The organism is Pseudomonas sp. GD03842, assembly GCF_029841165.1.
Classification (GTDB): Bacteria; Pseudomonadota; Gammaproteobacteria; order Pseudomonadales; family Pseudomonadaceae; genus Aquipseudomonas.
The window spans coordinates 1-51,308 of record NZ_JAOCEA010000023.1 but is presented as its reverse complement, the minus strand read 5'-3'; the positions used below and the strand labels follow the sequence as shown (position 1 = coordinate 51,308).

General features: G+C 58.0%; 74 protein-coding genes (1 of these 74 running past the window's edge). 31 read left to right on the top strand and 43 right to left on the bottom strand.

Annotation, left to right across the window (positions count from 1 at the left end; translation table 11 throughout):
- From N5D61_RS24730 to N5D61_RS24695, 8 genes are all read right to left on the bottom strand, one after another.
- Positions 1–106, bottom strand: partial view of a DUF1983 domain-containing protein gene (locus N5D61_RS24730; RefSeq protein ID WP_279894546.1) — the start only. Its footprint begins 2,981 nt before the window's first position; only the first 106 of its 3,087 coding nucleotides appear in the window; it begins with the start codon at positions 104–106; the stop codon falls past the left edge of the window.
- On the bottom strand, positions 103–504 hold the full coding sequence (locus tag N5D61_RS24725) for a hypothetical protein (protein WP_279894545.1): 402 nt from the start codon (positions 502–504) through the stop codon (positions 103–105). Before N5D61_RS24725 ends, N5D61_RS24730 begins: the two co-directional genes overlap by 4 nt.
- A gap of 2 nt (positions 505–506) precedes the next feature.
- A complete protein-coding gene (locus tag N5D61_RS24720) occupies positions 507–1,109 on the bottom strand; it encodes a hypothetical protein (protein ID WP_279894544.1) in 603 nt (200 codons plus the stop codon).
- Positions 1,109–1,693 carry a hypothetical protein gene (locus N5D61_RS24715; protein ID WP_279894543.1) on the bottom strand — a complete coding sequence of 195 codons (585 nt, stop codon included), beginning with the start codon at positions 1,691–1,693 and terminating at the stop codon, positions 1,109–1,111. Before N5D61_RS24715 ends, N5D61_RS24720 begins: the two co-directional genes overlap by 1 nt.
- A 14-nt stretch (positions 1,694–1,707) precedes the next feature.
- Entirely contained in the window at positions 1,708–4,329 is a 2,622-nt protein-coding gene (locus N5D61_RS24710) for a phage tail tape measure protein (RefSeq protein ID WP_279894542.1), read from the bottom strand.
- 54 nt (positions 4,330–4,383) lie between these two features.
- Positions 4,384–4,680 (bottom strand): hypothetical protein, encoded by a 297-nt coding sequence (locus tag N5D61_RS24705; RefSeq protein ID WP_279894541.1) that lies wholly within the window; start codon positions 4,678–4,680, stop codon positions 4,384–4,386.
- A gap of 86 nt (positions 4,681–4,766) precedes the next feature.
- Positions 4,767–5,708, bottom strand: coding sequence for a Bro-N domain-containing protein (locus tag N5D61_RS24700; protein ID WP_279894540.1), 942 nt, complete (start codon positions 5,706–5,708; stop codon positions 4,767–4,769).
- On the bottom strand, positions 5,695–5,847 hold the full coding sequence (locus N5D61_RS24695) for an Arc family DNA-binding protein (RefSeq protein ID WP_279894539.1): 153 nt from the start codon (positions 5,845–5,847) through the stop codon (positions 5,695–5,697). Before N5D61_RS24695 ends, N5D61_RS24700 begins: the two co-directional genes overlap by 14 nt.
- A gap of 63 nt (positions 5,848–5,910) precedes the next feature.
- Between N5D61_RS24695 and N5D61_RS24690 the strand changes: the two genes are divergently transcribed.
- Positions 5,911–6,276 (top strand): Arc family DNA-binding protein, encoded by a 366-nt coding sequence (locus tag N5D61_RS24690; RefSeq protein ID WP_279894538.1) that lies wholly within the window; start codon positions 5,911–5,913, stop codon positions 6,274–6,276.
- Position 6,277: 1 nt separating this feature from the next.
- Here the strand turns inward: N5D61_RS24690 and N5D61_RS24685 are convergent, their stop codons facing one another.
- From N5D61_RS24685 to N5D61_RS24675, 3 genes are all read right to left on the bottom strand, one after another.
- Positions 6,278–6,514, bottom strand: a complete 237-nt coding sequence (locus tag N5D61_RS24685; protein WP_279894537.1) for a hypothetical protein — start codon at positions 6,512–6,514, stop codon at positions 6,278–6,280.
- 2 nt (positions 6,515–6,516) lie between these two features.
- Complete coding sequence (locus N5D61_RS24680) at positions 6,517–6,999, bottom strand: hypothetical protein (RefSeq protein ID WP_279894536.1); 483 nt, start codon at positions 6,997–6,999, stop codon at positions 6,517–6,519.
- A gap of 71 nt (positions 7,000–7,070) precedes the next feature.
- Positions 7,071–7,991, bottom strand: a complete 921-nt coding sequence (locus N5D61_RS24675) for a phage tail tube protein (protein ID WP_279894535.1) — start codon at positions 7,989–7,991, stop codon at positions 7,071–7,073.
- Positions 7,992–8,142: 151 nt separating this feature from the next.
- Here N5D61_RS24675 and N5D61_RS24670 point away from each other — a divergent pair, with 151 nt between their 5' ends.
- On the top strand, positions 8,143–8,727 hold the full coding sequence (locus N5D61_RS24670) for an NUMOD4 domain-containing protein (protein WP_279894534.1): 585 nt from the start codon (positions 8,143–8,145) through the stop codon (positions 8,725–8,727).
- Here the strand turns inward: N5D61_RS24670 and N5D61_RS24665 are convergent, their stop codons facing one another.
- Genes N5D61_RS24665 through N5D61_RS24645 form a run of 5 tightly spaced genes read right to left on the bottom strand, consistent with a single transcriptional unit; the run spans position 8,728 to position 10,498 of the window.
- On the bottom strand, positions 8,728–9,123 hold the full coding sequence (locus tag N5D61_RS24665; RefSeq protein WP_279894533.1) for a phage tail terminator-like protein: 396 nt from the start codon (positions 9,121–9,123) through the stop codon (positions 8,728–8,730).
- Positions 9,120–9,500, bottom strand: coding sequence for an HK97 gp10 family phage protein (locus N5D61_RS24660; RefSeq protein WP_279894532.1), 381 nt, complete (start codon positions 9,498–9,500; stop codon positions 9,120–9,122). The genes N5D61_RS24665 and N5D61_RS24660 overlap by 4 nt, the downstream gene beginning before the upstream one ends.
- Entirely contained in the window at positions 9,500–9,859 is a 360-nt protein-coding gene (locus tag N5D61_RS24655; protein WP_279894531.1) for a hypothetical protein, read from the bottom strand. Before N5D61_RS24655 ends, N5D61_RS24660 begins: the two co-directional genes overlap by 1 nt.
- 3 nt (positions 9,860–9,862) lie before the next feature.
- Positions 9,863–10,252, bottom strand: coding sequence for a protein singed (locus tag N5D61_RS24650; protein ID WP_279894530.1), 390 nt, complete (start codon positions 10,250–10,252; stop codon positions 9,863–9,865).
- Between the two features lie 39 nt (positions 10,253–10,291).
- A complete protein-coding gene (locus N5D61_RS24645; RefSeq protein ID WP_279894529.1) occupies positions 10,292–10,498 on the bottom strand; it encodes a hypothetical protein in 207 nt (68 codons plus the stop codon).
- A 31-nt stretch (positions 10,499–10,529) separates the two neighbouring features.
- Between N5D61_RS24645 and N5D61_RS24640 the strand changes: the two genes are divergently transcribed.
- Complete coding sequence (locus tag N5D61_RS24640; protein WP_279894528.1) at positions 10,530–10,688, top strand: hypothetical protein; 159 nt, start codon at positions 10,530–10,532, stop codon at positions 10,686–10,688.
- A 76-nt stretch (positions 10,689–10,764) separates the two neighbouring features.
- On the opposite strand, the gene N5D61_RS24635 is transcribed toward N5D61_RS24640, so the two are convergent.
- From N5D61_RS24635 to N5D61_RS24540, 20 genes are all read right to left on the bottom strand, one after another.
- On the bottom strand, positions 10,765–10,890 hold the full coding sequence (locus N5D61_RS24635) for a hypothetical protein (RefSeq protein WP_279894527.1): 126 nt from the start codon (positions 10,888–10,890) through the stop codon (positions 10,765–10,767).
- Between the two features lie 688 nt (positions 10,891–11,578).
- Positions 11,579–12,610, bottom strand: coding sequence for a hypothetical protein (locus N5D61_RS24630; RefSeq protein ID WP_279894526.1), 1,032 nt, complete (start codon positions 12,608–12,610; stop codon positions 11,579–11,581).
- A 12-nt stretch (positions 12,611–12,622) separates the two neighbouring features.
- Positions 12,623–13,321, bottom strand: a complete 699-nt coding sequence (locus N5D61_RS24625; protein WP_279894525.1) for a hypothetical protein — start codon at positions 13,319–13,321, stop codon at positions 12,623–12,625.
- A gap of 68 nt (positions 13,322–13,389) precedes the next feature.
- Positions 13,390–14,433, bottom strand: coding sequence for a phage minor head protein (locus tag N5D61_RS24620; protein ID WP_279894524.1), 1,044 nt, complete (start codon positions 14,431–14,433; stop codon positions 13,390–13,392).
- Entirely contained in the window at positions 14,423–15,883 is a 1,461-nt protein-coding gene (locus tag N5D61_RS24615) for a DUF4055 domain-containing protein (RefSeq protein ID WP_279894523.1), read from the bottom strand. Before N5D61_RS24615 ends, N5D61_RS24620 begins: the two co-directional genes overlap by 11 nt.
- A gap of 7 nt (positions 15,884–15,890) precedes the next feature.
- On the bottom strand, positions 15,891–17,378 hold the full coding sequence (locus tag N5D61_RS24610; RefSeq protein WP_279894522.1) for a terminase: 1,488 nt from the start codon (positions 17,376–17,378) through the stop codon (positions 15,891–15,893).
- 1 nt (position 17,379) lies between these two features.
- Positions 17,380–17,979 (bottom strand): hypothetical protein, encoded by a 600-nt coding sequence (locus N5D61_RS24605; RefSeq protein WP_279894563.1) that lies wholly within the window; start codon positions 17,977–17,979, stop codon positions 17,380–17,382.
- A 228-nt stretch (positions 17,980–18,207) separates the two neighbouring features.
- Positions 18,208–18,597: a phage holin family protein gene (locus tag N5D61_RS24600; protein WP_279894521.1), complete on the bottom strand. Its 390-nt coding sequence runs from the start codon at positions 18,595–18,597 to the stop codon at positions 18,208–18,210.
- Positions 18,590–19,006: a putative holin gene (locus N5D61_RS24595; RefSeq protein ID WP_279894520.1), complete on the bottom strand. Its 417-nt coding sequence runs from the start codon at positions 19,004–19,006 to the stop codon at positions 18,590–18,592. The genes N5D61_RS24600 and N5D61_RS24595 overlap by 8 nt, the downstream gene beginning before the upstream one ends.
- A gap of 31 nt (positions 19,007–19,037) precedes the next feature.
- Entirely contained in the window at positions 19,038–19,289 is a 252-nt protein-coding gene (locus tag N5D61_RS24590) for a hypothetical protein (protein WP_279894519.1), read from the bottom strand.
- Between the two features lie 185 nt (positions 19,290–19,474).
- A complete protein-coding gene (locus N5D61_RS24585; RefSeq protein WP_279894518.1) occupies positions 19,475–20,068 on the bottom strand; it encodes a hypothetical protein in 594 nt (197 codons plus the stop codon).
- A complete protein-coding gene (locus N5D61_RS24580; protein WP_279894562.1) occupies positions 20,065–20,652 on the bottom strand; it encodes a recombination protein NinG in 588 nt (195 codons plus the stop codon). The genes N5D61_RS24585 and N5D61_RS24580 overlap by 4 nt, the downstream gene beginning before the upstream one ends.
- 94 nt (positions 20,653–20,746) lie before the next feature.
- Entirely contained in the window at positions 20,747–21,151 is a 405-nt protein-coding gene (locus N5D61_RS24575; RefSeq protein WP_279894517.1) for a recombination protein NinB, read from the bottom strand.
- A complete protein-coding gene (locus N5D61_RS24570) occupies positions 21,148–21,936 on the bottom strand; it encodes a hypothetical protein (RefSeq protein ID WP_279894516.1) in 789 nt (262 codons plus the stop codon). Before N5D61_RS24570 ends, N5D61_RS24575 begins: the two co-directional genes overlap by 4 nt.
- A gap of 106 nt (positions 21,937–22,042) precedes the next feature.
- Entirely contained in the window at positions 22,043–22,675 is a 633-nt protein-coding gene (locus N5D61_RS24565; RefSeq protein WP_279894515.1) for a hypothetical protein, read from the bottom strand.
- On the bottom strand, positions 22,672–24,072 hold the full coding sequence (locus N5D61_RS24560) for a DnaB-like helicase C-terminal domain-containing protein (protein ID WP_279894514.1): 1,401 nt from the start codon (positions 24,070–24,072) through the stop codon (positions 22,672–22,674). Before N5D61_RS24560 ends, N5D61_RS24565 begins: the two co-directional genes overlap by 4 nt.
- On the bottom strand, positions 24,069–24,893 hold the full coding sequence (locus N5D61_RS24555) for a replication protein (RefSeq protein WP_279894513.1): 825 nt from the start codon (positions 24,891–24,893) through the stop codon (positions 24,069–24,071). Before N5D61_RS24555 ends, N5D61_RS24560 begins: the two co-directional genes overlap by 4 nt.
- A 90-nt stretch (positions 24,894–24,983) precedes the next feature.
- Positions 24,984–25,190, bottom strand: a complete 207-nt coding sequence (locus N5D61_RS24550; RefSeq protein WP_279894512.1) for a hypothetical protein — start codon at positions 25,188–25,190, stop codon at positions 24,984–24,986.
- A gap of 19 nt (positions 25,191–25,209) precedes the next feature.
- Positions 25,210–25,410 (bottom strand): hypothetical protein, encoded by a 201-nt coding sequence (locus N5D61_RS24545; protein WP_279894511.1) that lies wholly within the window; start codon positions 25,408–25,410, stop codon positions 25,210–25,212.
- 30 nt (positions 25,411–25,440) lie between these two features.
- On the bottom strand, positions 25,441–25,653 hold the full coding sequence (locus N5D61_RS24540; protein ID WP_279894510.1) for a YdaS family helix-turn-helix protein: 213 nt from the start codon (positions 25,651–25,653) through the stop codon (positions 25,441–25,443).
- Positions 25,654–25,737: 84 nt separating this feature from the next.
- On the opposite strand from N5D61_RS24540, the gene N5D61_RS24535 reads away from it, so the two are divergent.
- From N5D61_RS24535 to N5D61_RS24470, 14 genes are all read left to right on the top strand, one after another.
- On the top strand, positions 25,738–26,484 hold the full coding sequence (locus tag N5D61_RS24535) for a S24 family peptidase (protein ID WP_279894561.1): 747 nt from the start codon (positions 25,738–25,740) through the stop codon (positions 26,482–26,484).
- Between the two features lie 127 nt (positions 26,485–26,611).
- Positions 26,612–27,094: a hypothetical protein gene (locus N5D61_RS24530; RefSeq protein ID WP_279894509.1), complete on the top strand. Its 483-nt coding sequence runs from the start codon at positions 26,612–26,614 to the stop codon at positions 27,092–27,094.
- Positions 27,091–27,849 (top strand): DUF1828 domain-containing protein, encoded by a 759-nt coding sequence (locus tag N5D61_RS24525; RefSeq protein WP_347881586.1) that lies wholly within the window; start codon positions 27,091–27,093, stop codon positions 27,847–27,849. Before N5D61_RS24530 ends, N5D61_RS24525 begins: the two co-directional genes overlap by 4 nt.
- 672 nt (positions 27,850–28,521) lie before the next feature.
- Positions 28,522–28,821, top strand: a complete 300-nt coding sequence (locus N5D61_RS24520) for a hypothetical protein (RefSeq protein ID WP_279894507.1) — start codon at positions 28,522–28,524, stop codon at positions 28,819–28,821.
- A gap of 474 nt (positions 28,822–29,295) precedes the next feature.
- Complete coding sequence (locus tag N5D61_RS24515) at positions 29,296–29,520, top strand: hypothetical protein (protein ID WP_279894506.1); 225 nt, start codon at positions 29,296–29,298, stop codon at positions 29,518–29,520.
- Between the two features lie 127 nt (positions 29,521–29,647).
- Positions 29,648–30,103, top strand: coding sequence for a hypothetical protein (locus N5D61_RS24510; protein ID WP_279894505.1), 456 nt, complete (start codon positions 29,648–29,650; stop codon positions 30,101–30,103).
- A gap of 108 nt (positions 30,104–30,211) precedes the next feature.
- The gene (locus N5D61_RS24505; RefSeq protein ID WP_279894504.1) at positions 30,212–30,643 is read left to right on the top strand and encodes a hypothetical protein; all 432 of its coding nucleotides are present in this window, start codon (positions 30,212–30,214) and stop codon (positions 30,641–30,643) included.
- Positions 30,631–30,834, top strand: a complete 204-nt coding sequence (locus N5D61_RS24500; protein WP_347881585.1) for a hypothetical protein — start codon at positions 30,631–30,633, stop codon at positions 30,832–30,834. The genes N5D61_RS24505 and N5D61_RS24500 overlap by 13 nt, the downstream gene beginning before the upstream one ends.
- Positions 30,831–31,349 carry a hypothetical protein gene (locus N5D61_RS24495; RefSeq protein ID WP_279894502.1) on the top strand — a complete coding sequence of 173 codons (519 nt, stop codon included), beginning with the start codon at positions 30,831–30,833 and terminating at the stop codon, positions 31,347–31,349. The genes N5D61_RS24500 and N5D61_RS24495 overlap by 4 nt, the downstream gene beginning before the upstream one ends.
- A complete protein-coding gene (locus N5D61_RS24490; protein WP_279894501.1) occupies positions 31,346–31,546 on the top strand; it encodes a hypothetical protein in 201 nt (66 codons plus the stop codon). Before N5D61_RS24495 ends, N5D61_RS24490 begins: the two co-directional genes overlap by 4 nt.
- Before the next feature lie 56 nt (positions 31,547–31,602).
- Complete coding sequence (locus N5D61_RS24485; protein ID WP_279894500.1) at positions 31,603–32,526, top strand: recombinase RecT; 924 nt, start codon at positions 31,603–31,605, stop codon at positions 32,524–32,526.
- Positions 32,523–33,167, top strand: coding sequence for a lambda exonuclease family protein (locus N5D61_RS24480; protein ID WP_279894499.1), 645 nt, complete (start codon positions 32,523–32,525; stop codon positions 33,165–33,167). The genes N5D61_RS24485 and N5D61_RS24480 overlap by 4 nt, the downstream gene beginning before the upstream one ends.
- Positions 33,164–33,673, top strand: a complete 510-nt coding sequence (locus N5D61_RS24475; RefSeq protein ID WP_279894498.1) for a single-stranded DNA-binding protein — start codon at positions 33,164–33,166, stop codon at positions 33,671–33,673. Before N5D61_RS24480 ends, N5D61_RS24475 begins: the two co-directional genes overlap by 4 nt.
- A 248-nt stretch (positions 33,674–33,921) precedes the next feature.
- The gene (locus N5D61_RS24470; RefSeq protein WP_279894497.1) at positions 33,922–34,173 is read left to right on the top strand and encodes a hypothetical protein; all 252 of its coding nucleotides are present in this window, start codon (positions 33,922–33,924) and stop codon (positions 34,171–34,173) included.
- 373 nt (positions 34,174–34,546) lie between these two features.
- Here the strand turns inward: N5D61_RS24470 and N5D61_RS24465 are convergent, their stop codons facing one another.
- Positions 34,547–34,741, bottom strand: coding sequence for a hypothetical protein (locus N5D61_RS24465; protein ID WP_279894496.1), 195 nt, complete (start codon positions 34,739–34,741; stop codon positions 34,547–34,549).
- A 76-nt stretch (positions 34,742–34,817) separates the two neighbouring features.
- Between N5D61_RS24465 and N5D61_RS24460 the strand changes: the two genes are divergently transcribed.
- The 8 genes from N5D61_RS24460 to N5D61_RS24425 all read left to right on the top strand — a co-directional run bounded on the left by N5D61_RS24460 (position 34,818) and on the right by N5D61_RS24425 (position 39,488).
- Positions 34,818–35,006, top strand: a complete 189-nt coding sequence (locus tag N5D61_RS24460) for a hypothetical protein (RefSeq protein ID WP_279894495.1) — start codon at positions 34,818–34,820, stop codon at positions 35,004–35,006.
- Entirely contained in the window at positions 35,003–35,686 is a 684-nt protein-coding gene (locus N5D61_RS24455) for a hypothetical protein (protein ID WP_279894494.1), read from the top strand. Before N5D61_RS24460 ends, N5D61_RS24455 begins: the two co-directional genes overlap by 4 nt.
- Positions 35,687–35,882: 196 nt before the next feature.
- Entirely contained in the window at positions 35,883–36,320 is a 438-nt protein-coding gene (locus N5D61_RS24450) for a Lar family restriction alleviation protein (protein WP_279894493.1), read from the top strand.
- A 57-nt stretch (positions 36,321–36,377) separates the two neighbouring features.
- On the top strand, positions 36,378–36,704 hold the full coding sequence (locus N5D61_RS24445; RefSeq protein ID WP_279894492.1) for a hypothetical protein: 327 nt from the start codon (positions 36,378–36,380) through the stop codon (positions 36,702–36,704).
- On the top strand, positions 36,701–36,847 hold the full coding sequence (locus N5D61_RS24440) for a hypothetical protein (protein WP_279894491.1): 147 nt from the start codon (positions 36,701–36,703) through the stop codon (positions 36,845–36,847). The genes N5D61_RS24445 and N5D61_RS24440 overlap by 4 nt, the downstream gene beginning before the upstream one ends.
- Positions 36,844–37,095 (top strand): hypothetical protein, encoded by a 252-nt coding sequence (locus N5D61_RS24435; RefSeq protein WP_279894490.1) that lies wholly within the window; start codon positions 36,844–36,846, stop codon positions 37,093–37,095. Before N5D61_RS24440 ends, N5D61_RS24435 begins: the two co-directional genes overlap by 4 nt.
- Positions 37,096–37,577: 482 nt before the next feature.
- The gene (locus tag N5D61_RS24430; protein ID WP_279894489.1) at positions 37,578–37,859 is read left to right on the top strand and encodes a pyocin activator PrtN family protein; all 282 of its coding nucleotides are present in this window, start codon (positions 37,578–37,580) and stop codon (positions 37,857–37,859) included.
- Positions 37,860–38,426: 567 nt separating this feature from the next.
- Positions 38,427–39,488 (top strand): SDR family oxidoreductase, encoded by a 1,062-nt coding sequence (locus N5D61_RS24425; protein WP_279894488.1) that lies wholly within the window; start codon positions 38,427–38,429, stop codon positions 39,486–39,488.
- An 80-nt stretch (positions 39,489–39,568) separates the two neighbouring features.
- On the opposite strand, the gene N5D61_RS24420 is transcribed toward N5D61_RS24425, so the two are convergent.
- Entirely contained in the window at positions 39,569–41,653 is a 2,085-nt protein-coding gene (locus N5D61_RS24420; protein WP_279894487.1) for a PAS domain-containing sensor histidine kinase, read from the bottom strand.
- A gap of 362 nt (positions 41,654–42,015) precedes the next feature.
- On the opposite strand from N5D61_RS24420, the gene tal reads away from it, so the two are divergent.
- The gene (gene tal, locus N5D61_RS24415) at positions 42,016–42,942 is read left to right on the top strand and encodes a transaldolase (RefSeq protein ID WP_108240003.1); all 927 of its coding nucleotides are present in this window, start codon (positions 42,016–42,018) and stop codon (positions 42,940–42,942) included.
- A gap of 146 nt (positions 42,943–43,088) precedes the next feature.
- On the opposite strand, the gene rssC is transcribed toward tal, so the two are convergent.
- Positions 43,089–43,571, bottom strand: coding sequence for an anti-sigma factor antagonist RssC (gene rssC, locus N5D61_RS24410; protein WP_108240004.1), 483 nt, complete (start codon positions 43,569–43,571; stop codon positions 43,089–43,091).
- Entirely contained in the window at positions 43,571–44,752 is a 1,182-nt protein-coding gene (gene rssB / locus N5D61_RS24405; protein ID WP_279894486.1) for a two-component system response regulator RssB, read from the bottom strand. Before rssB ends, rssC begins: the two co-directional genes overlap by 1 nt.
- Before the next feature lie 267 nt (positions 44,753–45,019).
- Between rssB and N5D61_RS24400 the strand changes: the two genes are divergently transcribed.
- A complete protein-coding gene (locus N5D61_RS24400; protein WP_108240006.1) occupies positions 45,020–45,319 on the top strand; it encodes a PilZ domain-containing protein in 300 nt (99 codons plus the stop codon).
- Between the two features lie 101 nt (positions 45,320–45,420).
- Here the strand turns inward: N5D61_RS24400 and N5D61_RS24395 are convergent, their stop codons facing one another.
- On the bottom strand, positions 45,421–46,122 hold the full coding sequence (locus N5D61_RS24395; protein ID WP_108240007.1) for a VacJ family lipoprotein: 702 nt from the start codon (positions 46,120–46,122) through the stop codon (positions 45,421–45,423).
- A 202-nt stretch (positions 46,123–46,324) separates the two neighbouring features.
- On the opposite strand from N5D61_RS24395, the gene N5D61_RS24390 reads away from it, so the two are divergent.
- Positions 46,325–46,960 (top strand): HAD family phosphatase, encoded by a 636-nt coding sequence (locus N5D61_RS24390; protein ID WP_279894485.1) that lies wholly within the window; start codon positions 46,325–46,327, stop codon positions 46,958–46,960.
- Positions 46,961–47,068: 108 nt separating this feature from the next.
- The gene (locus N5D61_RS24385; RefSeq protein WP_279894484.1) at positions 47,069–47,332 is read left to right on the top strand and encodes a DUF4404 family protein; all 264 of its coding nucleotides are present in this window, start codon (positions 47,069–47,071) and stop codon (positions 47,330–47,332) included.
- 151 nt (positions 47,333–47,483) lie between these two features.
- Here N5D61_RS24385 and queF read toward each other — a convergent pair whose 3' ends face one another.
- Together queF and N5D61_RS24375 are read right to left on the bottom strand one after the other, a co-directional pair.
- Positions 47,484–48,314 (bottom strand): NADPH-dependent 7-cyano-7-deazaguanine reductase QueF, encoded by an 831-nt coding sequence (queF, locus tag N5D61_RS24380; protein WP_279894483.1) that lies wholly within the window; start codon positions 48,312–48,314, stop codon positions 47,484–47,486.
- An 80-nt stretch (positions 48,315–48,394) separates the two neighbouring features.
- Positions 48,395–48,901, bottom strand: coding sequence for a cupredoxin family protein (locus N5D61_RS24375; RefSeq protein ID WP_279894482.1), 507 nt, complete (start codon positions 48,899–48,901; stop codon positions 48,395–48,397).
- Positions 48,902–49,052: 151 nt separating this feature from the next.
- On the opposite strand from N5D61_RS24375, the gene N5D61_RS24370 reads away from it, so the two are divergent.
- Positions 49,053–49,733 carry a heavy metal response regulator transcription factor gene (locus N5D61_RS24370; protein ID WP_108240012.1) on the top strand — a complete coding sequence of 227 codons (681 nt, stop codon included), beginning with the start codon at positions 49,053–49,055 and terminating at the stop codon, positions 49,731–49,733.
- Entirely contained in the window at positions 49,733–51,088 is a 1,356-nt protein-coding gene (locus tag N5D61_RS24365; protein WP_279894481.1) for a heavy metal sensor histidine kinase, read from the top strand. The genes N5D61_RS24370 and N5D61_RS24365 overlap by 1 nt, the downstream gene beginning before the upstream one ends.
- Positions 51,089–51,308: the final 220 nt, after the last annotated feature.

Below are 51,308 nucleotides of genomic sequence, written 5' to 3'. Positions count from 1 at the left end.
AGAAAGCAAGTCCGGCGCCGATGGCGGCACCCACCGGACCGCCCTGAACGAAACCGATTACCGCGCCGACCGCGACCTGAGCAATCTTCCGGACGCCTTTACTCATTGCTCAACTCTCCACACGGCGATCGGCTTGCAGTCGACTCGCGCCACCCCGTTGTCCGTGGTGGACCAATATTCGTTCGCCCAGAAAACCGCTATCCCGCGGCCATTGGGTGATTCGTAAAGCGCGATGTCGCCTCGCTGGATAAAGGCAGGCTGCACGCGGGAAAAACAGGCGTCCCATGCCGCCTCAAGGCTTCCGTGGTTCTTCTTGATGAGGCGCTTCGCCCCTGCTTCAGTCTTGTACTTGCCACGGTAGGCAGAAGCAGGGTCAACCCCGCACACAGCGACCGCGCAGTCCGCTGCAAACAGGCAGCAGTCAAAATCGCCCCATGAAAAAGGCCGCTCTAAGGCGGCCTTGATCACTTCATTCAGTCGTGTCGTCCAGTCTCGGTGGCGCATCGCTATTTCTCGTAGGTGAACTTCGGCGCGTCCTTCATTGAGCCCCAGTAGATGGGCCACTCGGACATTTGGGCGACAGCGTAGAAAAACCTGTCATCTTGGTGGCGGGCGCGATGGTTTTCGTCGGTGAAGCGTTCCGTACCGGTCCGGCTCCATTCAGCCATTCGGTCCACAATGGGAACGGTGATGCTGTTCCCATCCGGACCATTCCCCCCGAACGAGAAGCTGGCGGCGTCCATGCGTCCAGAGAACAGGATGTCGGCTGCATAGTTGCCATCCTCATCGAACACAACAAACATCAGCTTTCCAGAACGCCCGCGGCATCCGCGGATGTTCGTCTCGGTGATGATGTAGCTGTCCAGGCCGCTCAGTGTCAGATCTACCGACATGGGCGACCCCGAGTTGTCGCTCTCCTGGGACTGACCTACCTCCCCGAAGTGACCCACGCCGTCATAGGTGATCCCATCAATGACCAGGTCGCCGGTACCGGTGTGCGCAAAGACCATCCCGTCTTCGAAGTCGAGTTGGCACGCGTAAACAGACAGGAAGCGCCCGGTCGCGATGATATCCACCACGCTTTGGCTGAAAGGGAATGAGGACGGCATCAGAAGGCCTCCCTGAACTGATAGCTGCCATTGGCAACCACTGGCTTTACCGTCATGGCCCATGTGTCCTGGGTCATGCGCATTTCCGAGTACGGGTTCTGATACTCGATCGCCGCACCCACGGTCAGGGTCCGGCGAATGCGCTTGTTGACCAGAACCGTAGCGAGCCCTTGGGCATTGGCCGACACAGCCTGGACCACCTCGAACATCTCACCCGCGACCGTCAGGTAGTCCCCGACCGAAAACAACATGGCGTTCGGTGTTCCGCCTGAAACCGCAATGCTGCGGGATTGGGCGTTTCCGGTTGCCACTTTCAGCGCGCCGACGTTGTCCGTACGCCTGCGCGTGAATGCGGGCAAGTTGAACGTGCCGAACATACCGTCCAGCCTTCCGAGGAAGCCGGACAGTTCACGCTCTTGCACCCGCGTGAGCAGGTCAAATGTGAGCGTGCACTGCCAGTAAGCCCCTGGCTGACCAACGATTTCCTGCGCGTTGGACAGCGTCGACGTGAACGCCCTGCTGTTATTCACCAAGCCCCAGGTCATTTCCGAGGGGCGGATCAATGCCGGCCATGTGAGCGCCATGCGGACTCCTTGAACTATCGATTTCTGGCGATCAACTGGCGCGCCGGGCCGTTTCGTTTCAGGTCGCGCAGGACCAGGTTGTATCCGTCTTGCGCACCTTGCTGAGCGGCCTGCTGAATGCGGGCCAGCGTCGCATCGTCAGCAGTGCCCTGAACCACGATGGATTGCTGGATTGGCGGCATGCTGTTGTTGCTGCTGGACCTTGCAACCGCATTTGTTGCGGCAACGGCGCCAGCCGGGTTCACGTACCCGCCATCGGCATACCCTTTCCCACTTGAGTTCATGCGCTCGAGGTACTCGCGCATGCCGGGTTGCTGCACAACCGACTTCTGCACGACAAACTCACCACCATGGACAACCCCTTTCGGCTCGAACTTGCCGCCGTCGCCGGTGTAGCCACCCGATGAAAAGCCGAAACCAAAGCCCGCACCCGTAAAGCTTCCGAACAAGCCTACCGCTGCCTGGCGCACCTGAATTCGGATCAAGTCAGAAATGATGCCGTCGGCCAAGTCAGAGAATGAAAGCTTCCCGGTCTTGACGAAATTGACGATGCCATCTTCCATGTTGCTGAAGGCGTTGGTGAACAGCGTATTTGTCTGTCCTGCGACATCTCGCGCCTTGTCCGCATAGGTCTGAAATGCTGACGAAGCGCCCAGAGCCCAGTTCGACTGCGCCTGATCAAGCTGATTGTAATAATCCTGCTGATCAACCAAACGCTTTGCCAGTTCTTCGCGCAGCACCTCTGTCTGCTTGGTGTATTCGTCTTGGGTAATATCGCCGCTTGTTCGCTGAGCAGTCAGCGCCTTGAGGTCAGTTTCATACTGCTGACGAAGCTGTAACTGCTCACGCAGCCGCTCGCGCGTTTTGTCGCTGGAGCCCAAGCCAGCCAGGTCAAGGTCATAGCCGTTCTTCAGAGCAGCAGTTTGGCTCTGCTGGGCAGTCATATAGGCGGTGAACTTTGCGTTCTCTTCGTTGGCAGCCTTGATTTGCTTCAAGGCATCCAGTTCATCTGCCTTGGTTGCAAGATAGGCTTTTTGCTGATCGGTGAGGTTTTTCAGCTTTCCGCTTTCTGTCTCGAAGGCAAGCTTCGTGGCCTCGGACGCCTCGTTTTTCTTGCTGGTGGTGAGGTTGATCAGATCAATTTCGCGCTGATAGCCTTCGCTCGCCGTATCGAATGCACGCTGAGTAGCGTTCCGCGCCTGCTCTGTCTGTTCTGCGTTTTTCTTGCTGGCCGCTTCCGCTGCGGCCTTCTGATCCTTTTCCTTGGCGTATTGGATCAAGAGTTGTTGCTGAGCGGGCAGCAATTTGCCCAGCTCTCCGCTCTCGATCGCATAACGGACCTTGGCCAGCTCTGTGTTCTGCCCCTGGAGCGCGGCCTGCTGCTTGAGATTCGCCAAAAGCTTTTCGTAGGCTGGGTTAACCACGGTAGAAGGGTCGTCGCCTTTTGGCTTTTGTGCGCCGATGTCGGCTGCCCCTTTCTGAAGCTTGGCGCGCATGCCGTTGATCGCGTCCGCGCGCTTCTGTAGGTCTGCTATCTCCTTGTCCAAGTCGTCAACGTCATAAAACTTGAAATCGTAAAGCTTGGTGTCACCGGCCTTTCCCTTGATGAGCTGAGCGCGCACGTCGTTCAGGTCGCGAATCCTCGACGTGGTTTCGCTCAGCTCGCTATTCAGCCCGGAAATTGTCTGCTTGTTCTCACGGAAGAAGTCGAGAAAATCACCATTATTGACCCGGTCGATACCTTGCGAGATGGAAAGCAGCCCTTTGGCGAAGCTGCTGCTGGCAGTGGTGGCCTCATCGAGTTTGCCGATGGCGACAGTCAGGGAGTTTGTGAAGGCCGTGAACGCTTGGCTGCTCGTCACCTGCAGACTGTTGGACAGCTCGTCCACCTTGTTCTTTTGATTCTGTAGGGCCTCGACGATCTTGGCCGAAGTAAGTTGCCCTTCTGCACCCATCGAGCGGAGCGCACCAACGCTTACGCCTAGCCCTCTGGCGATCGCCTGGGCCAGCGCCGGGGTCTGCTCCAGGATCGAGTTCAGCTCGTCACCTCGAAGGGTTCCGGATGCCAACGCCTGACCGAACTGCACCAACGCCGCTTCTGCTGCCTGCGCACTAGCACCACTGAGCGCTACCGATTTGGCTACGGTCTCGGTTATTTCTGCAACCTGATCAAAGCTCAGCCCAAGCTGGCTGGCGTTCTGCGCAATGCGCTGGTAGACCTGAGCCGTAGACTCGAGGGACTGACGCGAATTTTGGGCAGCCTTGAAAACACTGTCTTGAGCCAACGCCAGTTGCAAAGAGCCATCGGTCACCAAGCGCAGCCGGTTAGTGATGTTCGTGTACTCCCCAGCTGCCTTGGAGATCTCCACAACGCTAAATGCGGCCGCCAAAGGGCCAGCCAGGCCCGCTGCTGCTGATGCAAGGCTGCGAATCTGACGCTCCATTGCCATCGTCTTTGGCGCGGCTATCTGGGATTTGCTGCCCACATCCTGGATTGTTCCGCTGACCATTTTGAGGTTGGGAGGCACTCGTAGACCTGCATCCTCAAGTTCTTTAAGCGCCTTCCTGGTATCGGCTGCTTTCTGTTCTGCGTTACGGCTATCAATCTCCAGCACTAGCCTGGATGTCTGAGACATACATTTCTCCGCGCATAAAAAAACCCGCCTAAGCGGGTCGTGGAAGACGTTCAACTACTCAACAATTGGCGGAAGATCGGCTTGGCAATGTTTGCACCTGATCGCCTCTTTCTGGACCAGCTCGGCACAAAATGGGCACTTCCGATAACGAGCGGACACTCCGAATTTGCGTGCTATTTCTTGACTTTTCTTATCGTCAATACCCAAGGGCGGAAGAAACCACAGGGCGATGAGCGCAAACACTGAAAGAAAAAAACCTAGCACCACCCAACCTACAACGCTCCTGCCTTTTTGAATAGCGTAGTAGCCGCTCAGTGCTGCAACAGCGATCCAGACGATGAGATATTCCATGACCCCTCCCATAAGATGACAGCAATCTACCACCATCGGAGGAGCTGAAAAAGAAAAGGCACCAGAAGGTGCCTATCGTTCGTCAGCTAAGCCGATTTCTTCCATCGGTAACCGCCAGAGCATCCATTAGCAGAATACTCGCTGTATATCTCGTCTCCCCTCTTATCCAGTTCGGCAAACGAGCCAGTCCCATCTCGCAGGAGGTCGAAAAAACTCATCAATGGCGCCGACGACAATGCCCGAGCAGCCGAAAGCATTGAATCACGATGCTTCTGCATTGCGGCAAACTTTGACATCAGGTGGTAGAGGTGGTGTGTTTCAAAGCGGCTGAGGTGGATTCCCTCTTTCTGCTTGACGTGCTGAATGTACTCACCCTCCAGCACCACGTAAGCAGCAATGAAGTTCCTCGCCGAATCAAGCTGATCGGCAGGAATATCCTCTGCCGAGCGCACACCAAAGGCCGCATGGGTCTGTGACCAAATCTTTGAAGTGGCCCGACGCTGGCAAGATTTTGGCAGGCCGGCGACCTTGCCCTTCACTACCGCGCCAAGCATATGGAATCCATCGGTGCCGATGGTTTGACCTATCAAGGTGCTCATGCGGCCCTCGGCATCATCATAACGACCATGCTTGCGAATCGCTGGCAGAACCTCTGATGTCACCCACTTCTTGAAGCGCTTAGCCTCTGCTTTGCGGCTTCGCAGAATTGCCGAGTACAAACCCGACTCGTTGATCACTAGCATTTCTTGCTCGCCACCGAGGGTCTGCAAAATCGACAGACCCTTTTCATCCTCATCTAGATGCCGGGTCATCGCCGAAGCTTCGCTGTACTGGAGCGCAGCAGAAACGTCGTTGGCGACGAACCAAGGCTGATCTTCGATCACAACCGTGCGAACCTGCTGCTCTCCGAAATTGAAAGGGATTACGTTTGTGCTATTATTCGTCATGACGTTTTTCCTGATAGTTAGACGTTCTGCTTCATGAGCCTCAACCGTTGGCGCGGTTGGGGCTTTTTCATGTCTGCTCATTTCTTAGCTTCCCTTTAGCCTGCTGGAGAATTTCGATCAGTTGGGCATTCATCGAGCGGTTTTGATCACGCGCTTGCTGCTTCAGCCAATCCATCAACTCTCCAGGGAAGCGAACCTGTGTTCTTGCTTGCTCGATCATAACGCCTCCTTAGTGACACGCTGTCACTATACGGCGGATCGCGATGAGTGACAAGATAGTGACATGGAAGAAATATACAGATCCCAATTCCGGCTACCCCAAGGGCTCTATGAGCTACTCAAGGCGGCTGCCGATGAAAATCACCGTTCGGTTAACGCCGAGCTGGTTTCTCGCCTCGAGATGTCGTTCTCGAAGCGTGAACGCACGAACCTGTCGCTAGGCCTGCCAATTGGCGAAGAAGATCCTGGCCAAGATGCCGCGCAGCGTCCTGCTGATCATTTGGTTGAAGTTGAGGATCGACTCATGACCAGTCTGATCAAACTCATCAACGAATACCGGCCTAATGAACGACTGATTATCGCTCCTGACAATGCGAAGCCTCAGCCGAACACAGGACCCAAACCACGTAAGCGATTCCCGAAGAAGTGAACTACTGACTCTCGGCCAGGCACGTCTCGTCCAACGCAAACATCACCGCATCTACCTCATCGCGTGGTAAAGGTGAAGGGTGATCATTGAGCCAATCAGAGATTTCCCGGCCCGACAGCGGGAGCGGGAAGGCCCCAGCCATGCCCGTCAGGAAGCGGCGGCCGCGGCAGATATTGCGGAAGGTGTTGATCAGGTAGGCGGTTATAGGGTCGTTTGAAGGCTCATCGGGGACTGCCATTCTCAAGCGCTGGTAGACCGCGCGCCTCTTTTCGCTTTCCCCGCCCCACTCTCTTTCCCACTCGAAGCGGGCGATGGCTTTCCCACGGTTTCATCAAGTTCGGCCTTGGCCTGGGCGGAAATCTTGCCCGCTTCGCGCAGGACGAACACGAAGAATTCGATATTGGCGTCCAGCAGGTCTGCCGCGGCGTTGGGGGTATATTTCAGTGGGTTGCCGTCGGCATCTTGAACCCCCTCCCATCCCTTGACGATGAAGTGCCCGAGCAGCAGGCAGTGGTTCTGGTGCTCAGTACGTTCGCCGTCGATCACCCCGACTTCGCCCTCATCGAATTGGGCGTCATTACGTTGCAGGCGGCGCCGCATGCGCTCCAGCGCCACCTGATACGCGTCATTGACGATCCCGGACAGCAGGATCTTGGTTTCGTCGTCGAACGGCACCCACTTCTCGCCGGAGACCGGTTCTTTCTTGGTCATTTTCAGAGCCATGGTTCAACCTCTACGCCTCGCCATAAAAAGGGCCACCCCGACCGGCGTTGAGCCGGGGCAGCCAAAATGAATCAAGGGGTGGGATCTGCTGCTTCGCGCGTGATGGTTGGGCTCTGCTTGGCCACGGTGTAGTTGAGGGTCACTTCGATGAGGTCGCGCTTGCCGCCGTTAGGGAGTTCGCCATCCACTTCGACGGCCGGGAAGCTGAAGGTGTACTTGTTGCCCAGGCTGTCAGTGATCGGGAATTCAATCGCGATCGGTAGTCGTGTGAAGGTGTTCTTCCAGATCTGGTAGGCGCGAGCCGACCAGGCCAGCGTGATGCTGCCGGTGATTGCCGCCTCGGTGGCAATGTGGGCGCCTGGCCCGAGGCTGTCCGAACCAAGGCAGCGCTGGGTTTGCAGGCTGTTGTCCAAGTTGATCGTCATGGCCGACACACAAGCCACGCCCTCGAGGGATTGGCCGTCAACTTCAATCGTGCCGACGTTGATGTTGGACAGGAACGGGGTTGTGGTTGGCGCGTTCGGCGAGGTGACGATGGGCGCAGTGCCGTCGGTGTAGTCCAGGCACGCCATGTTGAAGGTGGCGGTGATCTTCCCGTCTGACGGAATGTCGAGTGCAAAGGTCGATACGTGCGCCCCCTTGAACAGGCCGTAGACCCCAACATCCGTGTAACCCTTGGCGATCGAGAACGTGTGGCGGGTGTCGCCGACACGCAGCACGTCGTTGGTCCACACCCCGTAGAAAGCCGCCTCGAGCAGCTTGTCGAAGGTGCCGAACGAGAATTCTCCAGTCAGGTCGCCACCGATATCAATGCTGGTGGCCACCGAGCCTTGGCTCAAGCGGGTATCGGTGATTTCGTCGCTGACCTGCGTGTTGACTGTTGGGGTAAGCGCGTTGCCGGTCAGGCGCAGCGTGTCCCAGGTTCCCGTAGGCGTTACGCCGGGAGTAACCTCGGCGATGATGTGTGAAACGACTTTGGCGCCACTGCTCATTTTTTCACCTTACTGTTGGTGTTGACTGTTAGGCCCGAAGGCACGGCTCTGTTAAAATTTCGTGGCGGATAGGGCATGCAACCCGAAAAGCTGGCTCATCACCGGCCTGCCGCACCACACCAGTGATGACGACTCTTTGATGGAGGGTGAAATGAACGAAATCTGGAAAGATGTTGTTGGCTTTGAAGGCTCGTACGAGGTTTCAAGCCATGGTCGTGTCAGGTCGCTGGACAGAATCTGCATAGGCCCTAGTGGCCGCACAAGGAGCCGGAAGGGTGCGCTCATGACGCAGACACTCGATAAAGGTTATTTCCTGGTCAGCCTGTTCGGGCCGGATGCCAAAGTGATGCGGAGAGTCCATCGATTGGTTGCCGAGGCCTTCCATGGTGCACCCAGCGATGGCGCTGTTGTTAACCACATTGACGGCAACAAGGTGAACAATCTGTACACCAACCTTGAGTGGACAACAGTCCAAGGGAATACAGTTCACTCATACGCCACTGGCCTTCAGCTTGGCCGCAAGGGTACCGCCCACCACAACATTCGCATCACCGAGGATGACGTCAGAAACATTGTCAGGCGCCTGTCCAATGGGGAGCGACAGGACTCGATTGCTTCTGAGTTCGGCATCAGCAAATCTCAGGTCTCTCTCATAAACCTTGGCAAGCGCTGGGAGCATTTAGACCTCAGCATGTACGGATACCCGCCGTACAACAAATGCCGCGCACATGCCTAATCAACCGGCACGAAACCGGATATTGACGTTGATCTGGTAGAAGCCTTCAAACTCGCCAGCCACAACCTGTGTGGCTTCAGCACACTCCAGCAGGCCCGATTGCCAATAGGCGAAATGGGCCTCAAGCGCATCTGCCAGTTCGGTTATCGCCTTCGTACCGGTGCGTTCACGGGCGAAGCATTGGATGCTGATCTGCCCAGGCTTGCGGGTGTATGGCTGGTCCGCCATGCCTGCCATGAAGGCGGTGGCGTATTGGATGGTGAATCTGGCCCACAGGCCCGTATCTGGCGGGGTGAACACCGCTGGCTGATTGGGATAGTCGATCCGGCTTTGTTCTAAGCCAGTGAAAGCGGCCATGCGTGCCGTGAGCAGAGCCCTTATCGATTCGAAGGTCATTTGTACGCCTCGGACACGCCGATGAAGGCCAAGCCATAGATTCCAGAGGGCGCCTGCTTGGAGTGACCATTCTCAAGCCGCTCCGCGTAAGGCAGGTTGTTCTGTATGTACACGACCGTGAACGGTTCCAGGCCTGAAAGCTCAGATACGCCATCGCTGATGGTGGCGGCTCCCGTCGGGTCGACTTTCCCAGTCTGCGCATAAACCGGCGCGCCGATGCTCACGATGTTATTACCCCGAAACCGCCCAGTATCTACTGGCGATCGAAGGACCACCTCGTTGAGCATCGCCATCGCTATGACCCGCACGCGCGTCGCCAGGTCGGCTTCGATCTGATCAGCGAACAGAGTTGGCGATGTTGTCCACCCCTTAGCCATCAGGTCTTCCTCAACTGGATCTCGTAGTGGGCGCCGGCCGGGTCAGTCTGGACGTTGATCACGTCAAACCCATTGATCTTGTGGCCGATATCCGGAATGCCGCCGACGGTTTCATTAACCAGCGCGATGAGCAATTGGTCGGTGGCGCGGATGTTTACACCGTCGACCTGCGCAATCTTGAAGCTGTCGAATACGCCTCGCCCGGTGTACGCGATGACTACCGGGTCGGATGCGGCTTCAGTGACGGGATCCCATGCGCCAGGCAGCGTGATACCGCCGCTGAAAGCCTGCACTGCGTCTGCAAGGTCAGTGTCGAAGGCCTCGGCCGTATCCGCTTGGATTTCTTCACGAAGCCCCATAGTTCACCTGTAGACGTTGAAGCCGTATCCACTCACCCGCCATGGCGCAAGCAGGCCCAGGGCGAACTGGACGCCATCAGGCAATGCGGTGGACTTGGTGGTGTCGATCGATGCGAAGGTCTTGCTGGTTGAGACAGAACCAGCCTTCACCGTCTTTGCAGCCAGCGAGCCTTCGGTCTGCTGTTGATACAGCTTGCCCTGCGAGGCAACTACCGCCAGCTCGGCGCCGGCCTGCTTGATTTCGTCAGGGATGGCGTCCATGTCGACGCCGGTGAGGCTAAGGGAGGTCAGATAGGTGTTGGCCTGTAATACCGCGCGGGCCTTCTTTTCATCCAGCGCCCACTCGGCACCCAAGATCGTGTCGACGTCCGCCACGGTTATGTAGGTTGCCATCTGGCCTCCGCTTTAATGAGTGGGGCCGAAGCCCCGGTATTACTTGGCTTTTGCCTTGGCTGCTTCGGTCTTTTCACCGCCGCCGTTGTTGCGCGCTGCCGACTCATCGGAATCGGTTCGCACGGAGTCGACACCGCCCGTTTCGCCCACGGTCTGAGGACCTACGGTGATTTTGTCTTCACTGCCACCGAAGCCCCAGCGCGCTTTGACGTTGGGGTCGATATGCTTGTCTTTTTCAACTGCCATGATGGCGTTCTCCTAAGTTCCAAGAACGAGCATGCGAAATGCAACGCCCGCTGCTGCGCTTTCGAATGGGCCAGTGGTCAACAGCAGCGTCCCGCGCGACTGCATGACCGTAACGTTGCACCCAGTGGTGGTGATCTCTGACGCCGAGCCGATGACCATTTGCTGGCCATTCCAGATGGGGGAAGGTTGAACAACAGGCGGAGTGGCGTAGGTCTTGGCAAACTTGACCGCGACCTTCACCCCGGCCGTGACGACGGTGCCGGTGATTACTTCGGGTTGGGCGCCAGCAGCGCCGGGATCACCCTTTGCGCCAGTTTGCCCAGTCGCACCCGTTGCTCCAGTGTCACCTTTTGGACCTTGAGGGCCTTGTACCCCCTGAATCCCTTGGTCACCTTTCGCTCCGGCCGGCCCCTGCGCCCCCTGAAGGCCTGTATCGCCCTTGGCGCCCGGTGAACCTGGCGGACCGGCTGGCCCCGTGGCACCTGTTGCTCCGGTTGCGCCCTTTTCACCCGCGGCGCCTTGCGGTCCAGGCTGTCCGGTTGTGCCAGCCTCACCTTTTTGGCCGGTTTCGCCCTTCGGCCCAGCATCGCCTGCAGGACCCTGCGGACCTGCCGGTCCAATAGGACCGCGTTCGCCTGGCATACCCGGCGAACCGGTGATGCCCTGAGGGCCTGGCATACCCTGCGGCCCAGCAGGACCAATGCTGCCCATGGGCCCAGGGTTGCCTTGATCTCCCTTCGCGCCTTTGGGGCCCTCGGGTCCAACTTGACCTTGAGGCCCTGCCTCGCCCGTATCCCCCTTCGGCCCTTGTGGACCTTGGGGGCCAGCAGCGCCCAGCCCTGGCAACTCCGTCAAATCAAGAATTTCCTTCCATTTGGTCTCGTCCGACCACCGCCACATCAAGTTGCTGTCTTCGTTAACCTGGAATTGCAGTGTCCGGGCGCCCTCCTTCTGGATCATCGTCAGCAAGTCCTTGTAGAGCTTGCCTAGGCTGTACCGGTAGGGAAGTCTGCCGCCTGTCATCAATTGCTTGTCGTCGTCAGCCATAAGGCCTCCTTCGCTCAGGCAAATCAGCCCCGGTTAGGAGCTGACTTTAGATGTGACAAACGCCAGGGGCACCTGCTTGCGGCTGAACTTGCGCTGCCAATTGGTCGCCAGTGCCAGATCGGACCAGTTTGCCGAAATCGGACGAGTAGTGGTCGGAGTGCCGGTGACTGTGTTCGACAGGAATGAGTAGCCAAGTGGATGCACAACGAAGTTGCGGCGCGTCCACAGGGTTTCTGCCCCGCCGCCGTTACCGCGAGCGGGCTCACGATCGTATTCGATGTCGTCCTCGCCCTGCTCCTCGGCGTAACCAATGGCTCCTGGCCCGAAGATGATTGAGAGATACTTGGCATCTTCACCGGTTCCGATGACTGGCAGGCCATCATCCAGAACCACCAGCATGTTTTGATATCGGCCAAACTCAGGCACCTGGTCCGCTACCGGACTGAAGTCGATCAGATTGAGGATCGACAATTCAGTGTGCACCGCCGAGTGCATCGCGATAACGCTCAGCGCCTTGGTGCCGTTCGGCGTGATGATCTGAGGGCTATAGTCGCCCATGGTGGCGCGCGCGCGGATGATGGCGGCGGCATTGATTGGGCCACCAGCATCGACAACCATGTCACCGCCGTTATCGGCCACGTTGTCGTTGTAGATGCCGACTACGGTTGCGATGGTGCGGCGCTGGGCCACTCGCTGCCAGTAATTGGTCAGACGGCTTGCAACAAACTCCAGAGGGTCTTGATTGGTGATGTTCTTCACCAAGCTCATTGCGCTCCAGCCTTCGTTGAGGTACGCCGCGCGCGCCTGCATCGAAGCGCTGGTAACCGACAGTGGAACCGCGATGTCGGTGTACACGTCGTTCGAGTAGTTCGACTCGATGGACGCATCCAGATCGACCCACCATGGAATGGTGAACGTGTTGGATGGGCTGGCCAGCAGAGTCGACATGTCACTGTTGGTGGTCAGGATGCCCGACTGGAAGAAAGCAGTCTTCTCAGCGGTGTTGACCTGCATGTAGTCGCGCAGCTCATCGCGAAACACAACATCGGAAAGAATGGTTGGCATTGCGGGGTTTCCTTATTTCTTGGCCGCTTCATGCGCTGCTTTCAAGCGCTGATGTTCGGCAAAATTGGTACGGCGAAGCTCTACGCGCTCCGTTCCGGTCATTTGTTCCCACGTTTTTGTGGCCCCGCCACCTTTCGCTCCGGCAGCCCCGCCACCGTTCGCTTGAGAGCCGCGCACCAAGGATGCGTAACGCGGCTCTTTCTGAAACTCTTTGCCCAGGTCATCCAGCGTGGAGACCGTCAGGTTCCCGCTGGCATCGGTGACACGCACCTGTCCATCGACAATGCGGAGTCGACGCTCAAGAAACTCAGCCAGGATCTCGGCGTTCGACCCGTCGGCAATCGTCGCCGCTACCTTGGCGGCCGCGCCGGTCAGATCGCGCTTCTCGATCCCAGCCTGCAGGTCTGCAAGCTTCTGGCGCTCAGCGGCTAAGGCCTGTTCGCTGCTGGTGTACAGAGACTCGTAGTCTCCGCGCGCCTTCGCTGCATCCAGTTCTTTCTGGGTCAACTGTTCTTGAGCCTCGCGCGCCTTGCGCTTGGCTTCCTTCGCCTCGTCCAGAAGAGTCTGGTTTTGGCGCTTCAGCCCTTCCACGTCCTCGTTTTGAGGCAACCCCTCCACGGCGAGCACGTAGTTCTCTCCCTGAGCCTTGTAAAAGGCCTGCATGGAAGGCTCCAAAGCATCGAATGCCGCTTTGTCGATCAGGTATTTCATGTCATCCCCCGGATGATTTGCCGTTGGCTCAGCCGCAGGCGTAAAAAAACCGGCTTAAGGCCGGCTGCTCAGAGACCCGCTCGCTCGAAGGCCAACGGCTCAAGGTCTTTCAACTGCTGAAGAGTGATGGTCTTGCCGTTGTCGTCGACGAACTTGTCGAGAGTCAGTTCGCCCTTGGTGAACAGGGCGTAACGGTTCGGCCCGAGCACATCTCGCTGGAACGCTGCAGGCTGTCGTGAAAGCCACTCTTGATAGGTGGTCTTGCTCGAAACCGGCGATGCCCCGTCAGGCCCAACTGATGGCCTTGTCGATCCGGGAATTTCCCGCGCGAACTCGTCTTTCAGGACCGGGATCTCGGAAGTGCGGCAATTCCAGTGGAAAGGCGGCGACGGCGCGCTCAGTGGCACGACCTGATTGTCGATCGAGCGGCAGAACGGCGAGGTGCGCCCGTCCAAGGTTGCAATACGACGCTTCCCCTTGAGGATGTCGTGATTGGCCTTGAGCGTTTCCATGCGCGCCGTACTGGCGACATGGTTGGTCATCGTGCGGACAAGGGCGGTGGCCTGGTCCTGATGAAGCTGATGGACATTGGTCAGTCGCCGGCCGATCTGCTGGCTGGTCTCTCCCAGGCTGGAGCCTATTTGAATCTCGCCGATGATCTCGGCTGCCTTCTTGGTCCCGAACTGGTCTAGTGCACCGCCGATGCTGATGCGCTGCACTCCCTTGCGCGCCTCGAGGCTCAACGGATCAGCCAGGGCTGCTGCGACGACCATCTCTGCTGATGGAACATTGAGTTGGACCACCGCCCTGACAACCTTCCCCAGCATCGTTGCGTTGAACTCAGCCTCATAGGTGGCGAATTCACCCAGATCAAGCTGGGCACGCCCTTTTAGATCGTCATAGATGCCCCGCAAATCGCCTTGGAGCGTTTCTATCTGCGAGTTGTAGCGCCTGGTGCCGTAGGCGCTCAATCCAGCCGCTACGCGAGCCTTGGCCGTGTTTATGGACTTGCTGATGAAGCTCGCCACCCTTTTCAAGTTACCGCCCGCGTAGCGCTGGACGTAAATCTGGTGCCGGGTTGTTGCGTCAGTCAGATAGCCTTCACTGCTCATCGTCTACGCTGCCCTGCTGATCGTTCGAACCCGGCTCGCTGGCCAGTACAGGCGCATCGGCTTCCCGGTCCGCGTCGATATCATCGTCAGTGCGATCCGACTCGATGACACCCGCTTGGCGGAGATTCGTACGCAAGTCTGCCTTGGCGATGATGCCCTGCTGCCAGAGCTGCACCTGAGCCAGAATCGCCTGGGCGTCCATGACCTGGTCGAAGAACTCCTGATTGAGCCAAAACACGGTGCCTTCCTCGTCCACCTCGCCATTCATGAAGCGCTGGGCGTCGAACAGAGCCAGTCGCACCGCTTCGGAGACGTTGCCCGCGATGGTGCCAAGAACCGAGTTGTCGGAGCTGTAGCGGATGCGAACCGCCTCAGCGGTCTCAGCGCCGTTGCTCTGCTGGACGATGCGGGCGCCGATCATGAGCATCTGTTGCTCTTTGTCTTTCATAAGCTCGCGCGCCAACTGGGTTTCAGTGGCTTGGAGCATGATCGCGCTGCCGGACTTGCCGAGGTTGTGGCCGCGGCGGGAACCGATATGCATGCCGTTCGGGTTCAGCTTCACGAACTCATCGGGCTGAATGTCGGTGGTGATAAACAGCGTCGGTTGGGAGCTGATGAAGCCTGACTCCTCAACCGTTGCGCTATTGCCGTAGTGCAGAATGTTGACTTCGGCGAGATCTTCCAGGGGCGCCTTGTCGATGCTGGCATCGTTGTTCTGTGAGCCGAAGAAGTGAAACGGGATGTGGTCAAATTCGGCGCCAGACTTGTCCTTGGGAATGCTCTCTTCGCCTTCCTGACTGTCCTCGCTATAAACACGTTGGACATATTGCCCATCCAGCAGCATCAGCGCGCGATACTGATCCTTTTCTACAAACTCAAAACCATCCTCGCTTGGCTCGTTCAGCTTTTCATGAAGAACGACCAACGTCAGCCTCTTCACGCCATCGATCACATCTTCACGCCAGTTGACGATGCTTTCTGCTGGGTAAAAGTGGATGTAGGCACGGGAATTAGCCGTCTGCGCCGCGGTGAGCGACGTTTGGCCTTCGGGGATATCAATCTTCGGATAGTCGACCAAAAATCCCCCACGGCCGGTATCGAGGCACTCTCCCGTCGCCTCCTTGCAGAGCTGCTCAAGACTTGCGCCATCGCCGCTGACATTTTCCAGCAGGTAATCGATGCCGGGTGGCAGTTCTACCTCTGCCGTCTTGCGGAATACCGCCCCCATCAAGCCGGTGCGCGTGCGGCCGGTGACGTTGAGGAACATGGCACGCTTTTTCAGTTGCTCATAACGGGCCAGGTTCTCTTCTGACCTGTTCAAAGGGTCAGGCATGGGCAGATATTCGTTGTACTTGCGGACCTCGCGTGGACCAGCTACGCAGCGTTTTACAAGCTGCCAGCCGGGCAAGGCCTCCGTGTACTCTGCCCGGACGGCGCTGTAATTCGGCATATCGGCCTCAAAATGTGAAGGTGACAGGGATGGACGTCATCGTTACGCGCTTGGTCTTCGCGACCGCGAAATACCTGAATGCGTCTGACGGGTGAGATGACCAGTCGTGAAGTGGCTTGTCTTTCCAGCATCCACGTTTGTCATCCCACTCCTTTCGATAGCTCTCCAGGGCCGTTATGCCTTCCTCGCACTTGGCCTCATCGAAAGCGCACCGGGGAAGAATTTCCCGAACCTGCTCGATGCCTTCATCGATGCCAAGCTTGGGCACAACCTGAAACGTCATCGTGTAGCGCTGGCCGTCGATCTCGTAACCCTCGCGGGCCAGTTCACGGCGGGTTTTGCCGTCACTGCCGAACTCGCGGTTGTCGATGTCGTGTGGCCCCCAGTGTTCGGCGTAGGTGTAGCCGCGGTCCTTGAGCACTTTCATGTAGTGCCTCAGGCCCTCGCCGCTGTTCTGGTAGAAGTCGATGACGTGGTATTCCTCGCCAACGATGCGGACGAACCAGATCGCCGTAGAGTCGCCGACACCGATGTCCCAGAAGGTGTGCACCGGCAAGTGGCTGTTGTCTGGCAGCGTACCGATGCGCTGTGAGGAGTAGAGCTTGGTGAACTGCCTGGCGTAATACGCGCCCTCGATAGACTGCTGAAACGCCTCAGCCGGAATCGACGGGTATTCCCGCTTCATGTCGTCGCCGAGGGTCTTCTCCTTGGCGGCGTACCACGCTCGCTGACCTGGGTTTGTGACAATGCCGTGCTTGGCTGCCAGGTCATTGAAGTAGGCCGTCAGCCGGTCCGGGATGATTGCCGAGACTGGGTCGAGCCAATATCCCTTGTTCTTCCACCAACTGAAGAAGAAGAACTTCCAGTCCAACAGGCCCAACGGAACACCGGCGAGCTGCTGCTTCTCAGCGCTCTGCGAGTAATCGAAGAAGTATCCCGCCCGCCCCTCCGCCGTCGACTCGATCGTGACGAAGCAGTCGGTGGCAACAGCCTCGAATGCCCCGGTGACGATCTCTCTGGCCTTGTGGGGATACTTGGCACAGATCTTCCCGAACTCGGATACGTGCAGATACCGTAGAGTCCCGCCCCGGAAGGATGTGGACACGTAGAGCGATCCGCCCTTGCTGAACACAAGCTCACCAGCAGCATCGTTAGAAGCAGGATTGGCGGCGCGTAGCTCCTTGGGAAGGTTGTCATACGCATACTTGATCTTCTCGCGGAACAGGCGCTTAGCATCGTTCAAGGTGTGGGCAATGAGCGCGCACTTCGCCGACTCGAACAACGCCGCGTCAAGCTGGATGATGCACTGCTCGGTCGTGAAGCCAAGCTGCCTGGCCTTGAGGATGATGTTGCGGGTGTGCAGCCCTTCGTAATACTCGACCTGTTCATCCGTCATCTGGAAGCGGACTTTCTTGCCCTGCTTGTCAGTGATGAAATACAGGTGGTTCAGTCGCCAACGCTTGTCCCTGAGCAACTTCATATGCTCGGGCTTCATGTCAGGCGTCCTTCGATAGTTCGTCCATCAGGCTGGATAGCTCATCGGCATCGCTGGACTTCTCTTTCTCATCAAGCCCGAACGCGGTTCGCTCCAACACTTGCAGGTTCTTCATAGCCGACGAGAGTTGGAACAGTGTCTTGGCGTTGCTGGGAAGGCTGACAGCGGAGAGCATGGTTGCCCGGCGCATACCGTTTGTATCGTCAGCGGTCTCAGCCTCAATCGAATCCTCGATTTCTTCGCGCTTGCTGATCGTGGTCAGCAGATCATCCATGAGCAGGTTCGCAAGGTTCGTGGCTTTGCGAATGTCCCGGCGGTGGCTGCGAACAACCCGCGCGCCCTCTTCTGCCGCCTCTTCGATGATCTCGGCGTCGTGCTCGGGGTTCGCACATTGATCTTCGCGAACCTCGCCGCGAACTAACTTATTGCGAACCTCTTTGCGCACTTGCTCGGAGAGATCGCGAGCCCATCCTGAGGCTTTGGCCTTTTTGCGAATGGCTGTGTCACTGATGCCATTGCGTTCTGCAATGGTTCTGATGGAGAGCGCACCCGCCCGGTAGGCGCGTTCGATGGCCTCCCAGTCGGGTTGCTTGGTTGTCATGTCGTTACCTTTTCCAACCACTATTCGATGATCCTGCACACCACTGGCTCGGTCAGAATGCTGGATGATTTCTCGCCACTGACTACTGATCGAAGCAGCGCAACAGGAATGACGTGAGCACCATCCGACGCAGCAACACAGACGTGCGGCCGGTGGTCGTCAATGTTGTGGACCTCGGCCATGATTTACTCCACGCCACAAAAAGGACGCATCTTAATTTGTGGCGCGCTACGGCATCAGCTCTTTGATCCGACGCGGAAGCATCCTGGCAACGTTGCCACGGGCGTACACCACGAAGAACAGGACGCACAGCATCACCAATGTGAGCGGTGGCTGAACGATCGTGGTGAACGATGAGAAGTTGTAGGCAATCCGATAGGCTTCAGCGGCATTGGCGCCAGCGAATATGCCCGCCACGATCCCCACGGCCTTCCTGTGGTTGGTGGTAGGAGCTTGATAGCCCACCACGAACAGGAAGATCAGAAGGTGACACACACCTCGGGTGCCCAGCAGGAAGTCGGGCATTACGCTGCCCAGCCACGCCAACATCTGGTAGGCGCAGATCAGGATGCCTGTAAAAAAGGTCTCCACCGATGGGCGCTGAAGGAAGTCATTCATCTCGCTTGCCTCGTTTCAGGAACGCGGGAAGGAAGATGCCAGCTATGCCACCCGCCCATTCCAGCCATTCCGGCTTAGGCCCACCGTCCGACCACCGTTTGAGCGAGCCAACAAGCCAGGAGGCCAGCGCAGACACTATGCATGCGGCGATCGATGCGAGCCCAATGTTCGACCACAAGCCGAAGATTAGGATCCCGGACAGATAGCCAACGATGAAGGAGCCGATTGCGTAGAAGAACCTGGAACTCCAGGGCAAAGACGCCGAGGCCGCAAGGAACATGCAGCACCCGCCGATGGACCCCATGGCCAGGCTTTGGTCATACGTCAGAAGAAGGCCGGCAAGGGCAACACCGGTCCCATTCGCCGCACCGGTCACAATGGCACTGCCTAATACGCTTTCTGCAGCCATGGCAACCTCGTCCGCCGATAATTCATGTTCTCTACCATGAGGCTGGGCGGCTCCATTCAAGGCCGAAGAGCCAGGCGCAGATGGCGAACCCAAAGATTGTGGTTCCGACGATGGCGCACAGGGCCATTGCCGATTGATTCAGCCTCTCCTCGTCCGCTGGCTTGAGTCCTTGGATGATCAGGAACGTGCCAATGAAGATGTTCGCGCTGATGTCGCGGTGGGTCATGTAGCTGAAGATCGCGAGCGAAACGGCGAACAAGCTCCAGCATGTGGACCGGGTCATCGTTTCACCAGAATAAAAATGGCCGGGTTAAGGGCCGAAGCGCTGGAGGAGCAGCAGGGAAACTTGAGGGCCTGAATAGGCCCATCAGAAACGAAAAAGCCCGACACGATGGCCGGGCTTTCTTGGAAGTTGCCAGAGGCAAAATCCTAACTATGGCGAAATGATGCTGTAGCGCCGACAAAAAATCAAGCGGCTTCTTTCATCACCGCAATTGCTTGTGAAACCGGGGCTAAAGCCTGCTTGTCGAGCTGGTTGCAAGCATCGAAACACCGCTCTACGAAATCGCCCCAGTCCCGCGCCCACTGATCCCCAACGAGTGCAACGCCGAACCGCTCCATGATCCATTCACGCATCTTCTCCACACTCGGTAGAGGGTCCTGGCCTTCGCTCTGCCCGCCTTGATGCATGCGGCGGTACCGGTGGAGCACTGCCTGGGCAACGTAACGCGCTTTCTCGAACTTGCGAGCTGTCATCTTGGCACCGGCAGCGTAGGCGATGTGAAGCACGCGCTCATCTGCCTCCTCCTTGTCGTCCACAGTGGCCAGAGGGCTGTACATGAAGTTGCCGAAGGCTTTGAGGTGACCGGGCAGCGTGTCAATCGCCTGCTGAATGCGCGCCGATATCGACTGGTGCATAGCGTGACGGCTGTTGACTGCTTTCTCTGTCTTCTGCACCGAGCAGCCCAAAAGGCCTATCTGTTCGACGTGGGCGCCCTGGCTGTCCCACGGGGTGTAAAAGGCGTCATGCCAGGCAAGGCGTGCCGAATTCAAGTTGATCATGCTGCTCTCCCCGACTTCAATTCTCTGGTCAGCTTTCTGTAGTGCGCGGTCAGCGCCTTCAGCTCTTCGATCGTGTATTTCTTGGGCTCATGCGGGCCTTCCAGCCACTCAACCGCCGCAAGGCCGATCTTCTCGATCAGGCGCGGCCGGTAGCCGAGCAGGTTCCCGGACTTGCCCATGTTGCAGTTGCGGTTGCATTGCAGGTGTACGTTCAACGGCTCGAAGCGCAGCTCAGGCGCGGCGGCGGTCGTCCGATAGTGGCCGGCGCAATACTGGACATCCGCCGTGGTGCCGCAACTGATGCATGGCTGGCCCGCGTCGCGCTCGCGAATCCAGGCATTGAACGCCGTCTGCGTGTCCTTGAGGTGATCCGCCCTGCTCTTCAGCTTCTCCTTGCGTGCCTTGATCTCCCGGCGCTCACGCTGGGCGAAAGATTTGCGCTGTTTGTCCTGGCGCTGGCGGAGGATCACCACAGCGCAGTCAGGTGAGCACCAAGTCTGAAATGACTGTGCTGGGACGAATGAGGCCCTGCATGTGCTCACCCGGCATTTCTTCGGGCGTTTTGGCTTGGTGGATTGAGCGATCACAGCCCACCCCCTACCTGAACCGAATAGGGGTTGGAGTGGTAGCCGTGCTCAAGGATGGTTGCGCAGGCGCTAATGAGGGCCTTAATGGTTTTCATGCTGCGATCCCCCAATGGTCGGCAGTGGTAAACCGTACTTGGTGTTCTGAGCCGAAAGCCTCCATCACCAGGAACATGTCGTTGAACCACTTCTTGGACTGTTTGCGGGTGGAGATCCCGAGCACGACGAAGCCGCCATCGAGCCCCGGGACCGCGCGCTGCTTCTCGACCGAAGCGCTGAAGATGTGCTTCCAGTCTTCATCACTGAGCTTTTGGCCGTACCACTCAACCTGACGGCTGATGTCGCGCAACATGGCCCACATGCGGCGGTTCTGGGCGTCGCTGCGTACCTGTTCGCGTAGTGTCCATGTCACGCCCAGTGACAGGTCTACCTTCTGGATAACCTGAATCGCCCGGACTCGGTCTTGTTCGGTACGCAGAGGAAATGAAGGGAGGTTCATTGGTCGCCTCCATTGCTCATGGCGGCATAAATCACCTCTTCGATGGTGTCGCAGTATCCGTAGATGTCCTGAACGTCATCGCGCCCGTTGACACAATCACGCACGGTTTCACGGATGTTGCAGTCAACCTGAGCCATGACTTCAGTCAGCGCATTTCGCAGCGCCTCAACCTCCCCATCCCGCGCACTCCAGCCAATGAAAATGTTCCCCGTCACTGGACTGACGAAATGGCCAGATACCTCTGACCTCTCCAGATGCAAGGTGGGCATGTTCTTCTCTGCCCAAGCTATGAATTTGTCTTGGGAGGTCATGGCAGGGTGCTCCTTGCGCGAGTCGACAAGAGCGTCAGCAGCACACTCACATGCACCAAGGTCGCTAGACTCTTCTCGGATGGTTGTCAGAGCTTTACGCAAAATGGCGTTCTCGGCCTTGACCTGGTCGCGCTGAGCAGAAGTCTCGATGACGGCTTGATCAGCCAAGTATTTCTTGGCGATTAAGTCCTTCACATCAGCACGCAGGGACATCACCGCTCGTATGTTGGCGTTTTCCTGCAGCCGCTCGATCTCAGAGATCAGCTCCAGCACTGCGGCAGGGTTGGCAGCGGCAGCAAACTGCGCATTTTGCATACCTTTCCCATCTGGCGTGTGCCAAGCGTTCAGGATTTTCCAGCTACCGTCGCCAATGATTTGATGCACGCCGTTGTAATCCGTCTCGACGCGCGTTTGTCCCGAGCACTTCGTCGCAGCCTCGGCAAGCATTTTCAATTTCTGGATGTCGACGTTCATTTGAAAAGAATCCCCGAATATTTAGGCGCAGTGCGCTGAACCTGGTGCTGGCAGCCGTAGGCGGCTAACACGGCGATGATGGTGATGGTGAGCCAGATGCGGTTGGTCATGCTGCCTCCTTGCTGCGTACAACTTCGAAGAACTTGATGAGCGCCCATTCCGGTGGACTTGTTTGTCTGTGGCGTTGGGCTTTCTCGGCGTTTAGTGGCTTGGCTACTGAGGCCATGTACTGCTCTTGCTCGCTGCGGTGCATCAGGTTCTTCAAATACTCGTCAACCAACTCGGTGGCGCTCATTGAGCCGGGGTGAGAATGCTTGATGCCAGCACGCAAGTAGCGCTTGTATGTTTCATCCCCAAGCCCTGCCAAGATGATTTTGTGAAACTCAAACGTGCTATAGCGGACCGCACCGTGCTTGCAGCAAATGAACAGTTCGGCACCCCCAACTCCTGGGTAGCAAAAGTCCATATCGCCGCACGCAATCACAACCGGCTTGCCTGTTGACGCGCCGGCATCTGTGGCTTTTTCTATCTCAACCTGAGTAGGTCGCGGACCTTTCACCTCGACAAATATTCCTGCGCCAGGCAGGTAAAAGTCGGGTAAGTAGTAGCCATGACGAGTGCTAACCAAAGTTGGCTCGTAATGCCAGTCAATGCGTAGGGCATCCATCATTCCCGCCCAACGAGTTTCGGAGTTCGAGCGCATCAGATAGCCGTCTTTCTCGAATATGGTCTGCTTCATGCTCGGCCACCCTTGAATGAGCTCATCATTGAGCGTGCTGATGGCCGTACGGGCTGGGCCGGCTGAGTATCGGGCCGGTCATAGGCAGACACATCTGCATTGACGAATCGCGCGAATTCCCCCTGAAACTGGAGAGCGCATTCGCCTGGTTGGGCGTGCCGCACCTTCACAACGTCCACGTCCGTGATGCCCCTGCCTCCCCGGTCTGGATCGCTGTCGCGGTGTGCCATGATGATGACGTCCGCGTCCTGCTCGATCTCGCCGGAGTCGCGCAAGTCGCTCATCTTCGGCTTCGGGTCCGCACGGTTCTCGATGCTGCGATTGAGCTGGGCAAGGACAACGACAGGTATTCCAAGCTCTTTGGCCAGGGCCTTGAAGCCGCGGGTATAGGAGCCCAATTCAAGGTTCCGGTTCTGGATCTTGCTGTTCGGATCTGTGGCAATGAGACTCAGGTAATCGACGACGATGAGGCTCAGTTTTTTGGCTCGGTGTTGAAATCTGGCAATGCTGCAGATGCGCGAGAAGGTGAGCGCGCCTTTGTCACAGATCCGCACGTCAGCCTGGGAAAGTTTGGCTACAGCGACAGTCAGCCGCGCACTGGCTTCTCCGTCCTCCAAAGCCTTACCAGTTTCGATCAGCTCTTGGCTAACGGCTGATTGGGAAGACAGAGAACGCTTCGCCAGTTCTTTCGTTGGCATTTCCAGCGAAAACACCAAGGAAGCGCCGCCCTTTATCGCAACCCGGTCGGCGATGCTGGTGCCTAGAACCGTTTTACCGGTGCCGGGACGGCCGGCAATGATGACGAGGTTCCCGGGTCGTAGAGTTCGAACGATCTTGTCAAGATCGACCAAGCCGAAGTCCTCACCCATGACCTGAGTTCCCGACAGGCGCTCTTCCATGTCGTCAAATACTGGGCCTAGCGCCTGCTTCATCGTGACGACGTCCGGTGTTTCCTCCTCGGCGCTGAGATCCATTATCATCGCCTGAGCGGCTGAAAGCTGCTGAGGGACACTCCCGGCGCTCATTGCCATGTTCATGATGTCATTGGCGACTTGGTACATCTGGCGAGCTTTGGAGCGCTCTCGAATGATCTTTGCAAAGTGCTTAGCGTTTGAGGTCCCGCAGACGTTGCGCATGATCTCGACGGCGTATACGAAAGTGCTGTCTCCGCTTGGCAGCTCCGCCCGCAGTTCAGACAATGCGAATGGGTCCGGAGAGACCTGCTTCGAGTGGCAGCCAAGGATCAACGAGTACAGAGCACCGTTGCACTCGTTGCCGAAGTCCTCGGCGCCTAGAAATGCGCCAATGTCCTCACACAGGCTGGACTCATGCATCAAAGCGCCCAGTACGCCGTGCTCTGCTTCGAGAGCGATCAGGGGGCGTTCCATGGTCATCATGCCCCCTCCAAAACGCGCAGCACGTTCTCTTCGCGGGTCAAGAACTCAAGGTGTGCACGCCAGCCGCGGTCGTTTTCACCAGTCCAGTGTTTGTTGGTCAGGCAGTCGTTGAAATAGCCTTCCCAGAACTCACTCTTGCGGAATGGCTTATCGCCGTTGATGTCCAGATTCCAGCACTTGCGGATGTTGGCCTTGCGCTTGTCGTTGAGCTTGAGGCACTGAGGCAGCTTGTCACCGCAGATGCGGTTGTACAGGTCCTGAATGCGGTTGAAGGGAATGCGTTCGGCTTTGCTGGCCTCGGGTTGATCAGGACTGGTGCTGTCCTGATCTTTCGCTTCAGTCTCGACTTCGGTGGCTGTCGGCGCGACAGCGGCGACAACTGCGTTAGCAGTAAGATTTGTATTTCTTTCTTTTATGTGTGTAATTTCCAACACGGTGGCATGTGTCTTTTTTACACTCTGTGTAGATTTCAACACGGTTCTTTTTGGGTCTAGTTTCCACTCGTTGCATGGCAGGAAACTTATTGGATCTCGGCTTCCTCCGTCGCGATACAGGACGCGCTGACGGATCAGGTCGTTGATGGTCCGGGAAACGTTTGCACGCTCCTTCTCGGCCGCCTCATCGCTGCCGTACATCATCTTGGCGATATACAAAGCTGCAACCTTCACAGCGCCCTGGTTGTACCCAGCAGTCAATCGGTGAATAGCCAAGGCTACACGCAGCTCTCGCCCTGACAGATCGGCCCCGATAAGGGCCTCGTACAAGTCATTGTCCATTCGGGTAAACCCCCTGGACTTGTCAATTGAGACGATGTTTGTCATGATTCCTCTCACTTCTGATGTAGCAATGAGCCGGGGCGCAATCCCGGCTTTTTTGTGTCTGCGATTTGGCAGAGGCCCTCTGGATTACCCTTAAGAGTCCCTGCCTGAGGCCCTCATTGGGGTCACCAGTTGAAGGACCTGGGCCTTCTTCCTTCCAACCTCGGAAAGTGCGCCACTCGCGATGGCGGTCTCCGTCATTTCGTTGATGGCCCGGCTGAAGGTCCAGCCATTGGTGCGCATCAACTCCTCCACCTTCTTCCGCGTCGTGGGCGGCAGCTTTTCAAGCTCAATGGTCATTCGGCCCTCCAAAGGGGCTTCAGCCCGCGATATCTTCTTGCTTGTCCTGCATCAGCTCTTCGATCACACCGTTCGCAACGGCCCACTCGATGATTTCGTACAGATAGGTCGCGTGCTGCATGCAGGTCTTGGTTGCGGCTTTACGCAGGATTCGGTCGAGCACTGGCTCGAAGCGAACCTTCACCGGGATGGCGCGTTTCTGATTGGGGTCCATGTACATGCGGTGTTTCCTTTGTGGCTGATGAAGTGGTTAGGCGGCAGAAAGGGAATCGACCGGATAAAGGTCCGGACGAAGCTCATGGCGGGAAACGCCAGTAGCTTTTTCGATAGGGAGTGCCTGGCGTGCGGGTACACCCCTGGCCTTCCAGTAGGAGACCGCCATAGGGGTCACGCCCAGCAGCTCAGCCAGCGCTTTGCCGGAGCCTGCCGCGAGGATTGCGCGTTCAAGGGGTGTAGGTTTCATAAACAAATCCGCCGTCGGCGAGTAAACACTAGTCAACGATACGTTTATTTAATAAACAACACAAGCCCGGTAAACTTTGTGTTTATGACTAATGAGCATTCAGGCGATCGCCTTAGAAAATTCCTTGAAACCAAAGGCCTCACGCCGAGCCAGTGCGCTGCGACGCTTGGGGTTTCAAATCAGGTATTGAACAATTGGTTTGTGCGAGGTGTGCCTGCCGGGAAAATGTTCACCATAGGCCCCCTGCTAGGCGTCAAGCCTGACTGGCTTATGACCGGTGAAGGCGATCCGGACTATGAGTTCTCAACAGCAGCCAAGGTCTTTGCGGAAGATCAAGATCGGTTGTCAAACGCCACTCTGGACGGCCCAATAGATGTCTGGGATGACGACACCCCTCTGGCAAATGACGAGGTATACGTGCCTTTCCTCAAGGAGGTGGAATTGTCGGCAGGAAGCGGGAGGACGGTTGTTGAGCAGTCAAGCAGTCGCAAGCTGCGCTTCGGCAAGCTCACACTGAAGCGCCAGAACGTACAGGCCAGCGAAGCTGTTTGCGTCACTGTCTCTGGAGACAGCATGGAGCCTGTATTGCCTGACAAGAGCACAGTCGGTGTCGACCAGGGTTCAACCACGATTGTTGATGGAAAAATGTACGCCCTGGACCATGGCGGACAGCTGCGGGTGAAGATTTTGCAGCGGCTACCTGGGGGCGGGATACGGCTACGGAGCTATAACCGTGATGATTATCCAGACGAGGATTACACCGCCGAGCAGGTCGCAGAGAACCAGATCGTCATATTGGGACGGGTGTTCTGGTCAGCTGCGCTGTGGTAGGCGCCAAATGGCCGAGGTCGGTGCTGGCTTGATGGCCTGGATGCAAAAGCTAACAGGCAGCAATCTCTGAAGGGTGAGGAGCAGTTCCAGGATGGTTTCGAAGAATCTCATACCCTACGCGGAGGCTATGAAGGGCATCAATACCCAGAAGCAATGGTTCGGCGGCGACCGCATTGAGTGGGTCATGACCAGTGTTCACAAGTGGCCTGCAACGCACAAATATCGCGCGACGCTGATGATTGGGGATAGGACCCTGGAAGGGCTGTTCGTCCAGCTCGAATACAAAGCGGGGAAGATTGAAGGCGTTCCCGAGCATCTTTACTTCGGCCTTTTTGTGATGAACAGTCGATCTTTTGCGGTTGACGAAGGCGGATTCACTCGACATCGGAACAAGGTTGGAATGGGCCTTCCCTACTATCAGCAGACGATAGGCCATCCTCATATGCACATACCGGTGATAGAGTCCTCTTATGGTTACGCTGAGCCAATTCCCAGAGAGTCCGCCGAACAGCTCTGGCAGCTATTCCTGAAGCGTGCCAATATCGACGGCGCACCTAGACTGAATTTACCTGATGAAATAGGCCATGATGGCCAATTGAGGTTGCTATGAATTGCGCAGACCTTGGAAGCGCACTCGCCCTGAAATGCATCCCTGTTAGCGATAGCGTTATCTACATGGAAAGTCACGTTTCTGTCCCATACGACGGCAACCTTATAGGTGCATACGTAGAGGACATAGGCCGTGGTCGAGTTCGCATTTCCGACAACGCTGACACGCTATTCAATGCCATGACAGTCGGAATCCAGCCAACTGCAGCGAGGGGTCGGAAGCTGGCCGTGATCGCAATGGAGAACCACGTCCAGCTTTCCGACGATGGAGAGCTGTTCGTTGCGTGCGACGAAGCTGAGGCTCCTTTCTACCTGACCCAGCTAATCGATGCGGCGACTGCGATCAGCCATCACTGCAGCCAGTGGGAGGCCGCAAGCGAATCCCGTTTTGATCGTTTGATATCCGCCGCTTTACGGAAGACATTTCCGGGCAAGGTCAAAAGGGATTACAGGATCACAGGAGCTAGCGGACATCAACTAAAATTCCCTTTCGCTATCGATGTCGATAAGGCAGAGATTCAGGTTGTGCAGACAATCAGCGCCGTAGGTGACGCGCCTTATTGGCCGTCCGTTTACCAAGCGCTTGGTAAGATGATTGATGTAAAGAATGCCATTCCTAGCATCCGTCGAACGGTAATTTTTGAGAAAGCAGCCGCAAACGAGCTGTCTAAGGCGTCAGCTGCGCTAGCTGAGTGCGCATCGGTACTGGTTTACAGTTCGCCTGCACAGCTTACCTCCGCTCTCAGCGCTGCCTAAAGTCCGCTTTCCTCACTAGCCCGGCCCAGCGCCGGGCTTTCTGTATCTGCCGCCTCTACTCGGCTTTCCACGTCGTCCACGACCGCCCTGCCCTGGCCGTTAATTGACCTCAGGCCGGGGTAAGCCTGCATCACCCCCATTCCCCTCGCGGGCATTGACCTGCGTCGCGCTCCTACAGCGCCCGCCTGGCTAAAACCCAATCTGCATAGGTCCTGAACCGCTGATGCCTCGATGGCCCTCCTGCTCGCTCCTACAGATAGCCCGCCGTTGCGCGGGCTTTTTATCGCCTGCGTAAACAAAATAAACAAAATGTGTTGACGTGTTTATAAACGTGTTGTTTACTAAACCCATCGCAGCGATTCACCGCAGCGAAGGGCCTCAAGAGACCCGCCGCTCTTTAACAACCAGCGCCATGAACGACTACCCGGCCAAACCGGTTAGGTCACTCCCGGCACCATCGGTGGGAGGTCAGTAAACCGAAGGAAACAAACCGCTGCGCTTGTGAGGCGACCGGCGCCAGATGAAAGTCATTGAGGGGCTGATTCTGGCGAGGTGATGACCGAACCGTGCGAATGACCCTGACGGGCGCATTGAGTGACAAGACCAGATTTCACTGGCAGCCCTTCTCGCGAGGGGCTGACGGGAAATCAAACGCCCTGGAGGGCAAGACGGATGGACGTATCCGACCAAGTTGCAATCGACATGACCACGTTCGACGGCGAAACCGTAGAAGTCACCATCCGCAAAGAGACCCGACGTCTTCCTTGCAAAAAATACGACCTCGGCAAAGGTCGCGAAATGGTCAGCATCTACGGCACTGCTGGCCGCTACGCCACTGGCACCAAGGATTGGCCCGCTACGCTTGAGCATCGCATTGACTCTTGCGACGGCAAGCAATGGATTAACGCCCGTTTCGGCTTCGACAGCCGCTCGGGCAAGCACAGTCAGCGCCCTACGGTCTTTTTCAAGTAACCAGCCCGCCACCCACGCGCCCCTTAACTGGGGGCTTTGTTGGCAAAACAAAATGCTCACTGGGGTGTGCTTTACACAAGGCATTCAAGAGAGTGCCCATCGGGAAGTGATCTGAACCGCCAGCAGACATTAAGGCGTTGGCAACTAGCCGAGACACGAGGGTTCGCAACCTCGGGAAGAAAGCGAGACCACGACCAGGCAGTGAGCAATCACCGGAGCGTGGCTTGAGGGGGCGCACTCTGAGGCGCAAAGCGGGGCTTGCCTTCCGCACAGATCACTTCACCGATGCAGATGAACCGCAGTAAGCGGGAAACGCCAATTCTTCCCCGGATACCTAATCGCGGCTACAGAGCTGAAAGCGCGACAAGGTGAATAACGCCAGGATCAGGAATGGTTCGCTAGTCCTGACATCTGCATCACCCCATTCGACAGGTAGCCACTGCCTTCCCAGTGAGCGAGCAATAGGAGATTGCGATGAGTGATTGGACTAGTGCTTACGAGGCACTGCCGCCAGCAAAGCCGGACGATCATGAGCACAGTAAAGATGTGCTTGCCTATGTGGTCGGGCTCGGTGGCTATTTTCGGATGCTGACTGTTTTCTACAGCCACGCAGAAGAGGAATGGTATCTAGACGATGGCGAATCCATGCAAGCAGGTGAAACAGTGAAGCACTGGATGCCTTTACCAAATCTGCCGTAACGCCCTTTCCCCACCCCACTTCCCCTCCCGAACACACACCGACTGCTCCATCCCCGCTGCCCATCGGCGTTAACGCGTTCTCGATGGAGTAGTCGTGTGTGTTTGGTTAATCAGCAAGGAGATTGAAATGAGCAAGCAGCCTTCAAAAATCCTTTACGCCCAAGACTTTCCACGAATCGCAGCTTGCGGGCCACATGTTGGCGGGGGTTTCAACTCCCGAGTGCAGGGCGTCGAGTTCTATAGCGCTACCCGCGGCTCGCATCAGTTTGAGCGAGGCGAAGGTTGGTACGCGGCTGATGAGATGATCGCCACGGGACAGATCTACTTTGTTCACCCATTCCCTCACAAGAATTGCAGGTCGTCTGGCTTCGTCTACGGCGGAACTTGGGCTTGCAACGAATGCAGGACTGACGGCTTCCAGAAGCCTTGGTGGAATGTCCGCGTCATGAAAGACGGAAGCGCGTGGTGCGTAGTTGGCGAGGGCTTCGAAGACCTGCAGATATCTGACAACTACGCATTCGGCGACACCCGCGAAAGCGCATTGGAGGCTTATGCCTCGATCATGAATGCGAAAACTGCATAACCCAATCCCAGACCGCATCGACAGGTGCCTGCGAGCTTTCACGGCTCAGGTTGGTCACCTGCGCGGGCACCTTTCAATGCGGTCTCACAGCGCCTAACGGAGGCGATCATGAATGCATTTGCGAAAGCACAGTTCGAGTTCGATAACCGCCTGCCGCCTCCGGTAAGCGAAGACGACCTTGCCGAAACGGAATGGCTTGACGCCAACGCCGAGCGGTTGATGGACGGCAACGCCGTTGAGTGGGGCTATCGCAAGTCGGACAAGGGTTCGGTTACTCCTGCCCAATTCGCCGACGCGGTCCAGCAGCACTTGGTGCAGCGACAGATCGACGGCGAGGACAAGCGCGACGCCTTCGCCCAGTTGGTTATCGCAAATCTGGTGTGGGGCTCGCGCTTCGACGGTCGGGCAAATGCCGAATACCTGATGGGCAGTCGTACCGCTCTCAAGCAAATCGCTGTCGAGCTACTCCTTCCTCACGCCGAGCGCGCGGTGGCTCTTGATCAACAATGGCAACGCGAATCAGAGGAGTGCGGATTTTGAGCCCTCACATCCTGATAGATAACGCCCTGGAGGGCATGAGCGAACCTGATTGCCCTCCTCTGACCGAAGTCAACGTGATGCGGATCATCACCACCCTGCACCGTGACAATGCAATCACCAACGAAGAGCTCGCCCATTACTGCGAACGCCTGTATCGGGCAGTAGAGCGCCGGGCAAGGAGAGCGGCATGAATATCGATTGGACCAAGGCGCCGAAGGGCGCGACGCATTTCGTGATTAGCGCAGAGCACCGAATCGCTTCTGGGTGGTATCAACAGGACGGCGTCAAGATGCGCGATCTTGCTCGGGAGGGTGAATACGCCTTCAGGATTGATGATTTGCACGAAGGTCGGATGCTTCGATTGGTTCCTCGAATTGAGCCATGGAACGGCGAAGGCCTGCCGCCAGTTGGGACGGTGTGCGAGTTACGTGCTCACAAGCTGACCGAGTGGAGCGCGGCAAAAATCGAATTCGCATACCGCAACGTAATTGTTTGGGATTGGATTGGAGAGCCAAGCATTAATGGGCTCTGCACCGCTTACTCTCACAATGTCGAATTACGCCCCATCCGCACCGCCGAGCAGATCGCGGCGGAAGAGCGTGAGGCTGCAATCTGCGCAATGATGGAAGTTTGCAGTGAATTGCCATGTCGCCAAAGCTGTGAAGACCTATACGAAGCCGGTTACCGCAAGCAGGTGCGGCCATGACCACTCGAATCGTTCCATCCCTGATCGACGACCAGCTAGAAGAGATCAGCGCTCACAACCTGCGCGAGGCATATCGGCTAGCAGAAATGCGCGGCTACTTCGGTCCCCCGGTTGAGCAATACGCAGAGCCCGGCTATCGCGGTCGCGTTCTACAGGTCCTTCGGTACCGCGTTCAGCAGCAACAATCCTCGCAGTAACCCTACCCCATTCAATCGCAGCGCCCCGGCAACGGCATGGCGCGGGAGACATTCGCATGAGCAACGCCGTTGCCGTGATTGCGCAAGACATCTACAGCACCAGAGATTCGTTCTCGTCGGTCCTGACCGATCGATCGCTTAACTTCGAGCGCGAGGCTGAGTTTGCAATCCAGACCATCACTGCCAACGATTATTCGATGAAGCTGGCCACGCAGAATCGTCAGTCTGTAATCAACGCGGTTACCAACATCGCGGCGATCGGCATCAGCTTAAACCCAGCAAAGAAGCAGGCATACCTGGTACCCCGAGACGGAAAGATATGCCTCGACATCAGCTACATCGGCCTAATGGATCTGGCCATGGCCACAGGCGCAATTCGCTGGGCCCAAGCCGAGCTGGTTTATGCGAGCGACAGCTTTTCGCTAAATGGATTCGACAAGCCACCTACCCATTCCTACAGCCCGTTCTCGAAAGACCGGGGCGAAGTAGTAGGCGTTTATGTGGTTGTGAAGACCGCCGATGGCGATTACCTCACAGAGACGATGAGCATCGACGAAGTAAATGCCATCCGTGACCGGTCGAGCGCCTGGCGCGCGTACGTGGACAAGAAAAAGTCCTGCCCATGGGTGACCGACCCGGGCGAGATGGCCAAGAAAACTTGCGTGAAGCGTGCTTACAAGTTTTGGCCCAAAACGGAACGCCTGGAGGAAGCAATTCATTACCTCAACACCGAGGGCAATGAGGGACTCCAGCCATTAAACAAACCGGTCAACGACCCTGATCTGGCACGCCAGTGGGTAGATCAGGCGGTTAATGCGCAAACCTTAGACGCGTTGCAGCAGGTATGGCAGGCAGGACTTGCCGCCATCAAGCAGGTCAAGGACATGGCCGCCTACAGCCAGCTCAAAACAGCTGTGGAGAAGCGCCGCTCCGAATTGGCTACGCCTGAGCCAGAACCCATAGAAGGTGAAACCGTATGAAGATCATCGAATGTGAACAGGGTAGCGTCGAGTGGCATCAGGCTCGGGCCGGCTGCATCACTGCCAGCATGTTCGAGACGGCGCGTGCCAAGCTCAAGACGGGAGCTAGCAAGGGGCAGCCCACAGCTGCCGCCTTGGACTATGCCTTCAAGCTGGCCGTCGAGCGCATCGGTGGCGAGCCGCTAGATGGCGGTTTCGAGACATGGCAAATGAAGCGCGGGCACGAATTAGAGCCCATGGCGCGGATGGAGCACGAAATTCAGACAGGCCTGATCGTCCAGCACGCAGGGTTCGTGACCACCGACGACGGCGCATTCGGGGCCAGTGCTGACGGCCTTATCGGCGAAGACGGAGGTTCGGAGTACAAGTGCTTCCTGGCGCCGGAAAAGCTGCGCGCCTTCCACATCGACAACGACGCCAGCGGGATCATAAATCAGGTGCAAGGCTGCATGTGGATCACGGGCCGCAAGTTCTGGCACGTCGGCATGTACTGCCCGGCCCTGGAGCCAGTCGGCCGCCAACTCTGGTGGCAAGAATTCAAGCGGGATGACGACTACATCGAGAAGCTCGAAGAAGACCTCTGGCAGTTCAAACTGCTGGTCGACGACTACGAGCGGAAGCTTAGGAGCAAGGCAGCATGAGAGGCGTAAACAAAGTAATTTTGGTCGGAACCTGTGGGCAAGACCCAGAGGTTCGCTATTTGTCTAACGGGAATGCAGTTACAAACCTGAGCCTGGCGACCAGCGAGCAATGGACCGACAAGCAAGCCGGCCAGAAGGTTGAACGCACCGAGTGGCACAGGGTGTCAATGTTCGGCAAGGTGGCCGAGATCGCGGGTGAGTACCTGCGCAAAGGCTCCCAGGTCTACATCGAGGGCAAGCTGCAAACCCGCGAATGGGAGAAGGACGGCATCAAGCGGTACACCACCGAGATTATCGTCGATATGCAGGGCACCATGCAGCTGCTCGGCGGCAAGCCTCAGGACGGCCAGCAGCGCCAGTCCCATCCGCAGACCAGCGCTGCAAGGCAACCGGCGCCTCGTCGGCAAGAAGCTGCACCGCAGAGTCAACAGGGAGCGCAGCCGGACTGGGACAGCTTCGATGACGACATTACATTTGCACCTTTGCCCTACCTGGCTGGTGCGTGATGCACGCCCGTGAATCAAATGACCCAATCAGCGTGATCAAGTACGCAACGATGATGGCCGGATGCAGCAGGCAGGCATGGGCTGTGTACGCCATGCCAGGACACCGCCTGATTGCTCGGCCATACACCGGTGCGCGCTACCAGCTGATTGAGGTTTGCCATCCATGAAGCGCATCAGCAGGCTTGTCGCCCAGCGGAGACGGCAGGAACACATTCATTTGCCAGCAAGCGGATTGATCGGAGGACGTCATGGCAGCGAAGACGCCAGCCCAGCGGCAGCAGGACAAGCGCGACCGGGACAAGATGTCGAAGGAGGAACGCGAGGCGCGCCTTCTGTCACGGCGCATCGTCACGGACCTTTATCACAACGATGACGCAGCGCTGAAGCGGGTCATGGCCAGAGCCGATATCGAGGAAGAGCAGGACATGATCTCCCGCCTGATCCGCGGTGCAGACCGCATGCCTGATGATCAGCTGAAAGATCACATTCGTATTACGTGACGCATCGCCGTGACGCTATCCGGCCCCATGCCGGTAACCACGTATAGCCCACCAACAACCTATTAGCCACCGAACGTTCGGAGAGGCCTTGCTATGTCCGATTCATTTCAACACCGTCAATTGGTCAAGGCGCGGAAGCCGCATCGGTGCGAAAGCTGTAGGCGCTGGGTTAGCCCTGGAGAACGCTACGTGGCCATGGCCGGGAAGTGGGATGGCGACTTTTACTCAGTGAAGCTTTGCCAAGGCTGCGAGTCGCTATGGGAACTCATCTGGTCTGTCGAAGGTGAGTGCGCCAATTGGCTTGATGATGGCGTGGCCTTCAACGAAATCATGGAAGTCGGCGAGGAGATGGGGCTGGTCTGCTCGGTGTCGATCACCCCGCCGCATCAGCCGCTACCTCAATCTCATTGATGGCCGCAGGCACGTAAGCTGAATCGTAATCCTTGTGCTGAAGCAACCCGTCGATGGATGCTTCCGTCAGTTCGTCAACGTTGAGGCCCTGCCTCCCTGCAGCGATCAGCACCGCCTTCAGCGCCAAAATCAAAGCTCTTTCCCTGTCTTCGCTCATGACCGTTCCCTCCCTGTGGAGCATTAAGCGTAGGCCATTTTCCAACTTTGAATCACGCCACTGGCGAGGGTCAGCCATGCTCGACACCGTCCAACAAGTCAAAGCAACGGTTCTGCTGGGCCATGACGGCCTGCACCGAATCAGCCTTCACCGGCTACCTCAGGTACATCTCACCCCTGCACAGGCCCAGACCATAGCCAGGGAAATCAACCAATACGCCATCGACGCCATGCGTGCTGATGGGGATAGGGAGGAAGGGAAATGAATCAACAGTGGAAATTGGTGCCGGTCGAGCCGACCAAGGAAATGATTGCGGCGTTAACAAATGCGCCACTTTATCAGGAGTGGTCAGCAATACTGGCGGCCGCCCCATCGCCACCTAAACGCAACGCGCCAGTAGCCATAGTCAATGATTCGGACGATGGCTTGTTCGTTGAGATTCTTTTCGGCGATAACGGGAGCAGCCTAAAGTTTGGCGATAAGCTCTATGCACATCCAGTTGATGTGGCTGCTACCGCCCCTGTGCCGCCTGCTGGCGATGAAATCGAAGTGCTGGCCTTTCTTACTGCCGGCGGGCGTGCTTTGTACTTCCCAAATCCACTTATCGAGTTGGCTGATGGCGACATCGAACTGGTAGACCGCGCCCACGTCACCCGCCTTCAGGCCAAGGTCGCAGCCCTGCAAGCCCGCCTCACGGTTGCCGATCAGCGGGTTGATGATCTGCAATCCGAGCGTGACGACCTCAATGATGACCTTGAGGCGGCCATTCTTGAAGCTCAAGACTGGCATCACAAACACCAAACTGCGCAATCCGATCTGACCAAGGCGCGGGAGTTGCTAAACGCAGTCAGCGCTTACAGTCAGGAATTTCCTGAGTCTCTTGAGGAAGATGTTGAAGCATTTCTCGCCCACCAATCCGCGCCAGCCGCGAAGGATGGTAGGTGATGGATATCGGAGACGTTGTGTTAATGGCCGGGTTCACTGCGCAAGGCCAGGGGTGTTCGGCTTCTTTCAAGCCGCCAAAGGGGCGATATGCCGTCTTTCTGTTGTTGGGGGACGCGGACAAGAAGGATCCAGAGACTTTCGATTGCGAGGCAGCCTTGCGCGCTATGGGTTGGGTTCGCGAAGACGAGGTGAAACCATGACCAACAAACCCGAACTGCTGCCGTGTCCGTTTTGCGGTGGAATCCCTGTAATCACGAAACACCACAAGGAAGAGATATACAGCTTCATGCACCGTTGTCCGGTGGTCGGCACTATTTCCAGAGACTTCCGCGAGCGGGCTCAAGATCATGCAGATATGTGGAACACCCGCGCCGCCCCTGCCGACGATATCAGCCCAGTGATTGATGAGCCGGTGGCATTTAAATACGTGAATCCGGATATCCCCTGGCCGTTGTTCTACGAAAAGAAACAAGACGACCGAGGGAAATGGGAAGAAATCCCACTCTACCGCCACCCGCAGCGCCCGGTCGTAACGCCTGATCGCATGGACCTCCGAAGCTGCGACGGTTCACAGACTTATGAGACAAAGGCCTGGAACGCCTGCCTCGACGAGTTCAAACGCCTCAACCCCTAACACCCCTCCCCACCCTATCCATTGCCTGCTGCGCCTATGCGCGGCGAGGACGAAGTCATGACTGAAGAAAAGCAGAAGATCATTCAATTGCCGGTGGAGCGCGACGAGTACGGCCAGTGGACTCACCCAGCGTGGCCGGATGACGGCGAAGAAAGTCAGCTTCCCTACAGTTGGTTTGCCGAGCACGGTCTTGAGTTCTGGATCGTCGAAATGGAGAACGACGGCCCGGAAGAATTAGTTGCGGCATGGTTTGGCACTGGGGAAACCGACTGTACGCCGTGGGAGCCGACCAAACCAGCCGGCGAAGGCTGGTTCATTTTCTCGATCCATGACACTGAAGACGGCCCGATCTGTGTCTGGGTGCGGCCGCTGGTGACGCCATGACCATCACCCGCATCATCAAAGGCCCATACCGGCAACATGGCTACTGGTGGGTTGACGTCGAGTGCGGCGGGAAGATTCAGCACCTGATGCGCCGAACAGAAGACCAGGCCAAGGCCATTACTGCTGGGCAGGAGGCGGTATGAGCGAATTCACAACTTTGGTCGTACGAGGACTCAGCGCCCACCCTCGAAAGGTGGTCATTGAAGGTGTCGAACATGAGGTTCTGTGCTCTTCGGATGGGCACATTCCGGCGCAGGTCGACGAATTGGATCATTTCGTTAACTGCGCCCGCGCAGGCGACCTTGATGGAATGAAGCGGAAAGAAATCCGCAGCCATGCTCAGGCCGTAAAAGAACTGTCGATCTCAATGCGCAGCAAGGGGTATGAATGATGCGTCTTCTCGTGGTCGGCTAACCGCCAAACTCAGTAACCCCCTCCCCATCATCCACATGCCTGCCCAAGCGGCGGGCGAGGTATCGCTATGTCTGTGAATAACCTGCAAGAGCTGAAGGCTCTGGCAATAGCAGCGAAAATTGACTGCGGTGATTACGTGGCGTTGAACGATTACGGCATGGCTATGCCTCCTGCCGTGACCATTGGCCTGATCGAAGAGATCGAGAAACTAAGGGCTGCTCTCGGAAAGAAGTCGGCTACTGCATGGCGAATAGTCGACAGGAAGGGTAAGCGCTTCACCGTTTATCACGAGGGCCTCGCTACTGCCATCGCCGAAATGGGCCTAGCTGTTACGCCCATGTGCGACCTCCCACCCGCTGGCTGGGAGTGTAGCCGTGAGCCTGGGCATCCAGGACCATGCGCAGCTTCAGAAGCGCATCCTCAACCACTCAACCCCGCATAGACCCGGAGGTAGCCAACATGAACACAGTGTTTTTGCTGATGGCCCAGTACAGCGGCATGGCGATCATTCCTCTGGAGAGGGTGTGCGCCGATTACTTCAGCCACCTGACGCCGGAGAAGATGAAGATGAAGGTGGCGGCCGGCGAAATTGACCTGCCACTGGTGAAGATGGAGAGCAGCCAGAAGTCAGCGCGCGGGGTTCACTTGAACGACCTGGCCGAGTACCTTGATGCTCAGCATTCGAAAGCCAAATCGGAGCACAGCAAGCTGATGGGAAGATCCCTGCGGCGCGTGTCCTGAAACCCCGATAAAGCCCTTTCCCCAGCGTCATTGCTTGAATTTTGCTACAGCAAGCAGCGATTGCACTCTAAGCATCTGATCTATTTGAGATTATTTTCTCGGTAGACCCGATCCATCATCGGCGCGACAGAAAATAATCTATTCATAAACCCTTGGTTTTCAATGAGTAAAGGCGAAACGATTGCATGAGGGACGCGTTTAATCGGTCGCCAATTCGTCGCCCATGGACGACAATGCCCGTCCATGCGCCACCAGCAGCACACGCAGTGCCTGTTTGAACGGTCAGGGATTCAAGGCCAGGGCGGTGCAGCGATAGCTGCCGTCTCGCGGCAGTGTAGTTGGAGCCGCCGTGCGAGTCGGCCAGTGGCCACTTCCCCGGTCCAACCGCCGGCCATTATATCGATGAACATCGAATCCGTATCGTACCGGCGCCGTTCGGCAACGCGCCGTTCGTTTCATTCACCAACGAGCCGGATTTTCAGCCTTGCATGGAATCCATCCGCCAGCGGGTGGTCACTTGCCCAGAGCACATGAAGGCAAAAACCTCCGACCCTTAAGGAAAACCCCATGACAAACACTGCATTAGTCGTAGGCGCCAGCGGCATCGTAGGCAGCGCCACCACTCAGCTCCTGCTGGATAACGGCTGGAGCGTAGCGGCCCTGTCACGGCACCCGGCCCGCGCTGACGGCATCATTCCGGTCGCTGCGGACCTGCAAGATCCGGAGTCCCTGCGCCAGGCGCTGGCAGACGTGAAGCCGACCCACGTCTTTCTCACGACCTGGTCGCGCCAGGCCACGGAAGCCGAGAACATTCGCGTCAATGCCGCCATGGTGCGCAACGTATTGGACGCGCTCCGTCCTGGCGGCAGCGTCCAGCATGTCGCGCTGGTCACCGGACTCAAGCATTACCTGGGCCCGTTCGAAGCTTATGGCAAAGGCAGCCTGCCTCAGACGCCTTTCCGTGAAGAGCAAGGCCGGCTCGACGTAGAGAATTTCTACTACGCCCAGGAAGACGAAGTGTTCGCTGCAGCCGAGAAAGACGGCTTCACCTGGAGCGTGCATCGTCCCCACACGATCACCGGCGTGGCGGTAGGCAACGCCATGAACATGGCAACCACGCTCGCCGTCTACGCCAGCATCTGCAAGCACACAGGTCGGCCTTTCGTATTCCCGGGCTCGCGCGTCCAGTGGGACAGCCTGACGGACATGACCGATGCAAGGCAGTTGGCCCAACAATTGTTGTGGGCAGCGACCACGTCGGCGGCGGCCAACCAGGCGTTCAACATCACCAACGGCGATGTGTTCCGCTGGAAATGGATGTGGGGGCAGATTGCCGATTATTTCGGCCTCGAAGCTGCCGACTATCCCACAACCCCCTCACCCCTGGCAGAGCAGATGGCCGATGACGCACCCCTCTGGCGTCAGATCGCCGCTGAAAGCGACCTGGAGGAAGCCGACATCGACCGGCTCATTTCGCCGTGGCACACGGATGCCGACCTCGGCCGGCCGATCGAAGTGGTTACCGACATGTCGAAGAGCCGCCTGATGGGCTTCACCGCGTTTCAAGCGAGCGACCGGGCGTTCTTCAACGTCTTCGACGAACTGCGCCGCAGACGCTTGATTCCCTGATGCCCCGCGACCAGGGGCGGACCGCCGCCTCTGGTCCAGCCAGCCCGTGGTCAGGGCGAGCACTCACTGCACCCCTTCACTCACTCCGGACACCAAGGATTCCGAGGGCCTAGCAGGGTACGCACCTCCTCCACCAGCACGTCCAGCGCGAAGGGTTTGGTCAGCGTCACGCAGGCGGAAGTACGCGGCCAATCTTCCAGCGCATCCGGTTCGGCGTATCCCGTCATGAACAGCACAGGCAGGGTCGGCCGGCATTCGAGCCCGGCCTTGGCCAACTGTCGACCGTCGACGCCTCCCGGCAGGCCGATGTCGGTCACCAGCAGATCGATGCGCATGTCGGACTGCAGCCGTTGCAGCCCTGCAAGACCGTCGACGGCCTCGATCACCGTGTAGCCCAGCGCACTGAGTGCCTCCCCGACGATCAAGCGAACCGACGGCTCGTCATCGACGATCAACACCGTCTCGTTTGCCATCAGAGGTGGAGTTTGCGAACAAAGCTGCTGATGCACAGGGGCCTCAAGGCCATCGCCGCCGGAGGGCAACTGCAGGTAGACGCGCGTCCCCCGGCCTTCCTCCGACTCGATCTTCAGCTGGCCGCCTGATTGCTGAGCGAAGCCGTAGACCATCGATAGGCCCAGGCCGGTTCCGGCACCCACCGGTTTGGTGGTAAAGAAGGGATCGACCGCCCGGGACAGCGTTTCGGGGTTCATTCCCACCCCGTTGTCCGCAATGCAAATCGTCAGGAACTGTCCGGGCTTGAGGTCTGAGTCCAGTCCATCTCCCTGTTCGAGGGTCTGGTTGAACGTCTTGATCGATATGACACCCGCGCCCTGCAGGGCGTCCCGCGCATTGATACACAGGTTGAGCAGCGAGTTCTCGACTTGCGCAGCATCCACGACACAGAGCGCGTGCTTCGCGGCGAGCTCGACCTTGAGTTCGATCGCGGGGCCGACCGTCCGGCGAATCAGCTCTTCCATGTCGGTGACCAAGGTGTGCACATCGGTGTGCGCCGGGTTCAACGTCTGCCTTCGGGAAAAAGCCAGTAATCGATGCGTCAGGGCCGCTGCCCTCTGCGCGGCGCCGTGCGCCACACTGATGTACCGCTCTACATCGCAGAGCCTGCCTTGATCAAGCCGCATTTGCATCAGGTCCAGGCTGCCGATGATTCCCGCCAACAGGTTGTTGAAGTCATGGGCGATCCCTCCGGTCAGTTGGCCGATCGCCTCCATCTTCTGGGCCTGACGCAACGCGGCCTCAGCAGCTTCCCGTTCCGCGATCGCCTGGGCGATCCGCGCCTCCAGCGTGCGATTGAGCTCCCGCAAGGCCGCCTCGGCCGTCTTTCGGGCGGTGACGTCAATGGACGAGCCGATCAGGCCGATGACATCGCCCGCGTCATTGAGCAGGGGCGCTTTCGCCGAAAGCCAGGTCACCTCCGAACCGTCCGGCATGTCCACTCGTTCTTCGATCTGCTCCGCCTTGGCGCTGGCCATGATGCGGCGATCGGTCTCCATCACCTGGCGCGCCTGGGATTTGTCTTCGAGGAACTCCAGGTCGGTCTTGCCCAGATAAAATTCGGGAGCTTTGCCGATCAGTCGCGTGGCGCCATCGTTGGCCACCAGCATCCGGCCTTCCAGGTCCTTGGCATACACCACCCCCGGGACTGCCGCAGTGAAGGTTCTCAACAGCGCCGAGACCCTGTCCCGCTCCGCCTCAGCCTGCTTGCGCGACTCGATGTTCATCAGCACGCCAGGAAAACGAATGGCCCTGCCTTCGTCATCGAGCTCCACCCGGCCGTTGGCCTCCACCCAGCGATAATTACCGTCGTCATGGCGCACCTGATACTCGCACCTGAACGGCCCGCCTACCGCGGTGGCCCGGCCAATCTCTCTGACCAGACGATCGACATCGTCCGGATGAACCGAGGCGAACGCTTCGGCGATCGGAATGCCTGCCAGGCACCGCTCCATGGGAATGTCAAAGGTATGGGCGAAGCGTTCGTCTGCGGTCACCCGGTCGTTCGGGATGTCCCAGACCCAGGTGCCGATAATGGCGCCTGCATCCAATGCCAGTTGCAGGCGCTCGGAAGCATCCGCTGGAAACGCTTCAGCCGATGCAGGACAGGCTATTCCCGAACGATCGAGCGGGTCTGAGCGTCTTTGATCCATTAAACCCTCGACCATCACAAGCCAAAAGACGCAAGCATACGCGTCAAAGTGCCTTCATGAACATGCCATCGAGGGGCGCTGTCGAAAGCGCTCGAAAACCCATCGATCACCGAGAGGGAACGACCTCTGCCTAACGGGCTCAAACCAGTCTGGTTCGAGTGTCCGTCCTTGATCGGCGACCGATCGTCACGCGTCCAACCTGTCCGTGAACAGTCAGCGCATCGCGGTTGCACTGCCATCTCGCGGACGCGCTGTTTGCGCAAACGCGCGCGGCAGCGTCCGTGGATTCGATGCGGTCGCCGCCCTTGAGTGGCCGACGGCGCTCGGGTAATGTCTTCAAACCCACAGGACAGAGCACGCTCATGACTTCCAAGCTGGAACAACTCAAGCAATTCACCACCGTGGTCGCCGATACCGGTGATTTCGCGGCCATCGAAAAACTCAAGCCGGTCGACGCGACGACCAACCCTTCCCTGTTGCTCAAGGCCGCTTCGAGCGAGAGCAATGCCGACCGCCTCAAAGAGGCCTTCAGTGGTGCAAAGGGCGACATCGCCCTGGCCAGCGACCGCTTCGCCGTTGCCATTGGCCGGGAAATCCTGAAAGTGGTGCCAGGCCGCGTGTCCACCGAAGTGGACGCACGCATTTCCTTTGACACCCACGCCTGCATCGAACGCGCCGAGCGCCTGGTGGACCTGTACGACCAGTTCGGCATCGGCCGTGATCGCATCCTGATCAAGCTGGCATCCACCTGGGAAGGCATCCGTGCCGCCGAACAACTGGAAAAGAAAGGTATCCAGTGCAACCTGACGCTGCTCTTCTCCTTCGCCCAGGCACAGGCCTGTGCCGATGCCGGCGTCTTCCTGATTTCTCCGTTCGTGGGCCGCATCTACGATTGGTACAAGAAAGCCGAAGGCAAGGACTATGTGGGCGCTGAGGATCCAGGCGTGAAGTCCGTGACCCGTATCTACAACTATTACAAGGCCAACGACTACAAAACCGTGGTCATGGGCGCCAGCTTCCGCAACCTGAGCCAGATCGAAGAGCTCGCCGGCTGCGATCGCTTGACCATCAGCCCCGATCTGCTGCAAAAACTGTCGGAAGATACCGGCACGCTGGCGCAGAAGCTCAAGCCGGGCAACGCTGGCGAACCCCGCCAGACGTTGACCGAGAGCCAATTCCGCTGGGCTTCCAATGAAGACGCCATGGCCACTGAAAAACTGGCCGAAGGCATTCGTCAGTTCGCCCGTGACCAGGAGAAACTGGAAGCATTGTTGAGCGCCAAGGCTTAAGCCCGCGCAACGCAAAAAGGGTGGCATCCTCGCGGGTGCCACCCTTTTTCATGCGCGAAAGATCGGTCAGCCCTTCACGAACAACAAGCGACAGGTCTCACCGCTCTCAAGTGCCGACCTGCTGTGCTGCAAGGCGCAGCTGACCCTCACTGATGCTCGAGCGCATTCACCAGATCACGGAACGCCGCGCGGTTGGAGTCATTGAGCCCCATCAGGATCTTGTGCGCTTCCAGCACCTTGGCCTTGACCACATCTTCGCACTGGTCCTGCGACGGCAGGTCGCTGAGGGCCTCCGGGCGCGGAATGGGCTTGCCAACGATGTTGAACACCTGATCGAAGCCCATCGACTGCAGCAAGCGCGTGATGTCTTCATGGGTGGTCACGACGGTCGGCAACAGCCCAGCCTTCTGCCGCGAAAGAATGGATAACTTGGCAAGCAGGCCAAGTGTCGTGCTGTCAATGCTGCGCGTTTCGGTCAGATCGATCACCACCGTCGAAAAATTCATCGAGGTGAAGATCCGTTCGATCGTCGCATCCAACGCCGAGCAGAGAGTCAGACGCACTTCACCCACGAATTTGAGGACGAAGGTGCCATCTTGCTCGGCAAACTGGATTCTACCGGTACTCATTAAAGGTTCCTGCTCAACACTAACAAGGCGATATCATCCGGCATCTCCCCGAGTGTGGCCAATCCAAACTTCTGACGCAGGCCATCCAGGCTGCCGCCCGCCGATTTCACCCATTCAGGCAAATTGGCTTCTTTCTCTTTGAGTGTATCACCTGGCAACAGGTCCAGAATGCCATCAGATAACAGTGTCAGACTAAAGGATGCTGGCAGCTCCAGCACATGGTCCGAATACGTGGCTTCGTTGAACAACCCGACCGGCAGCCCGCGGCCCTCGAGATAACGGGTTTCGCTCGGCGTATACAGGACTGGCAGCGGCAGATGCCCACCCACGCTGTAGGTCAGTCGCCCGGTCTGTTCATCGATGATCCCACCGACCATGGTCACGTGCTTGCCCAGCTTGCAACTGATGAGACCGCGATTGATATGGCCCAGCACATCGGAAGGCTTGAACGCTGGCAAGGAGCCCCCGCGCTTGGACTCGAACAACAATCGGGTGGTCATGAATTTCAGGAGCACCGTGATAAAGGCCGACGACGCGCCATGCCCGGAAACATCGGCCAGATAGAAAGCCACCCGGTGCTCATCCACGCGGAAGTAATCGACGAAGTCCCCCGACAGGTACAACGACGGGATGATCTCGTGCTCGAACTCGAACGAATCGATGGCCCAAGGGCTGGTCGGCAGCATGTTCATCTGCACTTGGCGACCCGCATCCTGATCCTCCTGCAACAGGTGCAGGCTGGCCTCGAGTTCGCGGTTGGCGGTTTCGAGCTTCTGACGATAGAGCCTGTTTTCCTCAAGCAACCGCGCACGGTCCAGGGCCCGCTTGACCGAGTGCTCGAGGACTGCAAGGTCTTCCAGCGGTTTGATCAGGTAATCGGCCGCCCCCAGGCGCAGCGCTTCGACCGCGTCGCTCATGACCCCCGCCCCGGACACCACGATCACCGGCGTATCCGGCGACAGGCTGGTGACCTGACGGATCAGCTCGAGGCCGCCCACTTGCGGCATGCGCAAATCGCAGATCACAAGATCAGGCTTGTTTTGCTCGAAGGTCTGTAGACCCTGCAGGCCATTACCGGCTTGCAAGACGCTGAACCCACTGTCTTCCAAATAGGCCGCGAGACTCGCGCGCACTACTTCGTCGTCATCGATAATCAGCAGCGTGGCACTGGTTTTTTGCATGTGGGCAAACGGCGCCAGATCAGGTTGGCGTAAGTGGCCGGAGGGTATCGGACCGCCTACTGGATTCGCTTCTAGCCTCTCTGAGTCAGGAGGAGCGGACTTTTGGTCAAACGCTTCACTTCACAGAGCTGCCCTTCAAGGCGCAGACGGTACTCCCATCCGCGGGGCGTTTCAAGCGTGCGCCAGCGCTCGACGGGCGTCTTTACATCACAAATCACCGAGAGTTATAAGAACCTCTAAATCAGCGACAAAAACGAAGGATGCGCCATGGGCCAGCTTGATCGCGACTATGCAGAGAAACGAGATTACATCCGCATGCGGGTCGACGCGGACATCAGCCTGATCTACGCAGGCCAGATCATTCCCGCGGTGTGCGTGGATCTATCCAGCTCCGGCATGCAGATACAGGCACCGCGCCGCTTCGCGGTCGGCGACCGGATCAGTGTGAAAATCGAATCGGAGCACGCCGCGCTCAAGGGTCTGGAAGCCGACACCGAGGTGGTGTGGATTGCCGATATCGATGGCGGAGAACAGAAACTGGGGTTGACCATCCTCGCCATGAAGTAGTGACGCTGTAGAACTACGTCACAATTTCGGAAAAATCTGGAAAAACAAAGGCGACTCGAAAGTCGCCTTTTTTATGGCCTCACCGAACTCCAACGGGCCGGTCAGAAGTCGTCGACGACCTTGCCATCCTTGACCTTGAACTCGCGGTTCTGCAGGTAGGCGTTGCGAATGAAGATGTATTTGTCACCGTTGATGAGCTTCTCGGCCGACAACAGGCTGGCGCGGGTGTCGACCACGCTCACGCCAAACGCCGTGTTACGAGTCGGCACGTGGTCGATGTAGCGATAAGGCGTGGTGTAAGTGTCGGGGTACTTGGCGAACGCGTCGCGCACCGTGCTCGGACCGAAAAACGGCAGCATCACGAACGGACCGCTGCCCACGCCCCAGTGGCCGAGGGTCTGACCGAAGTCTTCGTCGTTGCGCTGTAACCCCATCTTGGTCCCGACGTCGAAGAAGCCGAGCAGGCCAAACGTGGTGTTGATGATCAGGCGCGCGGTATCGACACCGGCCGCCTCTGGCTTGGCCTGCAGCACATCGTTGGCGAAGTTGGTGACTTCCCCGATGTTCTTGAACATGTTGTGGATGCCGTCTTCCAGGAACTGCGGCGTGATGAACTCATAGCCCTGGGCGATGGGTTTGAGCGCATAGGTATCGAGGGTATCGTTGAAACGGAAAATGGCACGGTTGACGCCTTCCCACGGATCTTCCTCAGCGGCCTGAGCCGCCACAGGCAGCAGGGCCAGCCCAGCCCAGAAACACGTTCGAGCCAGACGATTGATAAAGCCAGCACCGGTCACGGGCATAGCAAGGACTCCCAGTCAAAGTGATGAAGCGGGCGCTACGCCCCAAACCAAAGGCGAGAGTATAAAGCGTTCTGTAACGATTTACGTCGCCGAAATCTGAAGGAATTCACTACATCGTTAAACATGGCCCGCGCTGTCACCTGTACGTCATCGCATTGTCACGCAAATCCCTTAGCGTCTTGGGCATTTGAGAGGGAAATCCATGCTTGCCGCCGCCGCTGTCCCCACCCCGCCGTTTACCGCCGTGCTCTTTGGCCTGAGCGGTTGCCTGGTCGACTTCGGCGCCCAGACCCGCACGTTGCGCAGCGCGGATGGCCAAACGTTCCTTTCTCAGGACGCCCGCGCATTCGCGTCACCGACCCCCGGCGCCATTGCCGCGCTGAAACGGCTCGAACAGCAGAATATTCCCCGCGCATGGCTCGATGAATACCCGGCCGACATTGCCGCGCAATTGGCTGCACCGCTTGAACACCTCATTCGCCCCACCCTCGGCCCAAGCAACCACTGGCCGGCGCCCGACGCATGCTGGCAAGCCTTGATGACACTCGGTGTGGGCCAGATAGAGGGGTGCGTGCTGGTCAGCGGTGACCCGCGCCTGTTGATGGCCGGGCTGAACGCGGGCTTGTGGACGGTCGGCCTGGCGTCCTGCGGCCCGCTGTGCGGGCTTTCCCCCACTCAATGGGAGACGCTCGGTAGCTTGCAACGCGAGCGTCTGCGGGGTCGGGCCACCCTTGAACTGTATGCGGCGGGTGCACATTCGGTCATCGATCACCTGGGTGAACTCGAATCGTGTCTTGCAGACATTGCCCTGCGTCGCCTGAAAGCCGAAAAGCCTTGAGCGATCAAGGCCATGCAGAGTGGCCGGGAGTGGATTAGTCTTAGGACCCATGGACCTTTGCCACGCGTACGCGGTCCATGCTGAGACTACTCATATAGGGAGCACCTTATGCCCGCCCGCGAACTGCAAGAACAGCTGGACACCCTGCGCGCGCAACTGGAACAGAACCCTCCGCTGACGGAAGAAGAACGTGTGCATCTGCATGAGCTGATGGCAAAGATTCAGGCCGAAATCGCCGTCGAAACCGCGACCCCGGACAACAATTTGGCCGATGGCGTCAACCTGGCCATCGAGCGGTTCGAAGTCGAGCACCCGACCATTGCCGGTACGCTGCGAAACATCGTGCAGACGTTGGGAAATATCGGGATCTGAGTTCCATCGCTTGCCCTTCAACGAGAGCCGCGAATCAGGCAGGCCGCGCAAGGCGTTGCATTGACGGGGAGCGATACAACGCCTTGGAACGCAAGGTGTGTATCACCCCATCTGGGCAGGCGTCATCCCGGATCCCGCAAAAGGAAGCCTGTCATTGCCGCGCCAGCCGTCCATTCTTAAAGGTCAGCCGTTCCGTGCTGCGATACGGATTGATGTCCAGTCCGCCGCGGCGCACATAGCGCGCATACACCGTCAACTTTTCCGGTTTCAGCAGGCGTTGCAGGTCCATGAAGATCCGCTCGACGCACTGCTCGTGAAAGTCTGAATGCTGACGGAAACTGACGATGTAGGCGAGGAAGCTCGCATGATCCAGCGCCGCCCCGCGATATTCCACCGCGACGCTGCCCCAGTCCGGCTGGCTGGTGACCGGGCAATTGGATTTGAGCAGATGGCTGTGCAACACCTCTTCCACTGTCCGCGACTCATCACAGCGCAGCAGGTCCGGCTGCGGGTGATCGTAACGATGGATCGTTACGTCAAGATCATCGACGCAGACGCCCGGGACCGCGACGATACCTTCGGCTTCGATGTCCTTGAGCGAACGAATGCGCACGCCGACCGGCTTGCCCGCCGCCGCCGACAGGTCTTTCTCCAAGGTCGAAACCAGCTCGGCCTGCGAGGCGAACGGCGTCTGGTTCAACGAGTTGAGGTACAGCTTGAAGGATTTGGACTCGATGATGTTCGGCGAGTCAGCCGGAATGCTGAACTCGCCGATCGCGACCACTGGCTTGCCCGACGGCAGCAGCCAGGACAGCTCGTAGCAGTTCCAGAAGTCCACCCCTTGATACGGCAGCGTTTCGGCGGTCAGCCCCAGTTCCGCCCACTTGGCCGTGCGGGGAATCGGGAACAACAGGGAAGGCGTATAGGTAGCGATGTATTCACTGGACTTGCCCAGCGGCGAATGTTCGGCTGCGGGATGCATGGCGGGACCTGAAAACGTATAAAAGACGGAGGAAAATCCTGACCCGCAAGTTTATAGGTTTTGTCCCCCGCTTTCAGCGTTTACTCGTCCATCGATATCTTGCCCACCATTCCTGCCTGGTAATGGCCCGGGATGTTGCAGGCGAATTCCAGATCAGTGGCCTTGGTGAACGCCCAAGTGAGCTCGGCGCGCTGGCCCGGCTCCACCAGGACACTGTTGGGGTCATCATGCTTCATGGTGCCATGATCCATGCCAGCCATATCGTGCTTCATGCCGGCGGCGGTCAACATGCCGCTGGCGACCATTTTCAGCATTTCCTGTTGGTGGGCCGCGTGCATGGCTGCGTTGCCCAAATTGAACTCGTGCAGCAACTGGCCCTTGTTGATCAGTACGAAATGCACGGTTTCGCCCGCCTTGACCGTCAAGGACTTGGGCTCGAAATACATGTCGCCCAAAGTCAATTCGATCGTGCGCGTCGCCTGGTCGGCGCTGGCGGGATGGCCAAAATCGAAAGGCTCACCCGGCGACGCCTGAGACGTCAGGCTGGCACTCAACAAGGCAAAGGCCGCGAAAAAACGAGCGAACATGCATAACTCCCGTCAACAGTCATTGATCGCTTCACATTATGCCTAGCCCACTGGCATTAAGCTGACCGTAACATTACAACTTTGTAAGCTTGACCCCTGCCCGCCCTGTCCGCGCTATAAAGCGCCACTGCCCACGAGCTGCGAAGCCCACATGAAATTACTGATCGTCGAAGATCAAGCGAAAACCGGCCACTATCTGCGTCAGGGCCTGACGGAGGCAGGGTTCAATACCGAACTGGCCGCTGATGGCACCTGCGGCCAGCATCTCGCGCTGACCGGCGACTATGCCTTGCTGATTCTGGACGTCATGCTGCCCGGCCGCGATGGCTGGGAGATCCTGCAAGCCGTGCGTCGAGCTGGCCTCGAAACACCGGTGCTGTTTCTGACCGCTCGAGATGCGGTGGAAGACCGCGTGCGCGGCCTGGAGCTGGGCGCGGACGATTATCTGGTCAAGCCTTTTGCCTTTTCCGAGCTTCTCGCCCGGGTCCGCAGCCTGTTACGGCGAGGCAGCAACGCCAGTCAGGAAACGCATCTGCAGTTGGCCGACCTGCGACTGGATCTGCTGCGGCGGCGCGTGGAACGCAACGGCCAACGCATCGACCTTACCGCCAAGGAATTCGCGCTGCTGGAAATGATGCTCCGCCGCCAGGGCGAGGTGCTGCCCAAATCGCTGATCGCCTCTCAGGTGTGGGACATGAATTTCGACAGCGACACCAATGTGATCGAAGTCGCCATCCGCCGGCTGCGCCTGAAAGTCGACGATGACTACCCGAACAAGCTGATTCATACCGTACGCGGCATGGGCTACGTCCTCGAAGAACGGGGCCTTTGATGTTCGAACGGATTTCTCTGAGCAGGCGTCTGGCGCTGTTGTTCGCCGCCTGTACCGCCGTGGTCTCGCTGACCGCGGGCGTGCTCTTCAACCGCGCCAGCGAAGCGCATTTCATGGAGCTGGACCAGCAACTGCTGGACAGCAAACTGCCGGCGTTGCGCGACGCGTTGAAGGATGTCACCCGCGCCGAACAGCTCAGCGAGCATCGGCAGGCGTTACAGGCCGAACTGGCGCACTCCCCGGATCTCGCGTTGCAGGTGCAGGGCCCGGACGGGGAGCTCTGGTTCGCCAGTGCTCCCGCCACAACGCCACAGATGAGCAACCGCAACGGCCTGCACACCCTCACCGACAATGGGATTTCCTACCGCTCCTACGTCGTCGCCCTGCGACCTGAGCAAGCAGATTCCCCCCGGCTGACCCTTCTGTTGGACATCACCCATCACCAACATTTTCTGCAGCGCATGCAGCACCTGATCTGGCTGACCGTGGGTTTATCAGCGTTGGCCACCGCATTGCTTGGCGCCTGGGCGGCACGCCGCGGTCTGCGCCCGTTGCGTGAAATGACCGACATCGCCGCCAGTGTGTCGGCCAGCTCGCTGACAACCCGCCTGCCCTCTCACGCGCTGCCTGCCGAGCTGGCGGAGCTGGGGTTGGCGTTCAACGCCATGCTGGCGCGCCTCGACGAAGGCTTTCAGCGGCTGTCGGCCTTTTCAGCGGACATCGCTCATGAACTGCGCACCCCACTGTCGAATCTGCTGACGCACACTCAAGTCACCCTCACCCGCCCTCGCGCCCTGGATGAATACCGCGAGGCGTTGCTGGGCAACCTGGAGGAATTGCAAGGGATGGCGCAAATGGTCAACGCCATGCTGTACCTGGCAAAAGCCGAACAGGGACTGCTGACACTTCGCCGGGAAAGCCTGAACCTCGAGGAAGAGGTTGACGCCTTGCAGGAGTTCTTCCTGCCCTTGGCCGAAGAAGCCCAAGTGACGATGAGCCGCCAGGGGCACGCCGTATTTCAGGGCGACCGGCACATGCTACGCCGCGCCCTGTCGAACCTGCTGGACAACGCCTTGCGCTTCACCCCGGCACAGGGCCGGGTGGCTGTCGCGCTGGAAACGACCGCTCACAGCGTACTCATAGCAGTCGAAAACACCGGCCAGACGATTCCAGCCCACGTGCTGCCGAAGCTGTTCGACCGGTTCTACCGGGCAGACCCCTCACGTCATGAAGGCAGCGAGCACGTGGGGTTGGGGTTGGCGATTACCCAGTCGATCATCAAGGCCCATGGCGGGAGCATCCGCTGTGAATCGCAGGAGGGCGTAACGCGGTTCACGATCGAACTGCCAAATTGAACCCACCCTTGTAGGAGCGCGCTTGCCCGCGATTAGGGTGAGTCAGTCAACAGACGAGGCACCGATGCACCGCTGTCGCGGGCAAGCGCGCTCCTACGGGGTTTGGCATACCGATCATCAGGGCCCATGGCCGTAGCATTCGCTGTGGATCGCAAGGTGGGGCAACGCGCTTCACGATCGAGCTGCCAAATTGAACCCACACTTGTAGGAGCGCGCTTGC

Excerpts from the sequence above, each read along its gene's own strand:
- N5D61_RS24395 (WP_108240007.1), bottom strand. The coding sequence starts at position 46,122 with ATGCCCGTGACCGGTGCTGGCTTTATCAATCGTCTGGCTCGAACGTGT.
- N5D61_RS24520 (WP_279894507.1), top strand. The coding sequence starts at position 28,522 with ATGGACGTATCCGACCAAGTTGCAATCGACATGACCACGTTCGACGGC.
- N5D61_RS24660 (WP_279894532.1), bottom strand. The coding sequence starts at position 9,500 with ATGGCTAAGGGGTGGACAACATCGCCAACTCTGTTCGCTGATCAGATC.
- N5D61_RS24695 (WP_279894539.1), bottom strand. The coding sequence starts at position 5,847 with ATGATCGAGCAAGCAAGAACACAGGTTCGCTTCCCTGGAGAGTTGATG.
- N5D61_RS24535 (WP_279894561.1), top strand. The coding sequence starts at position 25,738 with ATGACTAATGAGCATTCAGGCGATCGCCTTAGAAAATTCCTTGAAACC.
- N5D61_RS24625 (WP_279894525.1), bottom strand. The coding sequence starts at position 13,321 with ATGAAATACCTGATCGACAAAGCGGCATTCGATGCTTTGGAGCCTTCC.
- N5D61_RS24495 (WP_279894502.1), top strand. The coding sequence starts at position 30,831 with ATGAATATCGATTGGACCAAGGCGCCGAAGGGCGCGACGCATTTCGTG.
- N5D61_RS24675 (WP_279894535.1), bottom strand. The coding sequence starts at position 7,991 with ATGAGCAGTGGCGCCAAAGTCGTTTCACACATCATCGCCGAGGTTACT.
- N5D61_RS24685 (WP_279894537.1), bottom strand. The coding sequence starts at position 6,514 with ATGGCAGTCCCCGATGAGCCTTCAAACGACCCTATAACCGCCTACCTG.
- N5D61_RS24570 (WP_279894516.1), bottom strand. The coding sequence starts at position 21,936 with ATGAACGTCGACATCCAGAAATTGAAAATGCTTGCCGAGGCTGCGACG.
- N5D61_RS24650 (WP_279894530.1), bottom strand. The coding sequence starts at position 10,252 with ATGGCAACCTACATAACCGTGGCGGACGTCGACACGATCTTGGGTGCC.
- N5D61_RS24550 (WP_279894512.1), bottom strand. The coding sequence starts at position 25,190 with ATGACCATTGAGCTTGAAAAGCTGCCGCCCACGACGCGGAAGAAGGTG.
- N5D61_RS24640 (WP_279894528.1), top strand. The coding sequence starts at position 10,530 with ATGCGAAATGCAACGCCCGCTGCTGCGCTTTCGAATGGGCCAGTGGTC.
- N5D61_RS24590 (WP_279894519.1), bottom strand. The coding sequence starts at position 19,289 with ATGACCCGGTCCACATGCTGGAGCTTGTTCGCCGTTTCGCTCGCGATC.
- N5D61_RS24375 (WP_279894482.1), bottom strand. The coding sequence starts at position 48,901 with ATGTTCGCTCGTTTTTTCGCGGCCTTTGCCTTGTTGAGTGCCAGCCTG.
- N5D61_RS24385 (WP_279894484.1), top strand. The coding sequence starts at position 47,069 with ATGCCCGCCCGCGAACTGCAAGAACAGCTGGACACCCTGCGCGCGCAA.
- N5D61_RS24450 (WP_279894493.1), top strand. The coding sequence starts at position 35,883 with ATGACCAACAAACCCGAACTGCTGCCGTGTCCGTTTTGCGGTGGAATC.
- N5D61_RS24620 (WP_279894524.1), bottom strand. The coding sequence starts at position 14,433 with ATGAGCAGTGAAGGCTATCTGACTGACGCAACAACCCGGCACCAGATT.
- N5D61_RS24575 (WP_279894517.1), bottom strand. The coding sequence starts at position 21,151 with ATGAACCTCCCTTCATTTCCTCTGCGTACCGAACAAGACCGAGTCCGG.
- tal (WP_108240003.1), top strand. The coding sequence starts at position 42,016 with ATGACTTCCAAGCTGGAACAACTCAAGCAATTCACCACCGTGGTCGCC.
- N5D61_RS24615 (WP_279894523.1), bottom strand. The coding sequence starts at position 15,883 with ATGCCGAATTACAGCGCCGTCCGGGCAGAGTACACGGAGGCCTTGCCC.
- N5D61_RS24680 (WP_279894536.1), bottom strand. The coding sequence starts at position 6,999 with ATGGCTCTGAAAATGACCAAGAAAGAACCGGTCTCCGGCGAGAAGTGG.
- N5D61_RS24705 (WP_279894541.1), bottom strand. The coding sequence starts at position 4,680 with ATGGAATATCTCATCGTCTGGATCGCTGTTGCAGCACTGAGCGGCTAC.
- N5D61_RS24670 (WP_279894534.1), top strand. The coding sequence starts at position 8,143 with ATGAACGAAATCTGGAAAGATGTTGTTGGCTTTGAAGGCTCGTACGAG.
- rssB (WP_279894486.1), bottom strand. The coding sequence starts at position 44,752 with ATGCAAAAAACCAGTGCCACGCTGCTGATTATCGATGACGACGAAGTA.
- N5D61_RS24425 (WP_279894488.1), top strand. The coding sequence starts at position 38,427 with ATGACAAACACTGCATTAGTCGTAGGCGCCAGCGGCATCGTAGGCAGC.
- N5D61_RS24460 (WP_279894495.1), top strand. The coding sequence starts at position 34,818 with ATGCTCGACACCGTCCAACAAGTCAAAGCAACGGTTCTGCTGGGCCAT.
- N5D61_RS24465 (WP_279894496.1), bottom strand. The coding sequence starts at position 34,741 with ATGAGCGAAGACAGGGAAAGAGCTTTGATTTTGGCGCTGAAGGCGGTG.
- N5D61_RS24490 (WP_279894501.1), top strand. The coding sequence starts at position 31,346 with ATGACCACTCGAATCGTTCCATCCCTGATCGACGACCAGCTAGAAGAG.
- N5D61_RS24605 (WP_279894563.1), bottom strand. The coding sequence starts at position 17,979 with ATGACAACCAAGCAACCCGACTGGGAGGCCATCGAACGCGCCTACCGG.
- N5D61_RS24475 (WP_279894498.1), top strand. The coding sequence starts at position 33,164 with ATGAGAGGCGTAAACAAAGTAATTTTGGTCGGAACCTGTGGGCAAGAC.
- N5D61_RS24600 (WP_279894521.1), bottom strand. The coding sequence starts at position 18,597 with ATGAATGACTTCCTTCAGCGCCCATCGGTGGAGACCTTTTTTACAGGC.
- N5D61_RS24725 (WP_279894545.1), bottom strand. The coding sequence starts at position 504 with ATGCGCCACCGAGACTGGACGACACGACTGAATGAAGTGATCAAGGCC.
- N5D61_RS24470 (WP_279894497.1), top strand. The coding sequence starts at position 33,922 with ATGGCAGCGAAGACGCCAGCCCAGCGGCAGCAGGACAAGCGCGACCGG.
- N5D61_RS24630 (WP_279894526.1), bottom strand. The coding sequence starts at position 12,610 with ATGCCAACCATTCTTTCCGATGTTGTGTTTCGCGATGAGCTGCGCGAC.
- rssC (WP_108240004.1), bottom strand. The coding sequence starts at position 43,571 with ATGAGTACCGGTAGAATCCAGTTTGCCGAGCAAGATGGCACCTTCGTC.
- N5D61_RS24440 (WP_279894491.1), top strand. The coding sequence starts at position 36,701 with ATGACCATCACCCGCATCATCAAAGGCCCATACCGGCAACATGGCTAC.
- N5D61_RS24715 (WP_279894543.1), bottom strand. The coding sequence starts at position 1,693 with ATGGCGCTCACATGGCCGGCATTGATCCGCCCCTCGGAAATGACCTGG.
- N5D61_RS24720 (WP_279894544.1), bottom strand. The coding sequence starts at position 1,109 with ATGCCGTCCTCATTCCCTTTCAGCCAAAGCGTGGTGGATATCATCGCG.
- N5D61_RS24510 (WP_279894505.1), top strand. The coding sequence starts at position 29,648 with ATGAGCAAGCAGCCTTCAAAAATCCTTTACGCCCAAGACTTTCCACGA.
- N5D61_RS24515 (WP_279894506.1), top strand. The coding sequence starts at position 29,296 with ATGAGTGATTGGACTAGTGCTTACGAGGCACTGCCGCCAGCAAAGCCG.
- N5D61_RS24390 (WP_279894485.1), top strand. The coding sequence starts at position 46,325 with ATGCTTGCCGCCGCCGCTGTCCCCACCCCGCCGTTTACCGCCGTGCTC.
- N5D61_RS24445 (WP_279894492.1), top strand. The coding sequence starts at position 36,378 with ATGACTGAAGAAAAGCAGAAGATCATTCAATTGCCGGTGGAGCGCGAC.
- N5D61_RS24480 (WP_279894499.1), top strand. The coding sequence starts at position 32,523 with ATGAAGATCATCGAATGTGAACAGGGTAGCGTCGAGTGGCATCAGGCT.
- N5D61_RS24565 (WP_279894515.1), bottom strand. The coding sequence starts at position 22,675 with ATGAAGCAGACCATATTCGAGAAAGACGGCTATCTGATGCGCTCGAAC.
- N5D61_RS24710 (WP_279894542.1), bottom strand. The coding sequence starts at position 4,329 with ATGTCTCAGACATCCAGGCTAGTGCTGGAGATTGATAGCCGTAACGCA.
- N5D61_RS24400 (WP_108240006.1), top strand. The coding sequence starts at position 45,020 with ATGGGCCAGCTTGATCGCGACTATGCAGAGAAACGAGATTACATCCGC.
- N5D61_RS24545 (WP_279894511.1), bottom strand. The coding sequence starts at position 25,410 with ATGTACATGGACCCCAATCAGAAACGCGCCATCCCGGTGAAGGTTCGC.
- N5D61_RS24645 (WP_279894529.1), bottom strand. The coding sequence starts at position 10,498 with ATGGCAGTTGAAAAAGACAAGCATATCGACCCCAACGTCAAAGCGCGC.
- N5D61_RS24530 (WP_279894509.1), top strand. The coding sequence starts at position 26,612 with ATGAAGGGCATCAATACCCAGAAGCAATGGTTCGGCGGCGACCGCATT.
- N5D61_RS24585 (WP_279894518.1), bottom strand. The coding sequence starts at position 20,068 with ATGATCAACTTGAATTCGGCACGCCTTGCCTGGCATGACGCCTTTTAC.
- N5D61_RS24365 (WP_279894481.1), top strand. The coding sequence starts at position 49,733 with ATGTTCGAACGGATTTCTCTGAGCAGGCGTCTGGCGCTGTTGTTCGCC.
- N5D61_RS24525 (WP_347881586.1), top strand. The coding sequence starts at position 27,091 with ATGAATTGCGCAGACCTTGGAAGCGCACTCGCCCTGAAATGCATCCCT.
- N5D61_RS24540 (WP_279894510.1), bottom strand. The coding sequence starts at position 25,653 with ATGAAACCTACACCCCTTGAACGCGCAATCCTCGCGGCAGGCTCCGGC.
- N5D61_RS24690 (WP_279894538.1), top strand. The coding sequence starts at position 5,911 with ATGGAAGAAATATACAGATCCCAATTCCGGCTACCCCAAGGGCTCTAT.
- N5D61_RS24435 (WP_279894490.1), top strand. The coding sequence starts at position 36,844 with ATGAGCGAATTCACAACTTTGGTCGTACGAGGACTCAGCGCCCACCCT.
- N5D61_RS24560 (WP_279894514.1), bottom strand. The coding sequence starts at position 24,072 with ATGATGACCATGGAACGCCCCCTGATCGCTCTCGAAGCAGAGCACGGC.
- queF (WP_279894483.1), bottom strand. The coding sequence starts at position 48,314 with ATGCATCCCGCAGCCGAACATTCGCCGCTGGGCAAGTCCAGTGAATAC.
- N5D61_RS24430 (WP_279894489.1), top strand. The coding sequence starts at position 37,578 with ATGAACACAGTGTTTTTGCTGATGGCCCAGTACAGCGGCATGGCGATC.
- N5D61_RS24455 (WP_279894494.1), top strand. The coding sequence starts at position 35,003 with ATGAATCAACAGTGGAAATTGGTGCCGGTCGAGCCGACCAAGGAAATG.
- N5D61_RS24700 (WP_279894540.1), bottom strand. The coding sequence starts at position 5,708 with ATGAGCAGACATGAAAAAGCCCCAACCGCGCCAACGGTTGAGGCTCAT.
- N5D61_RS24665 (WP_279894533.1), bottom strand. The coding sequence starts at position 9,123 with ATGACCTTCGAATCGATAAGGGCTCTGCTCACGGCACGCATGGCCGCT.
- N5D61_RS24610 (WP_279894522.1), bottom strand. The coding sequence starts at position 17,378 with ATGAAGCCCGAGCATATGAAGTTGCTCAGGGACAAGCGTTGGCGACTG.
- N5D61_RS24595 (WP_279894520.1), bottom strand. The coding sequence starts at position 19,006 with ATGGCTGCAGAAAGCGTATTAGGCAGTGCCATTGTGACCGGTGCGGCG.
- N5D61_RS24485 (WP_279894500.1), top strand. The coding sequence starts at position 31,603 with ATGAGCAACGCCGTTGCCGTGATTGCGCAAGACATCTACAGCACCAGA.
- N5D61_RS24555 (WP_279894513.1), bottom strand. The coding sequence starts at position 24,893 with ATGACAAACATCGTCTCAATTGACAAGTCCAGGGGGTTTACCCGAATG.
- N5D61_RS24655 (WP_279894531.1), bottom strand. The coding sequence starts at position 9,859 with ATGGGGCTTCGTGAAGAAATCCAAGCGGATACGGCCGAGGCCTTCGAC.
- N5D61_RS24370 (WP_108240012.1), top strand. The coding sequence starts at position 49,053 with ATGAAATTACTGATCGTCGAAGATCAAGCGAAAACCGGCCACTATCTG.
- N5D61_RS24420 (WP_279894487.1), bottom strand. The coding sequence starts at position 41,653 with ATGGATCAAAGACGCTCAGACCCGCTCGATCGTTCGGGAATAGCCTGT.
- N5D61_RS24505 (WP_279894504.1), top strand. The coding sequence starts at position 30,212 with ATGAATGCATTTGCGAAAGCACAGTTCGAGTTCGATAACCGCCTGCCG.